We start from the raw sequence: 40,668 nt of genomic DNA on the forward strand, positions 1-40,668 counted from the left end.
AAAGAACGAATGCCTGGATGGATTCATACAGGACATTGCTTAATCGCTTTGAAACAACAGTGTCGAGTTGGAAGGCTTTCAATTATATCGCTTTTATAACGATATTTTTAAAGAAAATTTACAAAAACAAAAAGTCTAGATGACTTCAAAATTTGATTTTTATGAAAGCTATATTTCAGGTATTTTTTCTGACACTTGTAAGCATGGTGCTTTTTAGTTCTTGTAGCGATGATGACATAGAGAATGGTAGAACCAGGCCATCGGGTCAGCAGACAGATAATCAATATGTGAACAATTGGGTCTATGAGAAAATGGACTCGTTCTATTTATGGAGAGACAAACTCCCTGCGAAAGAAAACATAAACTTCGACTCTTCCCCTTACGATTTTTTGGACGGTCTTATATATCCCTTCAATGAGCAAACACACGAAGGCGATCGCTTTTCATGGATACAGGAAAGTTATGTAGATCTTGTAAATTCATTAAATGGAGTCTCATCTTCCGATTTAGGGTTCGATTACAATGTTTATTTAAAAGCAGAAGGTAGTACAGAAGTAATATATGAGGTCTTATATATTAAAAAAAATACGAAAGCCGAGAAGTCCGGACTCAAAAGAGGTGATATCATAGAAAAAGTCGATAATACAACTGTTACCTTAGACAATTGGTCATCACTCTTATATCAGAATAAAAATAGCTATACATTCAGTTTAGTAAATCAATCTAATCCTATCACAGTAGAAGTAACTTCTAACTATATAGAAAATCCTATTTATTACAGTAATATTTACACAAAAGGCTCTCACAAAATAGGGTATTTAATCTACAACTTCTTTTCTCAAGATAAAGGCGACGGTACTAAAAGTTATGATACGGCACTTGCTGATGAATTTAGTAACTTTTATAGCGCAGGTATCACTGACTTGATATTAGATTTGCGATATAATCCGGGAGGATATGTTGAAAGCTCTAAATATATAGCTAGTGCGATAGTTCCCAACAGAGACATATCCAAATTATATGTATATTATAAATACAATGACCTAATACAGCAGGCCTACCAAGAAAACTATGGCGAAGAAGTTTTTAATAATTACTTTGCCGACAAAATCGCCATATCGAACAGGACTACCTATCCGATACCCAAGTTGGGCGATAAACTAAACAATACTCTATACGTGCTTGTGACCAGAAATACAATGTCTGCCAGCGAGTTAATTATAAATGGTTTACGGCCATATATGAATGTTGTTTTGATAGGTCAGACAACGATCGGTAAAAATGTAGGATCATTTTCATTCTATGAGCCTAATGATTCACGTAACAAATGGGGACTACAACCCATCTGTTTCCAAACATACAACTCGCTAGGAAAATCAGAATATGCAGCAGGGTTTAAACCGGATGACGGATTTGAAGTTTATGAAAATATGGCACCATTGGGAGATACTGATGAAATGTTTTTAGCTACGGCAATTGCTAAAATAACAGGAAGTCCACTACCTAGTGCAAAGAAAAATTCGCCGGATTTAAAGCCGATAGGATCATCTCTTAATAAGAAAGGTACGAAGGGAATACTTATAAATCCTGCTCAATTTAATAAACTTAAAACAACGTCACTAAAGAATAATTAGTACATTTATCTTATGAAAGTAATGAAATTTGGCGGAACCTCTATCGGAACTGCAACCAATATATACAATGTAAAGAAAATAATTAGTTCGGTAGATGAGCCCAGTGTGATAGTTGTTTCAGCTTTCAAAGGCATAACTGATAAATTAATAAAGACTTCTTGTTTGGCTGCAGCCGGAGATACTCTTTACGAAAAAGAATTCAGAGAGATTGTATCTGAGCACCTTACTATTCTCGATGAGCTTAACTTCGATGCGCATACAAAAGCAAAAGTGAGCACATCGGTTAACTTACTACTCGAAGAATTGAGTAATATATTTAAAGGTGTGTTTCTTATCAATGACCTTTCGCACAAGACTTCTGATAAAATTGTGAGTTATGGAGAAAGGCTTTCATCTACTGTTATTAGTTATGTATTTACCGACTACCAGTTATTAGATGTAACCAAACTAATAAAAACAACATCAGAATTTAATAAGCATACCCCCGACATCGAATTGTCGAACGAATTGATAAAAGCCGCATTTAAATCTTCGACTCAGAAAGTGTTAGTTGCCGGATTTATATCGAGATGTAGGGATACAGACGAATATACAAATTTAGGTCGTGGAGGTTCTGACTATACTGCATCTCTGTTCGCATCGGCACTTGATGCACGTATTTTAGAGATTTGGTCTAATGTCGATGGATTTATGTCGGCTGACCCTAATGTAATCAGCAGTGCTCATGTGATTGACAAGCTAACATTTACAGAGGCAACCGAGTTGTGTAACTATGGAGCTAAAATCATTTATCCGCCAACCCTTTTCCCTGTTTATCATAAGAATATACCTATTCGAATAAAAAATACATTCAATCCGGATGCACCAGGCACCTATATCTCTCACGATGGTGGAGAGCAAAAAGGTAAAGCTCTGATTACAGGGATCTCATCTATCGATGATACTTGCCTTATCACTGTACTTGGTTTGGGTATGGTAGGTATTATTGGTGTCAATTACCGCATCTTCAAGGCGCTGGCTAAAAATGGAATTAGTGTATTTCTTGTATCGCAAGCATCTTCAGAGAACAGTACTTCTATCGGAGTCGGTTCTGCCGATGCTCAACCTGCTGTGCATGCACTCGAAGAAGAGTTTGCCCACGAAATTTCATTAGGCAGTATAAATAGAGTGCAACTAGAGCAAGACTTGGCAACAGTCGCCATAGTAGGCGAAAATATGAAATATACTCCCGGTATTGCGGGCAGATTGTTCGAAACTCTTGGGAAAAGTGGCATCAGCGTTATTGCCTGTGCACAAGGAGCATCTGAGGTAAATATATCCTTTGTAATAAAGAAGAAATATTTACGCAAAGCATTGAATTCCATTCACGATTCGTTCTTCCTATCCGAATATAAAGTACTAAACCTTTTCATCACAGGAATAGGTACTGTTGGAAGTAATCTGATAGAGCAGATAAAACAACAGCAGCCCAAACTTATTAAACAATATTCGTTGAAGCTAAATGTGGTGGGCGTTGCAAGGGGGCGCAAAGCATTACTTTGTCGCGAAGGAATTAATCTGGATACTTATAGAAGTGACTTAGATAACGAGGGAATCGCCAGTTCACCTGATATTCTGTGTGAGCGTATTATTGAGATGAATATTTTCAATGCTGTATTTGTTGATTGTACGGCAAGTGATTCTGTGGCAAGCATCTATTCCGATCTGATGACGCATAATATTTCCGTGGTGACCGCCAATAAAGTCGCTGCGTCGTCCAGTTACGAGAACTATATAAATCTTAAGAATATAGCCCGCGAACGAAATATCAAATTTTTATTCGAAACTAATGTAGGAGCGGGGTTGCCCGTTATCAATACAATGAATTCGCTGACCAATTCGGGTGACAAGATTATAAAAATAGAAGCTGTGCTTTCGGGCACACTCAATTTTATATTCAACACGATGAGTAAAGATATTCCATTCAGTAAAACTATCTATCAGGCAAAGGAAAAAGGATTTGCTGAACCTGATCCTCGTATTGACCTTAGTGGAATGGATGTTGTTCGTAAGTTAGTTATTCTTACCCGTGAAGCAGGTTACAGAGTAGAACAAGCCGATGTGAAAAAGAATCTTTTTGTTCCTCAAAAATACTTCGATGGCTCGATAGAAGAATTCTGGGAGACCATCAACGAACTGGATACAAGCTTTGAAGAGCGTCGTCAAAAACTGGAAAGTGAAGATAAGCGCCTCCGCTTTGTAGCTAAATACGAAAACGGACAATGTGAAGTAGGACTTCAGGAAGTAGGGCAGAATCATCCGTTTTATGATCTTGAAGGAAGCAACAATATAATCCAGATTACCACCGAACGTTATAATGAATATCCGATGATAATAAAAGGATATGGTGCCGGAGCAACAGTTACGGCGGCAGGTGTTTTCTCAGATATTATCAGCATTGCTAATATACGCTAAGCCTCCCCAACCCCTCCGAGGGAAGGGCTTAGGCTAACCCATAATACATAATAGAATAACAATTAAAACAAACTCTCAATATTTGACTCATAGTGGAGAAATATAATTCCTCCCTATAGGAAGGTTAGGAGGGGCTATATTTAGAATGAAAACAATTATAATTTTAGGAGATGGAATGGCTGATGAGCCGATTGCCTCATTGGGAAATAAAACTCCGTTACAAGCTGCGCACAAACCTTACATTGATTTGCTTGCAGCTAAGGGTATGAGTGGTGAATTAGATACAATTCCTGTGGGATTTAAGCCGGGCAGCGAGATTGCAAATCTTTCGGTGTTGGGTTACGATGTACCCAAAGTATTCGAAGGTAGAGGCTCGCTCGAAGCAGCAAGTATGGGCATTGACATCCTTCCCCGAGAAATGGCTATGCGCTGTAATTTGATCTGTATCGAAGATGGGAAAATAAAAAACCATTCGGCAGGACATATTTCAAGCGAAGAAGCTGCAGAACTAATTCGTTTTCTGGATAAAGAATTGGGCGATGATAAATTGAGCTTCTATCCGGGAGTATCATACCGTCATTTACTGAAGCTGAAGGGTGGAAATAAAGATTTAGATTGTACCCCTCCTCACGATGTTATCGGAACTCCATTCGAGAAGGTAATGATTAAAGCGGTGTCGGCCGAAGCACAGGAATCTGCTGATTTTCTGAATAAAGCTATTTTGAAATCACAAGAGCTTTTAAAAGACCATCCTATAAACAAGAAGCGTATTGCAGAAGGCAAAGACCCTGCGAATAGTATATGGCCTTGGTCTCCGGGCTATCGTCCGCAAATGGAAACATTACAAGAGCTATTCGGTATCAATAGTGGTTCTGTAATATCGGCTGTCGATCTTATAATGGGTATCGGTGTATATGCCGGATTGAAAGTGATACATGTAGAAGGCGCAACAGGTCTTTATGATACCAACTACGAAGGAAAAGCAGAAGCTGCTATTGAAGCTCTTAAGAATGATGATTTCGTTTATCTGCACATCGAAGCAAGCGACGAAGCTGGGCATGATGGTAATGTAGAATTAAAAACAAAAACAATAGAATATCTCGACAATCGTGTGGTGCGTACGATATATGAGGCGACTAAAGATTGGGATGAGCCTGTAACAATTGCAATTCTACCCGATCATCCGACACCTTGTGCCCTGAGAACACATACTAATAAACCCATACCATTTTTGATTTACCGTTCGAATGGTAAGGCTGATGATGTGCAGGTATATGATGAGTTCGAATCGCCTAAGGGTGCCTATGGCTTACTGAAAGGTCGCGAATTTATGGAGACTTTGTTTGGTAAATAATTTGAAATCCTCAGTTCGTAAATTATAAAGGTCTAAGATCTCATTTAGACAAAGAAAATAAATAACGAAGCAACAATATTATTATTACATTTATGGTGTTTTACCTTGTGGTGAAACACCATAATTATATGTAGTAGTTTATTTACCTGAAAAATAGCATTATATGATTTTAGAATAAGGGTTATCTTGATAGACCTTGTTTTTGATATAGATATTTTACCGACTAATTGTAAATGTTTATATTTGTTATAGAGCTAATACCAAAACAGCACATTTTTATGAGTAATGATATCCATAATATGAATGAATATTCAGCTTTATGGTTTGCGTATTTAGAGGGCGACAAAAAAGCTTTTTCATCTTTATACAGATTAAGCTATAAGTCATTGTATTCGTATGGAATTAGCTTTGGAATAGAAGATCAACAGATACGGGATACAATTCAGGAATTATTCTTAAAGCTTTATTCGGGACCCAAACTTGTGAAAGATCCTGCCACGCTTCGTGCTTATTTATATGCCTCTATGAGAAACTCATTCATCAATTATCAGAAGATTCAACGAAGGCAACTTTGCCTTGAACAGGGCGAAGAGTTCCATCTGAAATATTCTATAAATAACGTAGCAATGGAAGATAAAGAGGAGAAGGAAGCTATAAAAATAAAATTGGATAACCTACTAAAGCTTCTGACGCCACGTCAAAAAGAGATTATCTATTTGAGATTCTTACACCAAATGGAGTATGAGGAGATATCACGGATAATGAATTTGTCGGATCAGGCTGCACGAAATCTTATACATAGGGCTATGAAGAAAATGCGTGATAATGATTCGAATTATATGAGTTTACTCTCTATTATGGTCTTATTGCCAGTTGATTTCTAATAATACTTTAAGAAAATTAAAAATAAGGAGGAAAGGCTGATTACAAAATCAGTCTTTCCTTGTATTAGTATATAAAGTAGATTATCTAAATATGAAAGATTACTCCAAATATAACAGTATTAATGACTTTATTTTCGATTCTGAATTTGTTGAATTAGTCAAAAAAAATAACCAGAGAGAAATAGAGAGGATCATAACCTCTTTTCTTGGTAAAGAAGCGTTAGTAAAAGATGCAATATTATTATTGCGATATTTTACAATTGAAGAAGAAAAAATAGAAGAAGTGCAAATAGAAGAAGATTTGACGGATTTACTTCATCAAATAAGACAAAGAAATAAAAAGAAGAAGCGAATGCTATTTGTAGCTTCAGTTGTGGCTGCTAGTATCGCTGTATTCCTTTTCACTATACCATATTCAAATACAGATAAACCGAAAGAGGCAAAAATTGAAATATTTTCTCTTTTAGATCAGATGAATGTAGATATGGATGAAGTGCATATAGTGAATGGTAAGTCGAATACTTATATCGATAATAATGAAATAATAGAGCAAAAGGAAGATGGTGGCGTAATAATCAGGGGTGACGAAAAAATCGAATCGTCTGATATTGAAAATGAATATTTAAAAGTAATTGTGCCAAACGGTAAACGAACAAGTATCCGCTTTAGCGACGGATCATTAATAAAAGTGAACTCCGGTTCTAAGATAATATATCCCAAACAATTTAGTAGTACCTCAAGGGATATTTATATAGATGGAGAAGCGTATCTGGAAATTGCGCCGGATGATGCAAAACCTTTTTTTGTTCATACCAAATTGCTTGATGTCGCTGTATTTGGCACTAAGTTTAATATAAATGCTTACAGTGCCGATTCAGAAGGTTCTGTCGTATTGGTAGAAGGGAGTGTAGAAGTCGCTTCATCAGAAGACAAAAGTTTATTGAAGCCTAATCAGGGTCTTTTTTATAAAGATGGTAAGACAGAATTGAAGGATGTGGATGTATCGTTCTATATCTCTTGGATAGACGGAATTATGAAATTGAAGGGTGACCACTTGAGTACTATACTTAATAACCTCTCTCGTTATTACAAACTTGATATAAGATTCAGCAACAGGCTTTCAAATGAGGTTTATAAAGGCAAAATTAATCTGAACGATTCAATAGAGACAATACTCAACAACATATCCTTAAGTACGCCATTGTCTTACACTAGAAATGGCAATACGATATACATTAAATGACTAATCTTAATCTTAAACCTTAAATCTTTAATTTATGAAAAATAACGAAGTACTTACTTATCCTCCGTAGCATTGTCTGGATTGACAAATAAAAAATAGTTGTTAACGATCTGATACTGATAATAATCAGTACATAATTGTATCATTTTTACCAATAAGAAGATATCCTTATTGTTACGATGTGTTAATAGAATAGCTCAATTTTTTAATTATTGTGTAACCTCTACTTAATAATAAAAAAAGAATTTTGCATTGCTAAAAAACACCGTATTTAATGTACTAATTTCTAACAAACAAACACTTAAACTTATGGAAGACAAGGTAATGATGCCGGTCGAAAAATCGGAGAATCGTATCTTATTACGAATGAAAAGGGTCTGTTCGCTCTTGTTACTTCTCGGCTACATGTGTAGCTTGCAGGCGCATAACGCAGTGGCTCAGACAACAAGTATTTCTTTGCAGTTAAAAAATGTCAGCCTGGAGACATTATTTACTGAGATAGAGAAATCCACAGATTACATTTTTCTGTATAAACAAAATCTGGTCAGCGACAAGCGAGTCTCTGTGAATACTACGAACGAGAGTGTCGAAACTATTCTTACTAACACGCTCGATTCACAAAATCTTGCTTACCATATAAATGGAAAACAAATTATAATTACAAAGAAAAATGAAAGTCCTGTTATTGCTCCTCAGGAAGTTGTACAATCCACGCCCGTCAAAGGAGTGGTTTTGGGCACAGATGGCGAACCTCTTATTGGTGCTTCGGTATCGATAAAAGGAACAACTACCGGTACGATGACTGATATTGAGGGGCGTTTTTCGCTCAATGCAAAGAAGGGTGACGTCTTGGTTTGCTCCTATATTGGTTTCAATACTAGAGAGGTTCATTTAGCTTCAATAGACAAAGAACTCAACATTGTTCTCACCGAAACCCAGAATATTATGGATGAGGTGGTAGTTGTTGGATATGGAACACAGAAAAAGGCAAACCTTACAGGAGCTGTTGATCAGATAACCAGCGAAATTTTCGAGAATCGTAATGTTCCCAATGTTACGCAAGCATTGGAAGGGGCAATTCCCAATCTTAATATTTCATTAACGGATGGTAAGCCGGGTACCACGGCATCGTATAATATTCGTGGTAAAACTTCCATCGGGCAAGAGGGTAGTGCTCTTGTGCTCATTGACGGAGTTGAGGGAGAGCCATCTATGCTTAATCCCAATGACATTGCCAGTGTAACTGTTTTGAAGGATGCCGCTTCTGCTGCTATCTATGGTGCGCGGGGATCATTTGGAGTGGTACTCATTACCACAAAAGACCCTGCTAAAGACAAAGTATCTATTACTTATTCGGGTAATGCTTCTATAAAAAGACCGGTTATAGTCCCCGATTTGGTTACCGATGGATATACGTTTGCCAATTATTTCAACGATTCGTGGAGTGCATGGAATGACTATTCGCAAACCCCACAGAATGTAAATAAAACCTTGAAGTTCTCAGACGATTACTTGAAAGAGCTTCAACGCAGATCTACCCAATCGGGTCTTCCTGATGTGGAAGTTAATTCCAATGGCGATTATGTTTACTATGGTAGTACAGACTGGTATAAAGAACTATATAAAAATAACACCTTCGCCAACGATCATAACTTAACGGTGACAGGTAGTAGTGGTAAGGCTAGTTATTATGTTACAGGTCGATATTATGGTCAGGACGGTATATTCCGATATAATACGGATGACTATAGTATGTATAATTTACGTGCTAAAGGTTCTGTACAGGTTTTTAATTGGTTGAAGGTCGATAATAATATCGAATACTCATTGATGAAATATCATAATCCGCTTAATGTGGGTGAAGGTGGTAGTATTTGGAGAAATATAGCCGATGAGGGGCATCCTCTTTCTCCTATGTTTAACCCCGATGGGACATTGACACATAGTGCTGCATACACAGTCGGTGATTTCTGGTATGGGAAAAACGGGCAGGATACGGAAAGACGCATAGTGAGAAATACAACTAGCTTTACCGCAACTTTCCTTGAAAACAAGTTTCGTGTAAAAGGTGATTTCACATTTCAGAATAAAGACGACGATCGTAAACGGATACGTGTTCCGGTTCCTTTCAGTCGTAAACCGGGAGTAATAGAATATGTGGGTAGCAGTACCAATGATATTGAATTGATAAACAGAACGACCAACTATTTGGCATCTAATATTTATAGTGAGTATGAGAATACTTTTGCTAAAAAGCATTATTTAAAAGGAATGGTTGGCTTCAACTATGAGGAGAGTACATTCAATAGAGCTAATATTCAGCGAAATGGCTTGATTTATAGTGATGCTGATGATTTGAATCTAGCATTGGGTAATCTTACTACTACATCGGGAGATTATCAGAAGTGGAAGATAGCAGGAGGCTTTTTCCGTGCGAATTATGTATTTGACAGCCGCTATCTGCTAGAAGTGAATGGTCGTTTGGATGGTTCTTCTAAGTTCCCAACTGATGAACAATACGGATTTTTCCCTTCCGTTTCTGCCGGATGGCGTATATCGGAAGAACCTTTCTGGCAAGTGAACGATCAGGTTCTATCGGATCTGAAAATTCGTGCTTCTTATGGATCATTGGGTAATGGTAATATTCCTCCATTTAGATTCTTGGAATTATTGAATATAGCACAATCAGGCAGGATATTAAATGGCGGACGTCCTCAGGCAATAAGTAACCCAAAGGTACTTCCATTAGGTCTGACATGGGAAACAGCGACAACATCCAATTTTGGTCTCGATTTTGGCTCATTGGGAGGACGCTTGCGCCTAACAGCCGACTATTATATTCGTAAAACAACAGATATGTTTACTCCCGGTATGACATTACCCGATGTTTTCGGAGAAGAGGTACCCTATGGAAATAATGCCAATATGACGACGCAGGGATATGAAATATCCGTAGCGTGGAACGATAAGTTTACATTGGCCAACAAGCCATTCCGATATGAGATACGTGCATCTCTAGCTGATGCAAGGTCTACAATCGATAAGTATAATAATCCCGAAAGAAAATTGGGAGATGGTATATATTATGAAGGACAGAGGGTCGGCGAAATATGGGGTTATGTGACCGAAGGTTTCTTTACATCGGAAGCAGACATTGCAAACCATGCAGACCAATCTCTTTTCAAATCGAGCACGAGTGGTAAATGGCTACCGGGAGACATTAAGTTCAAAGATCTTGATGGCGATGGAGTTATAGACTATGGAAAGAATACTGTGGATGACCCGGGTGACAAAAAAGTTATTGGTAATACCGAACCTCGTTATGTCTATAATTTCATGTTGAATGCCGAGTGGAATAACTTCTCGTTCTCTACATTCTTTCAAGGTGTAGGAAAACAAGACTGGTATCCCGGTCCCGAAGCCGGATTATTCTGGGGACAGTACAATCGCCCGTATAATGATATGCCTAAATCACAGCTTGGTAATATATGGACAGAGGATAATCCTGATGCTTACTTCCCTCGCTATCGTGGCTACATTGCTCAGAATGGATCGGGAACTTTGCGCCAACCTCAGACAAAGTATCTGCAAAGTGTGGCTTATTTGCGTCTCAAAAATATTCAGATCGGATATAATTTGCCACAGAAATTTATTTCGAGGATAAAAATGCAGAATGCACGCATCTATCTTACCGGTGAAAACTTATGGTGCTGGTCGCCTTTGTATAAGCATACCGATAATATGGATGTAAGTTCAATCGATGGATCGGATAGGGATTTAACAAGCGGTACAAGTGGTAATGGATGGAATTATCCTTTGCTGAAGAGTGTTACGTTTGGTCTGTCTCTTACATTTTAAAATAAATATGTATATGAAAAAGATAATATTTGCATTATTGATGATTTGTGGTTTCGTTTCGTGTAATTTGGACGAAAATCCTAAATCGAATGTTACAAAAGAACCTGTTTTTAACAGTGAAGATGGATTGAAGTTATACACTTATTCATTCTACAATATTTTGCCGAGTGCATCTGCTGCTACTCAAATGGATAATATGTGTGATTATTCGGTGAGAACTCAGGTTCCCGACTTTATTCGCGAAGGCGCATATAGCTCACAGCGAAGCGACATTGGTTGGGATTGGCAAGACTGGCAGAGGCTACGTAATATCAACTATTTTATCGGGAACTGTAATAGCCCCTCTTTGCCGGAAGCAGTGAAACAGAATTATATAGGAATCGCCCGTTTCTTTCGTGCTTACTATTATTTCGATAAGGTGAAGCGCTATGGCGATGTTCCATGGATTAATAAAGCGATGGAAACAGAAGATCCCGATCTGTATTCGGGACGTGATTCCAGAACCTTAGTGATGGATTCGGTTTTGAGCGATCTGGATTATGCGAGTAAACATATTATTATGGATACCGATCCGACATCTTCGCTGATAACTAAAGCAGTTGTATATGCTTTTAAATCGAGAGTCTGTTTGTTTGAGGGTACTTTCAGAAAATATCATACAGAGTATAATCTGTCGTCAACTGCTGATGAATGGCTAAAAGAATCTGTAGACGCAGCCAACGAACTGATGACGAATGCTAAGTTTAAATATACTGTATATACTGCTTCCGGTATATCTAAAGCCTATCGTGAATTATTTACAAGTCAGAAAGCAATCCAGTCCGAAGTGATACTTGCTTCTGTATGCGATAAATCACAAAGTGTATTGAATGATGCCAACTGGTGGTGGACAAGTTCTACTTACGGATCACGTATTAGTTTGAGTCGTGTTTTTGTGAATACTTATTTAAATTTAGATGGAACTGCATTTACAGGTAATCCGGGTTATAAAACAATGGTGTTCTCAGATGAAGTGAAAAATAGAGATAAACGCCTTGAACAAACAATTCGCACTCCCGGATATCAAAGAATAGACGGTGGGGTTGCTGTTGCCGCACCTCCTATATTCTCGTACACCTATACAGGTTATCAACCGATTAAGTTCTGTCTGGACGATGTATATTATGATAGTGGTTCTAATAATGATAACACAATCCCTTTGATACGTTATGCTGAAGTGCTGTTGAATTACGCTGAAGCTAAAGCTGAACTGGGTACACTTACCAATTCGGATTGGGAAAAGACTGTTGGAGCCTTACGGGCAAGGGCTGGTATTACAGGTGGATTGAATGCCAAGCCAACAACTATCGATGCTTATTTTCAAGCTAGTTATTTCCCCGAAATATCTGATCCTACTTTATTGGAGATAAGAAGAGAACGTTCTATCGAACTTGTATTCGAGGGTCTGCGCTTCCCCGATATTATACGATGGAACAAGGGAAAATTGATAGAAATGGATTGGAACGGTTTCTATGTTCCGGCTATAGAAGTACCTATGGATTTGAATAATGATGGAATCCTGGATGTTTGCTTCACCTATCAGGATCCTGTTAAAGATCCGATTAAAGGTGTTACTTATGTGAATGTCGACCCGAACAAGGGTGGTAAAGTGAATCCGCAACAACTTAAGAATGGAACCAGTGGAGAATTAACATGGCTGAACAATCTTCCTCGTAAATGGAATAACAAGTTCTACCTATACCCTGTTCCAGAATCCGCAATATTAATGAATCCTAACCTGAAACCTCAAAATACAGGTTGGTAAATAATAATATACACTATGAAAAATGTAATTATTCTTTTAATCTCTTTATTTTCTGTGTGCGGATCTTTATCCGCACAGCAGAAAGTAAAAATGAATGTAGCTAGTTTTAATCTTCGTTACGATAATCCCGGAGATGGTATAGATACATGGTCTAATCGTAAGGATATGGTTACCTCACTTATTCAGTTTCACGATTTCGATGTATTTGGTACTCAGGAAGGTTTAATTAATCAGATAAAAGCGATTGCAGAAAGCGATACTTATGCTTATGTCGGTGGTGGTCGTGACGACGGAAAAGAAGCGGGCGAACATTCTGCTGTGTTCTATAAAAAGGAGCGGTTCGAACTTTTAGATAAGGGAGATTTTTGGTTTTCGCAAACACCCGATGTCCCGTCTTATGGTTGGGATGCAGTGAAACATCGTCGCATTTGTTCGTGGGCAAAACTGAAAGAAAAAAGCAGCGGTAAAGAATTTTATTTCTTTAGTTTGCATTTCGACCATCAGGGAGTTGAGGCTCGTCGTGAATCTGCAAAGTTGCTTATCGATAAAATAAAGGCAATTGCAGGGAATATTCCGACTATCTGCGTGGGCGACTTTAATTCCAAACCTTTGGATGAACCTATCCAGATAATAAAAAGGGCGGATTTTGTTCTGGACGCGCGCGAAATAACTAAAACTCCTCCTTATGGTACATTGGGTACTGTGAGCCAATTTAAGATGGAACCCAACATGAAAGATCGTATCGATTATATCTGGGTCACTAAGGGGATTACGGTTAGCAGGTATGCAACGCTAAACGAGTCACAATATGGACGTTTTCCTTCTGATCATTTTCCGATAATGGCAACTGTCATTTTCTAAATTAATGTGAGCTTGAAATAAACATTATATAATTATGAGTCTGGATTTATCTTTCGTTCATTCTGTCATCCCGATACGCAGTGAGGGATCTCGACTATTTCTTGTTATAGGATAACAGATCCCTCCTTTCAGTTCGGGATGACAAATTCGACATTACCTATATCGAACCCGTTAAATTAAGAGAGGCATTTAAATAATTCAGGCCGTAAAGTATTACTTTACGGCCTGAATTATTTAAGACTATTCCGAATAAGGAATATACTTAGAAGTTGAAAGTCTCGGGATCGGCTCCTAAACGTAAGTTCTTATTTAGAGCATTTATCTGTTTAGCTTCTTCCCCTGTCAGTTTAAAATCATCGATGCTAAGATTTTCTATCAACCTTGCTTTGTGCACCGATTTAGGTATTACTATAACACCACGTTCTACATTCCAGCGAAGTACAACTTGTGCCGGCGATTTCCCATGTTTCTTTGCTATCTCTACTACAACAGGATTAGATAAAACATCCGATTGCCCTGCGCCCAAAGGCCCCCATGCTTGAGGATGAATACCTTTTTCTTTGCAGTATTTCACCACAGACTCTTGTGTGAGATAAGGGTAGCATTCTATTTGGTTTACAGCGGGAACAATTTCGGCTTCTTTCAATAAATCATCCAAATGATGTGTATTGTAATTGCTTACACCAATCGCTTTTGCCTTACCGCTTTTGTAGACCTCTTCCATCTTTTTCCAGATACTTACATAACTCTCTTTCACAGGCCAGTGAACGAGGTACAGATCGATATAGTCGGTACCTAGTCTTTTCAAACTGGCATCGATAGCTTCCTGTACTTTACCGGAGCGCTGATCGTCATTCCAAAGTTTAGTAGTCAGGAATATCTCTTGGCGGCGAACCCCCGAATCTTTTATTGCTTTGCCTACCGCTTCTTCATTGCCATATATCATTGCAGTATCTATATGTCTGTATCCGACAGATAATGCTGTTTTAACTGTTTCGGATGCTATATTAGCATCCTCTACTCTGAATACGCCGACCCCCACTGCCGGAATCTTTATGCCATTATTTAAAATAAACTCTTTCATATTCTTCTTTTTATCAGGTTATTACCCAAAGTTAAACTTTTACTTAGAAATCCGTTTATAATGATTTTGAAATAATGTTAAGATGCTCAATATACTCCTTTTTATCTTGTTCTATCTTTTCGGGAGTAACATCTTTTTCCATTTCGTGAAAGTTAAAACCCTGAACTTTTGATAGACCAGTGAATCGATTCATCTTATGGACACCCATCATTACATCATCTACACTATGTTCGTCGAAGAATTCGCCCGGCACGGTAAATGCCTCTATAGGCGCATTCCAACTTGTAGTAAGCATGTATTTTCGTCCGTGTAATGAACCTCCTGTTCCATAATGCAATTTAGGGCTATCGTTGTGTCGGCTTCTACCGTCACTCACATAAATACCGGCTTTGTGTCCTGCTGTGAAAACAAGATCGATGTATTCTTTTAGTTTATAAGGTAGGTGAAACCACCAAACAGGTGTATGATAGATGATTAGATCTGCCCATACAAAGTTTTTTACTTCTTCTTCGGGTATGTAAGGCTCATTGATGTTAGTTATCTTAACTTCGGCCGACAGTTCATTCTTGAAGAACTCAGCAGTCCAGTCGGTTAGTGTCGCATTAAATGTACCACCAGAGTGTGCAAAGTGCTGACCTCCATTGATTATAAATATCTTTTTCATAAACGATTCTTTATTTTTAAATTATAATAGCACAAAATTAACGGTTTATATTTGATAAATAAAATAATATAAATCATATATTTGTATCATAATAATTATAAGTATGTTTTTATGATAAATCTAGAATGGTTCAGAACTTTCAAAACAATATACGAAACAGGGTCTTTAACGTCTGCTGCAAACAAACTTTATATATCTCAACCGGGAGTCAGTCTTCATCTGAATTCGTTAGAAGCGCATGTAGGAAACAAGCTTTTCGATAGAGGTACACGTAAAATGCTGCCAACCGAGCATGGTAAAATGTTATATAATTCGGTTGTGGACGAAATAAAAAAACTGGAAACTATCGAGAGGCATTTTTCTCGTAATTGCCATGCTAATAAAACCGGAATAAGTATAGGAATGTGTTTCGAGACATTTCAGTTTGTTCTCGAGCCTTATATAAGTAAGCTGCCTTTTAATCTTATTTCCAAATTTGGCGATTATTTCGATATGTTGAATGATCTTGACAAAGGGCTTCTCGACTTTGTTATTACACCACAAAAGGATGATGCACTGAATATTTTATTTACACCCTTTTCAAAAGAACGTATTATTGTGATTGCAGGCTCTGAAAACGATGTGTCTGAGTTTAGTGATATACTTATATCTAATGGAAAGGATTGTGAGGATTGGCTTAATAAGCAGCAGTGGTTTGGCACTACAGGCGATATGGAACATCTGCGAAACTTCTGGGTGCAGAACTTCAATAAAAGACCTGATTTTAAACCGAACTTTATAGTGCCTAATATGAGTTCTATTATTCGATGTATCTCCGGTCGCGAAGGCTTTGCTGTTGTGCCTGATTTCCTGTGCAGAAAACAAATTGAAAACGGTGATATTCAAATTGTATGGGAGGGTAATAAGCCATTGGAGAATACTTTATATTTTGCACAGAGAAAGAAGACTATTTATACCGAGGAGCTAAAGGTGTTGCAAGATATTTTTACGAAAGAGTTAAAGAACGGAATTTGATAAATATTTTGCTAATAAAGCAGCATTTAGACACTTTATATACAATTATAATTAGGTATCTTTGCAGTATATGGACAACAAATCTACGATAGAAGACATAAGGAAGAGGTTCGACAAAGATGTTGAGAGATTCTCCAATCTCGAAACCGGGCAAGTTTCGACTATTGATGCAAATATTTCACTCGAATTAATTACAGAATCGGCAAAAAGGCTAAGGCCTCAGGCCGAAAATCTTTTAGATGTCGGGTGTGGTGCCGGAAACTACACACTAAAGATGCTTTCTAAATTGCCCGATCTAAATTGTACACTTTTAGATTTAAGTCTGCCTATGTTGGAAAAGGCACAAGAAAGAGTTTCGGCTGAAACAAAAGGTACTGTTGAAATCGTTCAGGGTGACCTTCGTAAAGTTGAATTGCCTGTCAAACACTATGATATTATTCTTGCAGGAGCAGTTTTGCATCATCTTAGGGACGAATCGGATTGGCTTTTTACGTTTTCGAAACTACACCGTTTGTTGAAACCGGGAGGATGTTTGATGATCTCTGATCTTATAGTTCAGGATTCTGATGTTTTGACAGCTTATATATGGGAAAAATATAGTGATTACTTAATCGAAGTTGCCGGAGAGGAATACAAGAATAAAGTTTTAGAATATATCGAGATAGAGGATTCGCCTCGCTCTTTGAATTTCCAACTTGATCTGATGAAGAATACAGGCTTTAGGAAAGTTGAGGTTTTACATAAGAATCTTTGTTTTGCTGCGTATGGTGGTATAAAATAATAGAACGGGAATTTGCAATATTATAAAAAAAGGAGGTAATTAATTACCTCCTTTTCCTTTTTTGTTATGCCGATTTAAATAAATTGAATTCTTACAATCTCATCCTTTTCTACAGGAATTACTATAAATTCATCGTTGGTATTTACCAATTCTGTTTTCCCTTTTTTTGTTATTTCAGTTTTGGAGATGCCAGCAGGTATTTTTATTTTAAATTCACTTTTCGAATGAGCTTTTATATTCATTTTGTTTGGTTTTGAATCAGTCCAATCCAGATCGATCTCTCCATTTCCGCGCACACATAATCCTGAGAAATTTCCATCTTTCCAACCTTTTGGTAAAGCCGGTAGTAGCTCAATATAACCCTGATGGCTTTGCACAAGCATCTCTGCAATACCTGCTGTACCACCAAAATTTCCATCGATCTGGAAGGGTGGGTGGGCACAAAACAGATTATCATACGTTCCACTTGAACTATTCATCGATATTGAATTACTCTGAGTTGGACTCAATAGCTTTTGCAGAGAAACGAATGCTCTTTCGCCATTGCCCAACCGTGCCCAGAAATTCATCCTCCATGCCAAAGACCACCCTGTGCCATCCTCGCCTCTGCCGTTTATAGTTGCTCGCGCAGCATTTTGAAGTTCGGGTGTAGATGAATTTATCTCATCACCGGGATAGAGTCCCCAAAGATGCGAAATATGACGATGTTTAGGTTCTACTTCCTTATATTCTTCGAGCCACTCCAGTAATCGCCCGTCTTTTCCGATTTGGTTAGGAGGGAGTAAAACAATTGCATCTTTCAGCTTTTTGCGAAGCTTCTCATCTTTGTTGAGCTCAGTGGAAGCCTCTATCGTCTTAGAAAATAAGTATCTCACTATCTGGTTATCCATAGTTGGGCCCATACATACATGCGCCTGCTGTCCGGTTGGCATTATGAAAGCATTTTCGGGAGAACTGGATGGTGCTGTTACGAGCCATCCATGAGAGGGTTCTTTGATCATTGTGCTGAGATAGAATTCAGCAGAGCCTTTGATGATTGGATATAATTTCTTCAAATACTCTTTGTCTTTTGTATATTCGTAATGATTCCAAAGCATTTGGCATAGCCATGCCGATCCCGAATTAAAAGAACCCCATGTATACTCTTCACCGGGAGATGTATATCCCCATATATTTGTAATAACATGTGCTACCCAACCGTCACCTGAGTAATAGGCTTTTGCTGTTTTTTCGCCGGAGGGCACAATGCTTTTCACCAAGTCGAAAAATGGTCCGTTTAAAGCCCCCAGATTAGTCACATTAAGAGGAAAGTGGTTCATTTGGATATTGATGTTCAAATGATAATCACCGTTCCATGGTGTATTTATTTCGTTAGCCCATAGTCCTTGCAGATTAGGGGGTAAAAGCCCTGGTCTTGTGCTCGAAATCATGAGGTACCTGCCGTATTGAAAATAAAGAGAAATTAATCCATTATCATTTGGACTGGTAGCAAATGCCTCTAATCGTTTATCGGTCGGCAGATCATATTTGTCTATACCCCCTATATTGATGTCTGCTCTACCGAATAATGTCTGGAAGTTTTTAGTATGTTCTATCTTTTCTCTATTATAGTCTACTTTTTGGGCAATCTCTAACTTTTTCTGCGAAGATTCCAAATAGGACGGGTTTTTATAATCAGTAGCAATGGAAATATAGATTGTTGCTTCATCGGCATTTTCTACTTGCAACGATTTATCTTTCGCTATTACTCTGCCCCCTTTAGGTTTAATCTCAAGGCGGGTGATATATTTCATTCCATTTCCATCGATACCATTGTTTAGCTGTCCCGACATTTGTAATTGATTGTCTTCAGTCTTTACTGCGAAATTTTCGGGGCGGTCGAGAGATGCCGAGAAATTAATTTTATTTTTGCCGTTAGCCGTATAATGTATAATAATTACATCATTATCGAAGCTGGCGAGATATTCGCGGGTATATTTGGTATTATCAATCGAGAATTCTGTTTTGGCAATCGCATCATCCAATACCAAATCTCTATAATAGTTTTGCACTTGTATTTTAGATGAATCAATTCCGTAATTATAGTCGATCAACAAATCTCCCACTAACTGAAAAGAGCCATAAGGAACATTAGCCCCATTGCCCAAGCCCGATCCTTTTCCAAGACAAATAAAGTTTTTGCCCATCACTTCTTGCGCTGATATATTTTTGCCTTCCAATAGTAGCTTTTGTATTGTAGGCAGATGTTTAAACGCCTCCGGATTATCAGCATTCTGAGGGCTGCCCGACCATAAGGTGATATCGTTCAATACAATCTTTTCGTGCGAAACACCTCCATCAGGCATTGCACCTAAGCGACCATTGCCTAATGGTACACATGCTTCCCACCGTGATGCCGGCTTGTCGTACCATAGTTTGTATGGCTTCTCTTTGGCCGTTGCAGATAAACAAAAACACGATAGAATGAAGCAGGTTAGTATATTTGAGTATATTTTCATTACGATATATTTTATAGTTATAAGCTTTAATCAGAAACAGTCACCATACCACCAAGACCGACTTTATCTCCTTTCGAGGCTTCAATAATAATATTTAAAGTCTGTTTTTGCGATTTTGGTTTAAAAGGTATATTTAGATCTTTACTTTCATCCTCGTTTTTTGTAGCGATCAATTCACTATCGAGCCAGATTTGCGCTTTACCTGTTAGCTTTTTAATTACAATATTTCCTTCTTTACCCTGTTGATTTGAATAAGGAATGAAATTTGTACGATACATTATGTACCCATTATCTTTCATCTCGGTAAGTTGGCCGGGTCTGATTGCCTCCCAACTATTCATGTCATTATCTGCTATTTCAATGGTTGCATCGGGTTTAGATAGAAATACCGGTGAGGCTAACCACTTGTCAAGAACTAAATCAGGAAATACTGTTGCAACAGATGGTATCTGCTCCGATTTATTCACTTTTATCTTTATAGTAAAGGGTTTTACATTCGAGAATTTTGCTGTTAAGATTATTTCTCCCGAAGAATTTTCATCACTTTGTATAATGACTTGTGCCAAGCCATTGAATAAACTCCGTTTTGTACCTTTCTCGGATTCATGAGAATTCGGGTTTCCGTTTCCTAATCCGATAATTCTTCCTGGTCCACTTATTTCGAACTCAATTGGAATATTAGCTGTCGGCACATGTCTGCCTTTTGTATCTAATACCTCTACTGTAATAGGCATTGCGTCACGACCATCTCCATTTAGGGCGCTTCTATCTGCTATTAAATTTAATTGCGAGGGATTTCCTGTTGTTTCCACTTTGGTCCTCGATACTTCTTTTCCTTGCTTATATCCGATAGCCTCGAGTTTTCCTCCTGCATAGGGAACCAGCCATGTATTCATCTCATATTTGTCAGCGATCTGTTCTCCGATCGTTTTTCCGTTCAGTAAGAGTTTCACTTTGTCGGCATTGCTTAATACCATGACTTTAATTTCTTTACCAATACTGTCGACAGGCCAGTTCCAATGAGGTACTAAATGAATAATAGGGCGGTCTTGTATCCATTGTGCCTGATGCAGGTAAAATGCCATTTTAGGAAAACCGCACAAATCCATAATTCCAAAATTAGAACTTGCAGTGGGCCAAGTATAAGGAGTTGGTTCTCCCCTGTAATCGAATCCTGTCCAAATAAAACATCCTGCCAGCCAAGGGCGTTCATTTATATCTTTCCAGCTTTTTCGATGTGTTGTTCCCCAACTAGGATGTTGGGTATCGTACGAATCAAGAAGGCGTTTGTCGGCATCAGTAACATATTCGCCGCGTACCATCGTACCGGATACATCTTCCGAACTTGTAAGGCACATATCCGGGTTTGCTTTTCGGAAGTCATCGTATGCCCATTCCTGATAGTTGAATCCTACAACATCGACTGCCTGAGATACATTGATAGGAGCAAAAAGTCCGCCATTCATTGCAGCCGTCACAGGGCGTGTATTATCGAGTTTTTTCACTTCTGCAGTCATTTTACGAACCATTTCGTAGCCGACCTCTGTTCCTTGCATCGGTTCTTCGTTGAACACAGACCACATTATCACACTTGGGTGATTGCGATCTCTGCGAATTAGCCATTGTAGCTGTGAAATATATTCGGGTGAAGAGTTGAAGAGGCGGTTTTCGTCCATTACCATTATGCCTATGCTATCGCAAGCTTCCAAAAATTCTCTGGCAGGAGGATTGTGCGCACATCGATAGGCGTTTACACCCATCTCTTTAAGTTTGCGCAAACGAAATTCCCATATCGATGAAGGAACAGCCACACCAACTCCGGCATGATCCTGATGATTACATACACCTTTAATCTTCATCGGTTTATCGTTGAGATAGAAACCGGTGTCTTTGTCAAATCGCATGGTACGAAATCCACAAGAGGTAATTGTCTCATCTATAACTATTCCGTTTTGTTTTACTTTGGCATACACTTTATACAAAGTAGGTTCATCTGTCGACCATAACATCGGATTAGAAACAGGAAGGTTCAATTTGGCTATAGCCTGACCGAAAACTTCTACTTGGGTCGTAGTTTGATTTTTGCAAATAAGGTTCCCTTTTTTATCAAGTAAACCAACTTCAACTTCTATCTCCGAATCTTCTTTTCCTGAATTTGCTAATGTTATTTCCGTCGGTATTTCCCAGGTTCCATCAGCTTTTTTTATTGGATTAGCATATAGCCCATCAGTAATTATGTGAACCGGAGATCTTTTAACCAGCCATGTGTGGCGATAAATGCCTGCTCCCTCATACCACCATCCTTCTTGTGCTTCTGCATCGACTCGTATTGCAATATTATTTATTTCATCCCCATATTTTATCAATGGGGTTATATCAACATAAAAAGAAGTATAGCCACACCAGTTACGATGTATAACAGTGCCATTTACCCATACGGTACAATGAGTTGCGATACCGTCAAATTGGAGTTCTATATTTTTACCCCTATCGGAAGTATCTACTTTGAAATATCGGCGATACCATCCGAATCCACGTTTTCTATATCCTTGTGATAAGTTTTCTGTAGAGTCGAAGGGCATTTCTACTGCCCAATCATGCGGAAGATTTAATGTTCTCCACTCTTTATCATCGAAAGTGGGAGATGCTGCGCCCGATGCTCTTGCGGCTTTTGCATTATTGTAACTATTGTTATGCCCCTTAATAACGGGGAAAGGTATATCACCCAAATGAAATTTCCAGCCATTATCTAGTGAAAGGCGTTCTGCTTTTGTACTTGAAGGTTGTTGGCTATAGCTGTTTATCATACAGCTAAGGAAGAGAACGAGTAATGTAATTTTTTTCATGCAACTTATTTGAATTATTGGGTCTATCGAAGACCAATAGGCTTACTATTTATTATTTGAAGATTGATTTATTATCGAATCTATTTGAAAGACAATTGATTTTTCAAGGAATGGTTTTTTGATTATCTGATTCAGATAAAAGGTTAAACATTTATTTTCATGAGCTAGTCAGGTATTGATGTAAAGATAATATAATATTTTATTATCGGTACTTAATGTTTGCAACTAAGTTGCAAACTGTAATCCTTACCTTTGTACTAATTAATTAAATATGAGAAAAATGATACATGCAGAAGAACAAGAATCAAACTGTTGCGGATGTAGTCAGAACGATGGTTCGGAACGAACATGGAGGATATATGCTCCTGCCGTGTTGAGCTTTATATTATTACTTATAGGTATTGCTTTTGATAATTATATACAGAATAATTTCTTTACAGGTTATATCCGACTGATATGGTATCTCGTTGCCTATATTCCGGTTGGATTTCCCGTTATAAAAGAAGCTGTGAAAGCAATTATGCAGAAGGACTTCTTTAATGAGTTTTCGTTGATGAGTATTGCTACCCTGGGGGCTTTCTCTATTGGCGAATATCCCGAGGGGGTTGCTGTAATGCTCTTTTATAGCATTGGTGAATTATTTCAGGAATCGGCAGTCAATAAAGCAAAGAACAATATCAAAGCATTATTGGATATTCGACCCGATTCAGCTTCTGTTTTGCGCGATGGTCGTTATAAAACTGTATCGCCCGAAAGTGTGGCTATTGGTGAAACGATTCAAGTAAAGGTCGGAGAAAAAGTGCCTTTGGACGGAGTTTTATTGTCGGCTCAAAGTACCTTTAATACATCAGCCTTGACAGGCGAAAGTAGGCCTAAAACAATCAGAGAAGCGGAGAACGTTTTAGCGGGTATGGTAAATTTAGATAATGTAATTGAAGTAAAAGTTGGAAAAGAATATTCAGATAGCTCTTTAGCCAAAATTCTCGAAATGGTTCAGGATGCTACATCAAGAAAAGCCAAGACAGAACTGCTGATAAGAAGATTCGCTAAAATATATACTCCGATTGTGTTTCTTTTAGCTTTGCTGATTACTATTGTACCTTACTTCTTAGTCGATGATTATTCGTTTAAAGATTGGTTGTACCGTGCTTTGGTTTTTCTTGTTATTTCATGCCCTTGTGCCTTGGTCATTTCTATACCATTAGGATATTTTGGTGGGATAGGAGCAGCGTCGCGAAACGGCATCTTGTTTAAAGGTGCAAACTATTTAGACCTTATGACAAAAGTGAATACAGTGGTGATGGACAAAACGGGCACACTCACCAAAGGAGTGTTTAAAGTGCAGAATATAGTTTGTCTAGACTATGATGAACGAGCCTTTATGGGTATTGTTGCAGCTTTGGAAAGTCACTCTAATCATCCAATCGCAAAAGCCATTGGCGAATATAGAGGAAAATCAGAGAGAAAGCATGTAGTAGCAAATGTGAAAGAGATTTCCGGCTATGGACTTCAAGGGGAGGTAGATTCTAAAAATGTTTTAGCCGGCAATTCTAAATTGCTGCAAAAATACAATATCGATTATGATAGAAATATTGACACTCTTGTCGAAACGGTTGTAGTGATTGCCATCGATAATAAATATAGCGGATATATTACTGTTGCCGATGAGGAGAAAGAAGATGCTGCTTTAGCTATCAGCGAGATGTATAAAAACGGTATTAAACAGACTGTGATTCTAAGCGGTGACAATATGTCTATAACACAACAGCTGGCCGAAAGGCTAGGCATCAAAGCAGCTTATGGCGATTTATTACCCGAGGATAAAGTAGGGTATATTGAAAATCTGAAAGCAGATAAATCGAATGTTATAGCCTTTGTTGGTGATGGCATTAACGATGCTCCGTCTCTAGCGCTTAGCGATATAGGAATAGCTATGGGAGGTATGGGGAGCGATGCTGCTATCGAAGTAGCGGATGTCATCATTCAGACAGATCAACCTTCTAAGATTGTAACCGCGATAAAGATTGCAAAGTATACAAAGCAGATTGTTGTTCAGAATATTATTCTTGCTTTTGTGGTGAAAGCTTTGGTCTTAATACTTGGGGCGGGCGGACTTGCTACAATGTGGGAAGCTGTGTTTGCAGATGTTGGCGTAGCACTGCTTGCTATATTAAATGCGGTACGAATTTTAAATAAGAAGTTTTAAGTTTCCTAGTTTTATATATGGCGTTTATGTGAATAAAAAGGGCTTGGTTCTTAATGGGAGAATCAGGCCTTTTTATCATAATACCTTACTTATGGGATAAAAATACCATGGATATGGTATTTCTCATGCTTTTAAAGATCAATAACTTTGTACAACAAAAATAAACAGTTGGCAGAATTAATCTAAAAGAAAAATGTTTATGAAAATCCTATTCAAAACTCCCGAACGATTGCGGCCTTCTTCTCAGAAGATATTTGCCGCTTTTAAGAGACGCGAAGTTTCCAGTTCTACTATTCCTTCCACAACTACTCCTTCCCCTTTCTGTACTATCCTTTCTCCCTTTTCTATGCGAATGTGCTGCTGTCGCATGTACTAATCTATTTACATTTCCCGATTACATTCAAATTATTCTTTCATAGTAAAGAGTAGTGACCTTTTAGTATTTCAAATATAGCAGAATAGTTAAGCTATATTGTATTTAAGCAATTGAATAATTAGTCTTTGACTCCAAAATACCTGTACCGGATATATTTATTTTATAATAGAAAAGATGAAAAAGTTAAGATTTATACCCCTATCCATATTACTGTCTTTTGTTTTATCCATATCAGCTCAAGAAAAGCAAAATGATGTTATTTATATTAAAGCCAGTAAATTCACTACCCCATTAATCCAAAAATGGATTGAAGGATATTCGAAAGAAAACAATCATGTGAAATTGGCATTAGCCGATAAGGAAACTAAAGCCGAAGATATCGATCTCGAATTTGTTACCACCGAATTGTCGAACGATGATTTGCATGGGAATCAACAAGTCGTTTATGTCGGTCGTTATGCCCTTTTGCCTATCACTACCCCACAAAATGCTCTGATCAGCGAATCGGGTGATAATAGATTCTCCAAAAAAGATATAGAACAACTATTCTTCGAGAAAGATCTCTTGGATGAAGCAAATAAAAGAGCAAAAGAGAAATACAATGTAACCGTTTATTCCGGCAATAATAAAACATCGGTGTCTCTACTTTTTGCAGAGTATTTCGGATACAAGACTACTAATCTGAAAGGGAAAAAAGTATCGGGTGACGACCTTTTTTTATTGAATGCCATCCAAAAGGATAACACAGGAATTACATTTAATACATTGAATTATATCTACGATGTTAAGACCCGCCACCTGAAAGAAAACATTGTATTACTGCCATTGGATATTAAGAAGGAATACCGACAAGCATTAGACGCTGCTGATATAGATCAGGTACTGTCTTTACTCGAAAATGAGTCGATAGACCTTATCCCAGTTCAGAATATCGGTTTTGTATATAACACCGAAAATAGTCTTGCACTTAATGGTTTCTTGAAATGGGTATTATCAGAAGGACAGCAACTCAACCATGACTATGGTTTTCTGAATCCCGATAAAAAGACACTTGTGTCTCAAACAAAAAAAGTTGAAGACAAACTCCTAACTCTCACCAAATAATAACCTGCTGATAAATCCCAATAAAAAAGAGTAAGTGCTCCCATACCAATTTGCCGTCGGAGAAAGGAGCACTTGATCTAAACATAATTTAGAATATGACAAATATATTGAATTTTTTCAGGAACAATCTGTTGTTCCTGCCGGAGAAGAAACATGTTTATGTTTTTTTAGGACTCTTTCTTTTTTCTTCATTTAGTTTGTATAGCCAGACCTCGATACGAGGTAAGGTGATCGATGAAAGAACAAATACACCTGTGGCAGGAGCGACCGTTGCTCTTAAGTCTACCACCGATGGTATATTGACAGGCTTGGATGGCGAATTTGTATTCACAACAAACAGGCAGCTTCCTGTTACATTGTCAATTAATCTTATCGGTTACAGAACTCAGGAGATTGATGTATATGATGCCGAAGAACCTATTATAGTAACAATTTCCGAGAATCTGAATATTCTCGATGAAATTGTAGTAGTCGGTTATGGTACAGCCCGCAAATCTACTTATACAGGTTCCATAGCTGTGGTCGGAAGCAAAGATTTAGCAAAATTCCAGATAACGAATGTAACTAATGCCTTGCAGGGTACAGTTCCCGGACTTCAATCTATATCGTCTGCCGGACAGCCGGGTAGCGATGCCACTATCTTTCTGAGAGGTGTGGGTTCGGTAAATGCGTCGAGTAATCCGCTATATGTTGTAGATGGAGTACCTTTTTCGGGGAGTATTAGCTCCATTGCAGCAAACGATATTCAGTCTATTTCCGTATTGAAAGATGCCACAGCGAGTGCCCTATACGGCTCGCGTGGTGCTAACGGTGTAATTATTATCACAACAAAACAAGGAACATTAAAATCGAAACCTGTGGTTTCTCTCTCAACACTTATCGGATTTACATCACGTGCGGTTAAAGATTATAAAACTTTATCTACTAACAACTATTTCGAACTGCAATGGGAAGCCATTCGTAATAATCAGCTCGATCAAGGCAGATCGGGTGCTGAGGCGGCAGCTTATGCTTCGGGCGAAGTGGCAAATGCGTTGAAGATTAACCCCTATGGAACTAATTTCCCTAACCCTGTTGGAGCAGATGGCAAAATTGTAGCCGGAGCAACCCCTTTGTGGGATGATAGTTGGGGTGAATCCCTATCTCGTACAGGAGTGCGTCAGCAAATAGACCTTAGTATAAATGGCGGAGGTGATAATTCAAAATATTTTTTCTCCGGAGGATACATTAAAGAAAAAGGCTTTATAATAGGCTCGGATTTTGAGCGTTTCAATGCACGTACCAATATTACGTCGAATGTAAACAAATGGTTAGAAACAGGCTTTGGTCTGGCAGCATCTACAAGTAGTCAAAGTTCTCCTCCCCAGACAGACAGCAATCAAGGTAACTATGCAAACTTCCAGCGTTTGGTCGCAGATATATACCCTGTATTCGAACGCAATGCGGATGGTTCTTATGTACTGGATGCAGATGGTAATAAGGTGTATGATTTTGGTAATTATCGTCCGAGTTCTGCTGCAACAGGAAATAATCTGATAGGCTCTTCTAAATATAATACATATGATAATAAGCAGGATATAGTTTCATTCCGCGCCAGTGCTGTAATTACGTTCCTTGATGGGTTAAAATTGAGAAACAGTGCAAATGCTGATTATAGCAACCGTTCAACTCATTCGTATACAAATCCGGCATATGGTTCCGGTATCAGTAACGGTGGATCGGTAAGTAAAAGTGCAAACAGGTCTATAGGGTATACAGTAAACAGTTTTATCGATTACACCGCTAAATTTAATGAAACTCACTTTTTCAACATCTTAGCTGGTCCCGAAGTTTATAGCTACAATGTTTCTACATTATCGGGAAGCCGTAGCAATTTCGGTTTCTTGGGAAAAGAAGAACCTGCTGCTGCTTCGTTGCTTAATAGCTTTACAGGTATTGCCGACAATTATAAACTATCTAGTTTCCTTGCTAAAGTTGATTACGATTACCTACATCGTTATTATCTATCTGCCAGTTATCGCCGCGATGGATCGTCACGATTCAGTAAAGAGTCGCGTTGGGGTAATTTCTGGTCGGTAGGTGCTTCTTGGAATGCAAAGAAAGAATCATTTCTATCGAATGTAAAATGGCTTGACAACTTAGATTTAAGAGTAAGTTACGGAGCGCAGGGCAACGACAATCTGGGTACTTATTATGCTTATCAGGATTTATATTCTATCTATAATAGTTTAGGACAAGCCGGATTGGTTAGTTCCAGACTACCAACACCCAATTTGAAATGGGAGACTAACTTAAACTTGAATTTCGGTCTCGATTTTGCAGCTTTCAATAACCGACTTATTACCTCTATCGATGTTTTCGAAAGAAAATCACGAGACTTGTTGTTTAGCCGACCATTGGCACCCTCACTGGGATTTGGAGAAATAGATGCCAATATCGGTGCTCTTCGCAACAGAGGTATCGAAGCTCAGATAATAGTAGTGCCTGTCATAAATAAAGATTTGAAATGGGATGTAAACTTCAATATAGCCCATTTCAAAAATAAAATAACAGAACTGCCTCAAAAAGAAATTATATCGGGATCTATCGGTCAATTAGGTTCAACTAAGAAAATGACTGTTGGTGGATCGGTTTACGATTTCTTTATCAGAGAATGGGCAGGAGTAGACCCTGCAAATGGTGATCCGTTGTGGTACAAAAACGAATATGCCACGGATGGCAATGGAAATAAAACTATTACGGGACGTACTACTACAAACGTATATGCTGACGCCGATCAGTATTTTCAAGGAAGTTCTCTGCCCGATGTATATGGAGGTGTGACCAATACCGTGCGATACAAGAATTTTGAATTGTCATTTCTTATTTCGTATAGTATAGGAGGTAAAGTGCTGGATTTGGATGAGGTGATGATTGCCCATACCGGTAATAATCTTGGGCGTACATGGACAGAGGAAGCTCTTAATCGTTGGACTCCCGAAAATACACAGACCAACTATCCTCGTTTGACAACAACTACAACCAACTGGAACTCTATTTCGTCCCGTTTCTTATACGATGCTTCGTACGCACGTTTGAAGAATATAAATTTTGTCTACTCTCTACCTAACTCGATATTATCACAATTGAGATTGAAAGATGTGAGGCTGCGGGTAAATGGAGAGAATCTCTTAACATGGTTCGGTCATAAAGGAATGGATCCGGAGCAATCTGTCGATGGTGTAACATATTACCGATATCCGGCGCAGAAATCATTCTCATTTGGTTTAGATATAACATTTTAAAAAAGAACAGTCATGAAATCGAAAATAATTATATACTTCGCGTTTATCTCTTTATTTACGCTCAATTCTTGTAGTGATGGGTTCTTTGAAACCTCGCCTTCGGACGATCTGACAGGTGATGAAACATACTCGACTGTCTCGAATGTTGATGCTGTTGTAAACGGCACATTACGCTATCTGATGGAAAGTGCCACATCGCAGGATAATCCTGGATATTCGGCCATTGTGCTGACTCAGGAAGTGATGGGCGATGATGCTATCGCAAGGGATGGAGTCTATGGATTCAGGGATTCTTATCCATATCGAGATCCGTATGATAATACCACGCGTAGAGCTTTATTCTTCTGGACGCTACAATACAAAGTGATTGACAATTGTAATAATATTATTGCAAAAGTAGATGCTGCAAAAGGCGAAGAGGATCAGAAAAAATATATAAAAGGACAGGCTTATGCTTTGCGTGCATTTGTGTATCTGAATCTGGTTCGTCAATACCAATTTACGTATGCTAAAGATAAAGCAGCTAAAGCTGTACCTATCTACACAGAACCTACTGTTCCAAGTTCAGTATCTAAATCGAGAGCTTCTGTCGAAGATGTCTATAACCGTGTGATCGATGATCTTACAGAAGCTGAAAAATTATTGACAGGCTTTAAACGTTCGGTAAAGAACCGTCCCGATATAAACGTAGTCAACGGACTGTTTGCCCGCACCTATCTTACTATGGAAAACTGGACTTTGGCCGCTCAATATGCCGCTAAAGCAAGAACGGGATATCCGATTATGCAGGCAGCACAATACCTTCAAGGATTTAACGATGTGAGCAATGTGGAATGGATATGGGGACATCCTCAAACAGCCGATCAGAATTTAGGGGGAGCATCTTATTTTGCCTATCTGGATGTGACACCTAATACAGGGTATCGCAGTATTATGCCCGATCCGTATTTTTATAACTTGTTCGACAAAGAGAACGATATTCGAGCATCACTTTTCGAAGGAGTAACCAATAGTTCAGACCCGTTGTTTCGCTGGTTGAAATATAAGAAATTTGTAAATAAATCCGACAAATCGGCACATATCGTATTAATGCGTTCTTCAGAAATGGCTCTTATCGAAGCGGAGAGCAAAGCTCGCAACCACGATTTAAATAGTGCGGTAACGGCATTGAATGAGATACGTCAGAATAGAAATCTATCAGCATTAACTGCTGCCAGCTTGAATGAAAGCCAATTGATCGAAGAAATTCTACTCGAAAGGCGTCGTGAGCTTTGGGGTGAAGGTTTCCGCTTACAAGATATTCTGCGCCTTCAACGTGCCCCTGTAAGGAACGAATCTACGGAGACATACGATACAGGAAACGGTACAATTGTATTAAGAGGGCATTATGTATGGACTTTTCCTAACAAAACAGAATTGGTTCCCAATAGTCCTTACTATCTTTTCTCAATCCCTGTGACCGAAATTAATAACAATCCGAATTTAAATAATTAATATAATGAGAAAGTATATATTATCAGCAATCGTATTTTCTTTAGCATTAGCATCGTGCGGAGAAAAAACAAAAAGTGGGTTGACAATTAATGGTGTAGTAGAGAACGTTCCTTCGGGAACAGTCTACTTGCAGAAGTTTAATAATAAGATGTATCATGTAATTGATTCTGCAAAAATAGAAAATGGGCAATTCAGTTTTTCTAAAGAGGTAACATTACCCGAGATCTATGCTTTGTCACTAGATACAACTAAAAATTCGTTGCTGTTATTCCTAGATAATAATCCGGTAACAATCAAATTAGATTCATCGTCATATTATCGTAATAGTACAGTAACCGGGTCAGAGTTACAAGATTTGTTCGTTGCATATAAGGCACAAAAAGGCGTTGAAATCTCTGATTTTATCAAGCAAAATCCAAAATCTTTAGTCTCTGCTTATGTTCTGTATCGTGATTTTTCATATAGGTTATCTCCCGAAGAAATCAAATCAAATATCGCTTTGCTCGATTCTTCTCTATGGAATACTCCTTATGTAAAAACGCTTGAAGACCTAACCAAAACACTTGAAATAGTGTCCGTAGGAAAGGCGACTCCTGATTTTACAGCAAATAATACGGAAGGTAATCCCATAAAATTCTCCGATCAATTGGGTAAAGGTTATGTTTTGCTCGATTTCTGGGCATCATGGTGTGGTCCTTGTCGCAGAGAAAATCCAAATCTGGTAAAGGTGTATGATAAATACAAAGATAAAGGCTTCAATATTTTTGCCGTTTCGCTGGATAAGGATAAAAATGGGTGGCTGAAAGCTATTGAGAAAGATAATCTTACATGGACTCATGTTTCCGATCTTTTGTTTTGGGATAGTCAGCCCGCTAAATTATATGGAGTAAGAGCTATACCCGCTAATTTCTTAATTGACAAAGATGGAGTGATCGTTGCCAAAAATCTTAGAGGTGAAGAATTGGATAAAGTATTAAACGAATTTTTGACATCAAAAGAAAAGCTATAATTAATGATCTATTTTCTCTCCGTCATGCTTAGGAACGAAAGTTCGCCATAACTTACTCGAAGATAGAAGCTAAGAGGGGCTTTGCGAAATAATTATGTACAATTAGCTAATCTCTTCATCTCTGTCATCCCGAACTGAAAGGAGGGATCTATTATCCTATAGCAAAGAGAAGTCGAGATCCCTCCTTTCAGTTCGGGATGACAAGAATCCCTTTTTAGATTTTTCCTTTAAGGAGGCTGCGAGGGGTTAATCTATCGGAATGACAGGTTCTTCTAAAAGATTTTATTAGTTATTTTTCTCTTGTATTGAACTCAAATTAAATTACTTAAATATAAATATACTAACGATGAAAAGAATATTATTTATATGTGTCTTGACAATCTTATGTCATAATATATATGCCCAAAAGAAGGATAAAAAGAATCCGTTAAATAATGCTGCCGTTGAATACTTAAACAATTCATTCGCTGTTTATGACAAGTTGCAGAAGACTATATGGGCTAATCCCGAATTAGGATTTTTAGAAACAAACAGCTCGGCTCTTTTGCAAAAACATTTGCAAGAAAACGGCTTTAAAGTAGAGGCAGGAGTGGCTGGTATGCCAACTGCTTTTGTAGCAACCTATGGCTCGGGTAGTCCTGTAATAGCAGTTCTTGCCGAATATGATGCACTTCCCGGATTGTCGCAAGATACAGTTCCATACCGCAAACCATTGATAGAAGGCGGTAGTGGTCATGGTTGCGGACATAATACCTTCGGAGTAGGCGCAGTAGCCGGAGCAATTGCCATCAAACAATGGCTCACTGCAAATAATCATGTGGGAACGATTAAGGTGTACGGAACACCGGCCGAAGAAGGTGGCGGTGGCAAGGTGTATCTTGTTCGTGATGGTTTATTTAATGGAGTAGATGTTGTGCTGGACTGGCATCCGGGTACAGGTAATCAGGTAACAACCGATACAGGCACAGCTATATTGATGGTCGATTATAGTTTCTTCGGAATAGCATCTCATGCAGGAGGTAGCCCCGATAAGGGACGTTCGGCTCTCGATGGTGTCGAATCAATGAACTATATGGTTAATATGCTTCGCGAACATGTTCCCATTTCATCGCGTATTCACTATGTGATAGCAAATGGGGGCGAGGCACCGAATGTTGTACCCGACTATGCAAAGGTATCGTACTACATTCGCAGTCCTAAAAGAGAAATACTGAAAGACCTTGTAGAGTGGGTAGGACAGGCATCAGAAGGTGCGGCTTTAGGTACTCAAACCAAAGTAAAGTCTGAAATTATATCAGGGTTTTACGAAAAATTGAATAACCGTAAACTAGCGGAATTGGTTCAGAAAAATCTTGAAATAGTAGGAGGGGTTCATTACGATGCACGCGAAAGAGCTTTTGCAGAAGAGATTGTAAAAGGTCTTAATAAAGATATTGCCACATTGAAGCAGGCAGAAACAGTAAAACCGCTCGAAAACGAAAAGCCTTCTCTCGGTGGTGGTTCTTCCGATGTGGGCGATGTAAGTTGGGTAGTTCCTACTGTTACGTTCAATACAGCAACGTTTGTTCCGGGCAGTTCGGGTCATAGTTGGCAGAATGTAGCTTCGGGCGGTTCTACTATCGGAACGAAATCACTGATTAATACAGCTAAAGTATTTTCTCTTTCGGCAATTGATCTTTATACCGATCCGCAACTTTTGAAAGATATAAAAGATGAATTTGGAAAGAGGAGAGGAGCTGATTTCGAATATACTCCTTTGTTGGGAGACAGAGCCCCTGCACTAGATTATCGTGTGAAGAAATAAACTGTATAGGGAGTTCATCTTGACTTTTACGCTGTGGTTAAAGGAAAAGTCGAAACAATTTCAGAATATGAATGCTTTGAACTTTATCTATACAGAGTAAGTTATATGATTGAAGGAGATAAAACAGAAGACGGTTACAATTAAAAAAGAGGATGAAAAGTGTCACTTTTGTTACCTTTTAACAATTAATTAAAATAGAAAGATGGGATTATTCTCAACAAAAGCGGTAAGTGTTTTGCAGGCTGAAGCAAACGAAGTCGGTGCACATACATTAAAAAAAGTATTCGGTCCATACCGTTTGATAGCCTTAGGCTTAGGTGCCATTATAGGTGCCGGACTATTTTCGATAACAGGAAATGCTGCTGCCGATTATGCTGGTCCTGCCATTACATTATCGTTTATCATAGCTGCGGCTGGCTGCTGCTTTGCCGGGCTATGCTATGCTGAATTTGCTTCTATGATTCCTGTTGCAGGGAGTGCATATACCTATTCTTATGCAACTATGGGTGAATTTGTTGCTTGGATTATCGGTTGGGATTTGGTTCTTGAATATGCAGTCGCATCGGCTACGGTTAGTATCAGTTGGAGTAGGTATGTAGTCAAATTACTCGAAGGATTCGATGTTTATCTTCCTGTCGAACTCACGGCTTGTCCGTGGGATGGAGGCATAATTAATCTTCCGGCAGCGGTAATAATTATATTGATGAGTTTATTACTAATACGTGGTACAGGTAACAGTTCTCTTGTGAATACAATAATTGTTGCATTGAAAATAGCTGTTGTTCTAGTTTTTATCATTCTAGGATGGAAATTTATCAACACAGATAATTATGTTCCTTTTATACCGGAGAATACAGGTACATTCGGCGAATATGGTTTTAGTGGTATAATCAGAGCGGCAGCGGTCGTATTCTTCGCTTTCATCGGTTTTGATGCCGTAAGTACTGCTGCGCAGGAAACCAAGAATCCGAAACGGAATATGCCGATTGGAATATTAGGCTCTTTAGCTATTTGTACTGTCTTATATGTTCTTTTCGCTCATGTTATGACGGGAGTTACTCCTTATACATCTTTCAAAGGGCACGATGGTATTGCACCCGTTGCGGTAGCGATAGAGAATATGGGTATAATGGGTGCAGACGGAGTTATTCAACCGGCCTATCCTTGGTTGAATAAAGCTATTATACTCGCTATATTGGCAGGTTATTCATCTGTTATTCTTGTTATGTTATTGGGGCAAAGCCGTGTTTTCTATAGTATGAGTAAGGACGGTTTGTTGCCTAAAGTCTTTTCAGGAGTACACAGTAAATTCAAAACACCATACAAGAGTAATGTGCTCTTTCTTATAGTAGTGAGTGTTTTTGTTCTTTTCGTTCCGGCTAGGGTTGCAGGCGAATTAACTAGTATAGGTACACTGTTTGCATTCATAATTGTATGTGCCGGGATATTGATTATGCGAAGAAAAATGCCTGACTTACCCCGAGCTTTTAAAGTGCCATGGGTTCCCCTTATACCTATTCTGGGTATTGCTACATGCTTGTTTATGATGGTGTTTCTACCATTTGATACTTGGATCAGATTGATTATATGGATGCTTCTCGGATTAGATATTTATATTCGTTATGGTCTGAAAAATAGCAAATTACAGCAGCAGGGAAAAGGTGCGACAGATAAAGAAAAACGGACGCTTTATTTAATTACTATTGGTATTGCGGTTCTTCTAGGTAGTGTTGCTTTCATACACCAATTGATCGAAGGTTGGGATAATGGAATAACGTTGTTTGTATTATCGTTATCACTTGCTGTTGTTCATATTGTGGGATACGGAGTTTTGGTTATTAGGAATAGGTAGTAATTGTTTAGTTTATTTTAAAAGGAAAGGGTCGCCAATGTTGACGACCCTTTGTATTTTGTTATTCTAATAAAAGATTGATTTCACCACTTATTATAATGAATCTTCTTCTCATCGTACTTGTCTTTCACGGTCTGTTGACCTTTAGGATAACCAATAGGGATAACTACCAATGGAAGTATATTTGCAGGTAGTTCCGTTGCGTTAATAACTATTTCCATTCTATCGGCATAAGGATATGCTGCCGTCCATACAGCACCCAGATCCAGAGCTTCGGCAGCCAATAATATATTTTCTGTCGCTGCTGAACAATCCAGATACCAATATGAGGAACGTACAGAGTCTCCACATACTACAATAGCCATGGGCACATTAACTAGCATCTTGGCCGTAGGCAATGCGGCTGCCATTTTATCGAGGGTTTCACGATCATCGATCACTAGAAATTCCCACGGGCGGGTGTCTTTTCCTGAGGGAGCTGACATAGCGGCTTTTAGTATAGCATCTATATCTTCTTTGCTTACAGGTCTCTCTTTAATGAAGTCGCGTACACTCTTTCTGTTATATATAACTGAAAGTGCTGCGTCCTTACGTGATACTTCCTCTGATCCTTTATTTTGCGTGCAGGATAACACGCTAATTGTAGCTATTAATACACAGGCTAATTGGCAAATCTTACTTCTATTCTTCATACGTCATTTATTATACTGATTTTTTCAAAGATAAAGAAAGATATCTCAATTTGCATTATCTCTTTCCTCCAAAAGGGACAGATAAGCCTAATTGAAGGCTTAAGGCTCTGCTCGATGTTGGTAGAAATTGGGGCGAAATATGAATTAAAGTGTAGTCGCTGGCTAAGAAAAAGTTAATTCCCCGGGATGGGGCTAAGTGTACGGCTAAGCCGAACGTTTTGAATTGGCTGTGGGCAAAAGAGTAGCTTAAGCTTGTTGCAAGCCATGATTTAGGCATGTAATTTGCAGATAGAGTAAATTCGTTTGTTGTAAAATATTTTCCGAATCGAGTTGAATATAGAAAACCTGTTGTCATTTTATTTTTCCATACTTCATATTCCAGTCCTACAATCATATTTGCTCGCAGTGTTGTTGTATAACCGCTTTCTGTCGCGTCTTCGTGCAGGTTGATCGCTTGTTTTATGTCATCCACTGCATTGTCGAATATATCGGTTATCGATGTGCTTCCATCAGTGTGTATGGTATAATCATTCGGTGATATAGTTACTGCCGTTTGTTGGGAACTTAATTGCACAACATTTTTTTTTGTCCATGAAATAAAACCTATATCGTTTAAGGCATAAGATACTCTTAGACTTCGTAGAAAATTGACAGGCGAATCTTTAAAATCATATACACCCCCTATATCTAAGCCGAGTCCATATCCCGGAATACTAAAACTACCAAAATCGAATCCGTCAAAATTATTTCTATCGGGGTCATAATCGCTTTGCGAGTATCGGGTAGTTATACCGGGACCTGCACCTTTCAATATCACTTGCGATTTGGCAGTCCAGAACTCTCTCCCCGCAGTTATATTTAAGCTTTTAGCATCTAAATCAGCGTAAGAAATCCCAAGAAGAAATTTGGCTCGTGCACCTATTGTGAGACTGTTATTTAGAAATGTACGCGAATTAGTTAAACCTATTTCGGCAAATGCACTTTGAGTAAGACTTATCTTAGAGAGATCGTGTGTGACTGTTTCCGTTTCATTAAATCCTACTTTCAATAGTTCAAATAACGATTTAGGCACATTTGCATCGGCATAAGTTCTTAGCCCAAAATTGAAATTCCAGTACGAATCACCTTTGAACAGCCCTACAGAGAATATATCAAGAGCGGCATTTCCTGTTATATAATTATCATCCTCAATATTGGCTAAAGCTCTGGCTTCAGAAACCTGAGGGTGCATAAATGTAACAAGCTCTCCGTTCAATGGAAATGTCAGATTGCTTAAGTTGAGTGTATTAGTATTGATTTCGGTATGAATATTCGATAGGAACGGCACACCAATATATGATTGATCTGGCCTGAGGGCAGGATTGAGACTAGTCCGTGCATAGGACGTCTTCATGAAATATGAAGAACGGGAAGACTGTGCAAATCCATCTAAAGACAGAACACAGGCTATTATAACAATAGTAAAGCCGCTAATAATATAATGTAATTTCATTCTGTTTGTTGGGCATTATATTAAAGTTCAAGTTGTAAACCTCCGGCAAAAAGAGTTACTTGTCTTAAATAGATATAGTCTTGCCGTGTGAAATTAATTGCTGCGACTCTTATCCCAAATATGAATTGCAAGTCGCGTGCATCCTTCATATATTTCATATATTCGGGTCCTATCCTGATTTCAAAATTCTGATTCATTGCAGATACCAGTCTTTGCGGAGGTATTTTGACAAATTCGTTTCTTGTCTTGTCTGCATTTATGATGTTTAGTATAACCTCTATTTCTAAACCTGACTCCTGAGGCATAACCATTGCATCTACTTTGGCGGAGAACACCACACCGCTCGAACCTTCATAAAAGAATCTCGAAATAGTAGAATTACTGAATAGTCCCCTGACAGTATCGCTTAAAGCAACTCTTGCCCCGATAACTATTTCGGGTGGAATTGATGGCAAGAAGTTTATATGAAATGTGTCCAGACCGCCGAGAGGAACGGGCGGAATATTAAGTTCTATATTAGTATTTAAATTGTCAGAATCGTATTCTTCTTCTACACATGATTGTATAGAAAGCAATAAAATAAATATTCCGACTATATAGTAAATATTCCTTTTCATATATCTGATTCCTTATTCTTTACGATGGGCTGTGTTGATTTTGATATAAAATTACTTATAAATCTCTAATAAATATTGTTTTATAAGCTTTTCTAATAGATGTGACAATTTCATCATCATTTTATTAATAACAATCTCATTTAGTAAATAGTTGTTAATCGTGTTATTCTTTATTTGTATCCTGATAATAGTTTGTGATGAGAAGGTCTTTTTAGATGGAGGTAGAAATACTATATAAAGGGTCAGTTTGTCTTAGTTTATGTATTAAGTAAAAAAGAGGGTATGTCATAAGTAAATTTTCGTACGATTCTGTCATTCTGAACGGAGAGAAGGATCTCTTATGGAAAGCTGGGATTCTTCTCTTCGTTCAGAATGACAAAAGAGTGTAACACTTTTACAGTGTATTTTTATTTATGACACACTCTTTTTTTTATTGTTTATATTTTTACAATCATCTTACCGGTATTAGAGCCATCAAACAGACCAAGGAAGGCTTTTGGCAATTGATCGAAACCTTCTATTGTTGTTTCTGTATATTTTAATTTACCTTCTTTTACCCATTGCACCAATTGTGCAATTCCTTCAGGAAAACGTGTTTGATAATCACTCACAATAAATCCCTTAATTAAAGCACTCGTTTTGAGTATACTTGTTAGGATACGTGGTCCCATCGGAATGGATGTTTCATTATATAATGATATTTGTCCGCAAAGAGCCATACGGGCATACTTATTGAAATGAGCGATTACGGCATCGGTAATATCTCCACCCACATTATCGTAATAGCAGTCTACCCCCGATGGGCAAGCTTTTTCGATGACGGAAAATATATCGGATGTTTTATAATTAATCACCTCATCATATCCGAATTTCTCTTTCAGTAGTTTTGCTTTATCATCAGAGCCTGCTATTCCAATTACTCTGCATCCTTTTATTTTGGCAATTTGTCCCACTATAGTACCTACGGCGCCTGCTGCACCGGATACGACAACAGTTTCCCCCTGTTGAGGATTACATATATCTGTCAGGCCAAAGTAGGCTGTCAGGCCGGGCATACCAACTATTCCTAAATAATAACTTTCAGGAATACTGTCGTCTATTTTTTGGAGTCCATCGGTTTTTTGAATAGAATAAGTTGCCCATGGAAGCATTCCCAATACTTTATCTCCTTTCTTGAATTTCGAACTCTTGCTTTCTTCTACTACTGCAACGACTCCACCTGCTATTGGCTGATTTATTTCGAATGGTGGCGCATACGATTTTGCATCGCTCATCCGTCCTCTCATATAAGGATCGACGGAGATATAAAGCGGTTTTAGTAATACTTCTTCAGCTTGAATAGCTGGTAATTCGATTTCTCTGAATCGGAAATTCTCGTTGGTTGGTAATCCTTGTGGGCGACTAGCTAGTTCTATTTGCTTTACTTTCATTATATCTGTTATTTTATTAATTGTTTATATCAGTTTTAACAAGTAACTAATATCAGATGTTCCGAATTTATCTATTGTTAGCGTTGTACTATCTTGAAATAAAAACAGATGTTAAAATTAATATTGTATTGATCTGTAATTTTTAGAAGAAAGAATACAGACTCTTGTTGACACGGATTATTCTATTCGATGATTTGATTTTAAGAAATCAGTAGGGCTTGTTTTATAGAACTCTTTAAAACATTTTGTAAAATAAGATGCCGATGAAAATCCTGATCTGTATGCAATATCGGATATAGGAACACCTGCCGAAATCATTAGCATAGCAT

27 protein-coding genes and 1 pseudogene are annotated in these 40,668 nt (G+C 38.2%); 18 read left to right on the plus strand and 10 right to left on the minus strand.

Features of this window, described 5'->3' with window-relative positions; genetic code table 11:
- From G7Y57_RS18060 to G7Y57_RS16005, 9 genes and pseudogenes are all read left to right on the plus strand, one after another.
- Positions 1 to 143 (plus strand): annotated as a pseudogene (locus tag G7Y57_RS18060) (IS5/IS1182 family transposase); the annotation flags it as partial.
- Positions 144 to 161: 18 nt separating this feature from the next.
- Positions 162 to 1,634: a S41 family peptidase gene (locus G7Y57_RS15970; protein ID WP_165026439.1), complete on the plus strand. Its 1,473-nt coding sequence runs from the start codon at positions 162 to 164 to the stop codon at positions 1,632 to 1,634.
- A 12-nt stretch (positions 1,635 to 1,646) separates the two neighbouring features.
- Positions 1,647 to 4,088 (plus strand): bifunctional aspartate kinase/homoserine dehydrogenase I, encoded by a 2,442-nt coding sequence (thrA, locus tag G7Y57_RS15975; protein WP_165026442.1) that lies wholly within the window; start codon positions 1,647 to 1,649, stop codon positions 4,086 to 4,088.
- Between the two features lie 145 nt (positions 4,089 to 4,233).
- A complete protein-coding gene (locus G7Y57_RS15980) occupies positions 4,234 to 5,442 on the plus strand; it encodes a cofactor-independent phosphoglycerate mutase (RefSeq protein WP_165026445.1) in 1,209 nt (402 codons plus the stop codon).
- Between the two features lie 278 nt (positions 5,443 to 5,720).
- Positions 5,721 to 6,326, plus strand: a complete 606-nt coding sequence (locus tag G7Y57_RS15985; protein ID WP_255491486.1) for an RNA polymerase sigma factor — start codon at positions 5,721 to 5,723, stop codon at positions 6,324 to 6,326.
- A gap of 91 nt (positions 6,327 to 6,417) precedes the next feature.
- A complete protein-coding gene (locus G7Y57_RS15990) occupies positions 6,418 to 7,569 on the plus strand; it encodes a FecR family protein (protein WP_165026448.1) in 1,152 nt (383 codons plus the stop codon).
- A 309-nt stretch (positions 7,570 to 7,878) separates the two neighbouring features.
- On the plus strand, positions 7,879 to 11,427 hold the full coding sequence (locus G7Y57_RS15995) for a TonB-dependent receptor (protein WP_255491487.1): 3,549 nt from the start codon (positions 7,879 to 7,881) through the stop codon (positions 11,425 to 11,427).
- Positions 11,428 to 11,440: 13 nt separating this feature from the next.
- Complete coding sequence (locus G7Y57_RS16000; RefSeq protein ID WP_165026451.1) at positions 11,441 to 13,231, plus strand: RagB/SusD family nutrient uptake outer membrane protein; 1,791 nt, start codon at positions 11,441 to 11,443, stop codon at positions 13,229 to 13,231.
- Positions 13,232 to 13,246: 15 nt separating this feature from the next.
- Entirely contained in the window at positions 13,247 to 14,092 is an 846-nt protein-coding gene (locus G7Y57_RS16005; RefSeq protein WP_165026454.1) for an endonuclease/exonuclease/phosphatase family protein, read from the plus strand.
- A 262-nt stretch (positions 14,093 to 14,354) separates the two neighbouring features.
- On the opposite strand, the gene G7Y57_RS16010 is transcribed toward G7Y57_RS16005, so the two are convergent.
- Together G7Y57_RS16010 and G7Y57_RS16015 are read right to left on the minus strand one after the other, a co-directional pair.
- Positions 14,355 to 15,176, minus strand: coding sequence for an aldo/keto reductase (locus G7Y57_RS16010; RefSeq protein ID WP_165026457.1), 822 nt, complete (start codon positions 15,174 to 15,176; stop codon positions 14,355 to 14,357).
- A 55-nt stretch (positions 15,177 to 15,231) separates the two neighbouring features.
- The gene (locus G7Y57_RS16015; RefSeq protein ID WP_165026461.1) at positions 15,232 to 15,840 is read right to left on the minus strand and encodes an NAD(P)H-dependent oxidoreductase; all 609 of its coding nucleotides are present in this window, start codon (positions 15,838 to 15,840) and stop codon (positions 15,232 to 15,234) included.
- 111 nt (positions 15,841 to 15,951) lie between these two features.
- Here G7Y57_RS16015 and G7Y57_RS16020 point away from each other — a divergent pair, with 111 nt between their 5' ends.
- Together G7Y57_RS16020 and G7Y57_RS16025 are read left to right on the plus strand one after the other, a co-directional pair.
- Positions 15,952 to 16,854 (plus strand): LysR family transcriptional regulator, encoded by a 903-nt coding sequence (locus G7Y57_RS16020; protein ID WP_165026464.1) that lies wholly within the window; start codon positions 15,952 to 15,954, stop codon positions 16,852 to 16,854.
- Between the two features lie 70 nt (positions 16,855 to 16,924).
- Positions 16,925 to 17,635, plus strand: a complete 711-nt coding sequence (locus G7Y57_RS16025; RefSeq protein ID WP_165026467.1) for a class I SAM-dependent methyltransferase — start codon at positions 16,925 to 16,927, stop codon at positions 17,633 to 17,635.
- Between the two features lie 74 nt (positions 17,636 to 17,709).
- Here G7Y57_RS16025 and G7Y57_RS16030 read toward each other — a convergent pair whose 3' ends face one another.
- Entirely contained in the window at positions 17,710 to 20,133 is a 2,424-nt protein-coding gene (locus tag G7Y57_RS16030; RefSeq protein WP_165026470.1) for a glycosyl hydrolase family 95 catalytic domain-containing protein, read from the minus strand.
- 26 nt (positions 20,134 to 20,159) lie between these two features.
- Entirely contained in the window at positions 20,160 to 22,979 is a 2,820-nt protein-coding gene (gene galA, locus G7Y57_RS16035; protein WP_255491488.1) for a beta-galactosidase GalA, read from the minus strand.
- Positions 22,980 to 23,250: 271 nt separating this feature from the next.
- Between galA and G7Y57_RS16040 the strand changes: the two genes are divergently transcribed.
- The gene (locus tag G7Y57_RS16040) at positions 23,251 to 25,185 is read left to right on the plus strand and encodes a heavy metal translocating P-type ATPase (RefSeq protein WP_255491489.1); all 1,935 of its coding nucleotides are present in this window, start codon (positions 23,251 to 23,253) and stop codon (positions 25,183 to 25,185) included.
- A 243-nt stretch (positions 25,186 to 25,428) separates the two neighbouring features.
- On the opposite strand, the gene G7Y57_RS18065 is transcribed toward G7Y57_RS16040, so the two are convergent.
- Positions 25,429 to 25,554, minus strand: coding sequence for a hypothetical protein (locus G7Y57_RS18065; RefSeq protein ID WP_255491490.1), 126 nt, complete (start codon positions 25,552 to 25,554; stop codon positions 25,429 to 25,431).
- A 181-nt stretch (positions 25,555 to 25,735) separates the two neighbouring features.
- Here G7Y57_RS18065 and G7Y57_RS16045 point away from each other — a divergent pair, with 181 nt between their 5' ends.
- From G7Y57_RS16045 to G7Y57_RS16070, 6 genes are all read left to right on the plus strand, one after another.
- A complete protein-coding gene (locus G7Y57_RS16045; RefSeq protein ID WP_165026473.1) occupies positions 25,736 to 26,665 on the plus strand; it encodes a hypothetical protein in 930 nt (309 codons plus the stop codon).
- A 95-nt stretch (positions 26,666 to 26,760) separates the two neighbouring features.
- Positions 26,761 to 29,949, plus strand: coding sequence for a SusC/RagA family TonB-linked outer membrane protein (locus tag G7Y57_RS16050; RefSeq protein WP_165026476.1), 3,189 nt, complete (start codon positions 26,761 to 26,763; stop codon positions 29,947 to 29,949).
- Positions 29,950 to 29,961: 12 nt separating this feature from the next.
- A complete protein-coding gene (locus G7Y57_RS16055) occupies positions 29,962 to 31,443 on the plus strand; it encodes a RagB/SusD family nutrient uptake outer membrane protein (protein ID WP_165026479.1) in 1,482 nt (493 codons plus the stop codon).
- 4 nt (positions 31,444 to 31,447) lie between these two features.
- Positions 31,448 to 32,452, plus strand: a complete 1,005-nt coding sequence (locus tag G7Y57_RS16060) for a TlpA disulfide reductase family protein (protein ID WP_165026482.1) — start codon at positions 31,448 to 31,450, stop codon at positions 32,450 to 32,452.
- Between the two features lie 346 nt (positions 32,453 to 32,798).
- A complete protein-coding gene (locus G7Y57_RS16065) occupies positions 32,799 to 34,256 on the plus strand; it encodes an amidohydrolase (RefSeq protein WP_165026487.1) in 1,458 nt (485 codons plus the stop codon).
- Positions 34,257 to 34,458: 202 nt separating this feature from the next.
- Positions 34,459 to 36,108, plus strand: coding sequence for an amino acid permease (locus tag G7Y57_RS16070; RefSeq protein WP_165026492.1), 1,650 nt, complete (start codon positions 34,459 to 34,461; stop codon positions 36,106 to 36,108).
- A gap of 83 nt (positions 36,109 to 36,191) precedes the next feature.
- Here G7Y57_RS16070 and G7Y57_RS16075 read toward each other — a convergent pair whose 3' ends face one another.
- From G7Y57_RS16075 to G7Y57_RS18195, 5 genes are all read right to left on the minus strand, one after another.
- Entirely contained in the window at positions 36,192 to 36,800 is a 609-nt protein-coding gene (locus tag G7Y57_RS16075) for a nitroreductase family protein (RefSeq protein ID WP_165026498.1), read from the minus strand.
- A gap of 55 nt (positions 36,801 to 36,855) precedes the next feature.
- A complete protein-coding gene (locus G7Y57_RS16080) occupies positions 36,856 to 38,292 on the minus strand; it encodes a DUF5723 family protein (RefSeq protein WP_165026501.1) in 1,437 nt (478 codons plus the stop codon).
- 20 nt (positions 38,293 to 38,312) lie between these two features.
- Positions 38,313 to 38,909, minus strand: coding sequence for a hypothetical protein (locus tag G7Y57_RS16085; RefSeq protein ID WP_165026505.1), 597 nt, complete (start codon positions 38,907 to 38,909; stop codon positions 38,313 to 38,315).
- A gap of 437 nt (positions 38,910 to 39,346) precedes the next feature.
- The gene (locus G7Y57_RS16090) at positions 39,347 to 40,339 is read right to left on the minus strand and encodes an NADP-dependent oxidoreductase (RefSeq protein WP_165026510.1); all 993 of its coding nucleotides are present in this window, start codon (positions 40,337 to 40,339) and stop codon (positions 39,347 to 39,349) included.
- A 177-nt stretch (positions 40,340 to 40,516) separates the two neighbouring features.
- The gene (locus tag G7Y57_RS18195) at positions 40,517 to 40,663 is read right to left on the minus strand and encodes a helix-turn-helix domain-containing protein (RefSeq protein WP_221412144.1); all 147 of its coding nucleotides are present in this window, start codon (positions 40,661 to 40,663) and stop codon (positions 40,517 to 40,519) included.
- Positions 40,664 to 40,668: the final 5 nt, after the last annotated feature.

The organism is Dysgonomonas sp. ZJ279, assembly GCF_011039205.1.
Taxonomy (GTDB): domain Bacteria; phylum Bacteroidota; class Bacteroidia; order Bacteroidales; family Dysgonomonadaceae; genus Dysgonomonas.

Coding starts and splice junctions, on each gene's coding strand:
- G7Y57_RS15970 (WP_165026439.1), top strand. CDS start 162: ATGAAAGCTATATTTCAGGTATTTTTTCTGACACTTGTAAGCATGGTG.
- thrA (WP_165026442.1), top strand. CDS start 1,647: ATGAAAGTAATGAAATTTGGCGGAACCTCTATCGGAACTGCAACCAAT.
- G7Y57_RS15980 (WP_165026445.1), top strand. CDS start 4,234: ATGAAAACAATTATAATTTTAGGAGATGGAATGGCTGATGAGCCGATT.
- G7Y57_RS15985 (WP_255491486.1), top strand. CDS start 5,721: ATGAGTAATGATATCCATAATATGAATGAATATTCAGCTTTATGGTTT.
- G7Y57_RS15990 (WP_165026448.1), top strand. CDS start 6,418: ATGAAAGATTACTCCAAATATAACAGTATTAATGACTTTATTTTCGAT.
- G7Y57_RS15995 (WP_255491487.1), top strand. CDS start 7,879: ATGGAAGACAAGGTAATGATGCCGGTCGAAAAATCGGAGAATCGTATC.
- G7Y57_RS16000 (WP_165026451.1), top strand. CDS start 11,441: ATGAAAAAGATAATATTTGCATTATTGATGATTTGTGGTTTCGTTTCG.
- G7Y57_RS16005 (WP_165026454.1), top strand. CDS start 13,247: ATGAAAAATGTAATTATTCTTTTAATCTCTTTATTTTCTGTGTGCGGA.
- G7Y57_RS16010 (WP_165026457.1), bottom strand. CDS start 15,176: ATGAAAGAGTTTATTTTAAATAATGGCATAAAGATTCCGGCAGTGGGG.
- G7Y57_RS16015 (WP_165026461.1), bottom strand. CDS start 15,840: ATGAAAAAGATATTTATAATCAATGGAGGTCAGCACTTTGCACACTCT.
- G7Y57_RS16020 (WP_165026464.1), top strand. CDS start 15,952: ATGATAAATCTAGAATGGTTCAGAACTTTCAAAACAATATACGAAACA.
- G7Y57_RS16025 (WP_165026467.1), top strand. CDS start 16,925: ATGGACAACAAATCTACGATAGAAGACATAAGGAAGAGGTTCGACAAA.
- G7Y57_RS16030 (WP_165026470.1), bottom strand. CDS start 20,133: ATGAAAATATACTCAAATATACTAACCTGCTTCATTCTATCGTGTTTT.
- galA (WP_255491488.1), bottom strand. CDS start 22,979: ATGAAAAAAATTACATTACTCGTTCTCTTCCTTAGCTGTATGATAAAC.
- G7Y57_RS16040 (WP_255491489.1), top strand. CDS start 23,251: ATGAGAAAAATGATACATGCAGAAGAACAAGAATCAAACTGTTGCGGA.
- G7Y57_RS18065 (WP_255491490.1), bottom strand. CDS start 25,554: ATGCGACAGCAGCACATTCGCATAGAAAAGGGAGAAAGGATAGTACAG.
- G7Y57_RS16045 (WP_165026473.1), top strand. CDS start 25,736: ATGAAAAAGTTAAGATTTATACCCCTATCCATATTACTGTCTTTTGTT.
- G7Y57_RS16050 (WP_165026476.1), top strand. CDS start 26,761: ATGACAAATATATTGAATTTTTTCAGGAACAATCTGTTGTTCCTGCCG.
- G7Y57_RS16055 (WP_165026479.1), top strand. CDS start 29,962: ATGAAATCGAAAATAATTATATACTTCGCGTTTATCTCTTTATTTACG.
- G7Y57_RS16060 (WP_165026482.1), top strand. CDS start 31,448: ATGAGAAAGTATATATTATCAGCAATCGTATTTTCTTTAGCATTAGCA.
- G7Y57_RS16065 (WP_165026487.1), top strand. CDS start 32,799: ATGAAAAGAATATTATTTATATGTGTCTTGACAATCTTATGTCATAAT.
- G7Y57_RS16070 (WP_165026492.1), top strand. CDS start 34,459: ATGGGATTATTCTCAACAAAAGCGGTAAGTGTTTTGCAGGCTGAAGCA.
- G7Y57_RS16075 (WP_165026498.1), bottom strand. CDS start 36,800: ATGAAGAATAGAAGTAAGATTTGCCAATTAGCCTGTGTATTAATAGCT.
- G7Y57_RS16080 (WP_165026501.1), bottom strand. CDS start 38,292: ATGAAATTACATTATATTATTAGCGGCTTTACTATTGTTATAATAGCC.
- G7Y57_RS16085 (WP_165026505.1), bottom strand. CDS start 38,909: ATGAAAAGGAATATTTACTATATAGTCGGAATATTTATTTTATTGCTT.
- G7Y57_RS16090 (WP_165026510.1), bottom strand. CDS start 40,339: ATGAAAGTAAAGCAAATAGAACTAGCTAGTCGCCCACAAGGATTACCA.
- G7Y57_RS18195 (WP_221412144.1), bottom strand. CDS start 40,663: ATGCTAATGATTTCGGCAGGTGTTCCTATATCCGATATTGCATACAGA.